Source organism: Actinopolymorpha sp. B11F2 (assembly GCF_040195635.1).
Taxonomy (GTDB): Bacteria; Actinomycetota; Actinomycetes; order Propionibacteriales; family Actinopolymorphaceae; genus Thermasporomyces.
The window spans coordinates 227,064-275,529 of the sequence record NZ_JBEFTX010000009.1 but is presented as its reverse complement, the minus strand read 5'-3'; the positions used below and the strand labels follow the sequence as shown (position 1 = coordinate 275,529).

At 68.6% G+C, this 48,466-nt stretch carries 50 protein-coding genes, 2 tRNA genes and 3 pseudogenes (1 of these 55 running past the window's edge); 28 read left to right on the top strand and 27 right to left on the bottom strand.

Going from position 1 to position 48,466, the window contains the following annotated elements; all coding sequences use genetic code 11:
- Window positions 1-176, top strand: a pseudogene (locus ABN034_RS18620) (IS256-like element IS1395 family transposase); the annotation flags it as partial.
- Here ABN034_RS18620 and ABN034_RS18615 read toward each other — a convergent pair.
- Genes ABN034_RS18615 through ABN034_RS18600 form a run of 4 tightly spaced genes read right to left on the bottom strand, consistent with a single transcriptional unit; the run spans window position 166 to window position 2,059 of the window.
- Window positions 166-492 (bottom strand): YbaB/EbfC family nucleoid-associated protein, encoded by a 327-nt coding sequence (locus ABN034_RS18615; protein ID WP_349692238.1) that lies wholly within the window; start codon window positions 490-492, stop codon window positions 166-168. The pseudogene ABN034_RS18620 and the gene ABN034_RS18615 overlap by 11 nt on opposite strands.
- Window positions 474-926, bottom strand: a complete 453-nt coding sequence (locus tag ABN034_RS18610; RefSeq protein WP_349692237.1) for a YbaB/EbfC family nucleoid-associated protein — start codon at window positions 924-926, stop codon at window positions 474-476. The genes ABN034_RS18615 and ABN034_RS18610 overlap by 19 nt, the downstream gene beginning before the upstream one ends.
- A gap of 35 nt (window positions 927-961) precedes the next feature.
- Complete coding sequence (locus ABN034_RS18605) at window positions 962-1,714, bottom strand: WXG100 family type VII secretion target (RefSeq protein ID WP_349692236.1); 753 nt, start codon at window positions 1,712-1,714, stop codon at window positions 962-964.
- A gap of 6 nt (window positions 1,715-1,720) precedes the next feature.
- Complete coding sequence (locus ABN034_RS18600) at window positions 1,721-2,059, bottom strand: hypothetical protein (protein WP_349692235.1); 339 nt, start codon at window positions 2,057-2,059, stop codon at window positions 1,721-1,723.
- 393 nt (window positions 2,060-2,452) lie between these two features.
- Between ABN034_RS18600 and ABN034_RS18595 the strand changes: the two genes are divergently transcribed.
- Together ABN034_RS18595 and ABN034_RS18590 are read left to right on the top strand one after the other, a co-directional pair.
- The gene (locus ABN034_RS18595) at window positions 2,453-2,740 is read left to right on the top strand and encodes a hypothetical protein (RefSeq protein WP_349692234.1); all 288 of its coding nucleotides are present in this window, start codon (window positions 2,453-2,455) and stop codon (window positions 2,738-2,740) included.
- 216 nt (window positions 2,741-2,956) lie between these two features.
- Window positions 2,957-3,400 (top strand): DUF5990 family protein, encoded by a 444-nt coding sequence (locus tag ABN034_RS18590; RefSeq protein WP_349692233.1) that lies wholly within the window; start codon window positions 2,957-2,959, stop codon window positions 3,398-3,400.
- A gap of 10 nt (window positions 3,401-3,410) precedes the next feature.
- Here the strand turns inward: ABN034_RS18590 and ABN034_RS18585 are convergent, their stop codons facing one another.
- Both ABN034_RS18585 and ABN034_RS18580 read right to left on the bottom strand, forming a co-directional pair.
- On the bottom strand, window positions 3,411-3,716 hold the full coding sequence (locus ABN034_RS18585) for a helix-turn-helix domain-containing protein (RefSeq protein ID WP_349692232.1): 306 nt from the start codon (window positions 3,714-3,716) through the stop codon (window positions 3,411-3,413).
- 237 nt (window positions 3,717-3,953) lie between these two features.
- On the bottom strand, window positions 3,954-4,244 hold the full coding sequence (locus ABN034_RS18580) for a hypothetical protein (RefSeq protein ID WP_349692231.1): 291 nt from the start codon (window positions 4,242-4,244) through the stop codon (window positions 3,954-3,956).
- 330 nt (window positions 4,245-4,574) lie between these two features.
- Here ABN034_RS18580 and ABN034_RS18575 point away from each other — a divergent pair, with 330 nt between their 5' ends.
- Window positions 4,575-7,247 (top strand): glycosyltransferase, encoded by a 2,673-nt coding sequence (locus ABN034_RS18575; RefSeq protein ID WP_349692230.1) that lies wholly within the window; start codon window positions 4,575-4,577, stop codon window positions 7,245-7,247.
- 27 nt (window positions 7,248-7,274) lie between these two features.
- On the opposite strand, the gene ABN034_RS18570 is transcribed toward ABN034_RS18575, so the two are convergent.
- Window positions 7,275-7,970, bottom strand: a complete 696-nt coding sequence (locus ABN034_RS18570) for a B3/B4 domain-containing protein (RefSeq protein WP_349692246.1) — start codon at window positions 7,968-7,970, stop codon at window positions 7,275-7,277.
- Between the two features lie 233 nt (window positions 7,971-8,203).
- On the opposite strand from ABN034_RS18570, the gene ABN034_RS18565 reads away from it, so the two are divergent.
- The 3 genes from ABN034_RS18565 to ABN034_RS18555 are packed head-to-tail and all read left to right on the top strand — an operon-like array spanning window position 8,204 to window position 9,984.
- Complete coding sequence (locus ABN034_RS18565) at window positions 8,204-8,662, top strand: pyridoxamine 5'-phosphate oxidase family protein (protein WP_349692229.1); 459 nt, start codon at window positions 8,204-8,206, stop codon at window positions 8,660-8,662.
- A gap of 48 nt (window positions 8,663-8,710) precedes the next feature.
- Window positions 8,711-9,271, top strand: a complete 561-nt coding sequence (locus tag ABN034_RS18560) for a substrate-binding domain-containing protein (protein WP_349692228.1) — start codon at window positions 8,711-8,713, stop codon at window positions 9,269-9,271.
- Complete coding sequence (locus tag ABN034_RS18555) at window positions 9,169-9,984, top strand: ABC transporter permease (protein WP_349692245.1); 816 nt, start codon at window positions 9,169-9,171, stop codon at window positions 9,982-9,984. Before ABN034_RS18560 ends, ABN034_RS18555 begins: the two co-directional genes overlap by 103 nt.
- A gap of 33 nt (window positions 9,985-10,017) precedes the next feature.
- Here ABN034_RS18555 and ABN034_RS18550 read toward each other — a convergent pair whose 3' ends face one another.
- Window positions 10,018-12,870, bottom strand: a complete 2,853-nt coding sequence (locus ABN034_RS18550; RefSeq protein ID WP_349692227.1) for a GAF domain-containing protein — start codon at window positions 12,868-12,870, stop codon at window positions 10,018-10,020.
- 177 nt (window positions 12,871-13,047) lie between these two features.
- On the opposite strand from ABN034_RS18550, the gene ABN034_RS18545 reads away from it, so the two are divergent.
- The 9 genes and pseudogenes from ABN034_RS18545 to ABN034_RS18505 all read left to right on the top strand — a co-directional run bounded on the left by ABN034_RS18545 (window position 13,048) and on the right by ABN034_RS18505 (window position 22,622).
- Window positions 13,048-13,689, top strand: a complete 642-nt coding sequence (locus tag ABN034_RS18545) for a hypothetical protein (protein ID WP_349692226.1) — start codon at window positions 13,048-13,050, stop codon at window positions 13,687-13,689.
- An 18-nt stretch (window positions 13,690-13,707) separates the two neighbouring features.
- Entirely contained in the window at window positions 13,708-13,935 is a 228-nt protein-coding gene (locus tag ABN034_RS18540; protein ID WP_349330625.1) for a ribbon-helix-helix protein, CopG family, read from the top strand.
- Between the two features lie 503 nt (window positions 13,936-14,438).
- Window positions 14,439-14,888: pseudogene (locus ABN034_RS18535) on the top strand (Clp protease N-terminal domain-containing protein); the annotation flags it as partial.
- 537 nt (window positions 14,889-15,425) lie between these two features.
- Window positions 15,426-16,238, top strand: coding sequence for a hypothetical protein (locus ABN034_RS18530; RefSeq protein ID WP_349692225.1), 813 nt, complete (start codon window positions 15,426-15,428; stop codon window positions 16,236-16,238).
- 587 nt (window positions 16,239-16,825) lie between these two features.
- On the top strand, window positions 16,826-18,319 hold the full coding sequence (locus tag ABN034_RS18525; protein WP_349692224.1) for a four-carbon acid sugar kinase family protein: 1,494 nt from the start codon (window positions 16,826-16,828) through the stop codon (window positions 18,317-18,319).
- Between the two features lie 67 nt (window positions 18,320-18,386).
- Window positions 18,387-19,319 (top strand): NAD(P)-dependent oxidoreductase, encoded by a 933-nt coding sequence (locus tag ABN034_RS18520; protein WP_349692223.1) that lies wholly within the window; start codon window positions 18,387-18,389, stop codon window positions 19,317-19,319.
- Window positions 19,320-19,422: 103 nt separating this feature from the next.
- Window positions 19,423-20,832, top strand: coding sequence for a sugar porter family MFS transporter (locus tag ABN034_RS18515; protein WP_349692222.1), 1,410 nt, complete (start codon window positions 19,423-19,425; stop codon window positions 20,830-20,832).
- Between the two features lie 34 nt (window positions 20,833-20,866).
- Window positions 20,867-21,433 carry a GNAT family N-acetyltransferase gene (locus ABN034_RS18510; RefSeq protein ID WP_349692221.1) on the top strand — a complete coding sequence of 189 codons (567 nt, stop codon included), beginning with the start codon at window positions 20,867-20,869 and terminating at the stop codon, window positions 21,431-21,433.
- A 103-nt stretch (window positions 21,434-21,536) separates the two neighbouring features.
- Window positions 21,537-22,622: a Gfo/Idh/MocA family protein gene (locus ABN034_RS18505; RefSeq protein ID WP_349692220.1), complete on the top strand. Its 1,086-nt coding sequence runs from the start codon at window positions 21,537-21,539 to the stop codon at window positions 22,620-22,622.
- A gap of 69 nt (window positions 22,623-22,691) precedes the next feature.
- Here the strand turns inward: ABN034_RS18505 and ABN034_RS18500 are convergent, their stop codons facing one another.
- Window positions 22,692-23,732 carry a GNAT family N-acetyltransferase gene (locus tag ABN034_RS18500; protein WP_349692219.1) on the bottom strand — a complete coding sequence of 347 codons (1,041 nt, stop codon included), beginning with the start codon at window positions 23,730-23,732 and terminating at the stop codon, window positions 22,692-22,694.
- Between the two features lie 404 nt (window positions 23,733-24,136).
- On the opposite strand from ABN034_RS18500, the gene ABN034_RS18495 reads away from it, so the two are divergent.
- Entirely contained in the window at window positions 24,137-25,096 is a 960-nt protein-coding gene (locus ABN034_RS18495; RefSeq protein WP_349692218.1) for a hypothetical protein, read from the top strand.
- 252 nt (window positions 25,097-25,348) lie between these two features.
- Here ABN034_RS18495 and ABN034_RS18490 read toward each other — a convergent pair whose 3' ends face one another.
- From ABN034_RS18490 to ABN034_RS18450, 9 genes and pseudogenes are all read right to left on the bottom strand, one after another.
- Complete coding sequence (locus ABN034_RS18490; protein WP_349692217.1) at window positions 25,349-26,932, bottom strand: DUF4832 domain-containing protein; 1,584 nt, start codon at window positions 26,930-26,932, stop codon at window positions 25,349-25,351.
- A gap of 38 nt (window positions 26,933-26,970) precedes the next feature.
- Window positions 26,971-27,996 (bottom strand): Gfo/Idh/MocA family protein, encoded by a 1,026-nt coding sequence (locus ABN034_RS18485; protein WP_349692216.1) that lies wholly within the window; start codon window positions 27,994-27,996, stop codon window positions 26,971-26,973.
- Window positions 27,997-28,142: 146 nt separating this feature from the next.
- Window positions 28,143-28,640 (bottom strand): annotated as a pseudogene (locus tag ABN034_RS18480) (mycothiol transferase).
- Between the two features lie 80 nt (window positions 28,641-28,720).
- Window positions 28,721-29,569 (bottom strand): ABC transporter permease, encoded by an 849-nt coding sequence (locus ABN034_RS18475; protein ID WP_349692215.1) that lies wholly within the window; start codon window positions 29,567-29,569, stop codon window positions 28,721-28,723.
- Entirely contained in the window at window positions 29,566-30,591 is a 1,026-nt protein-coding gene (locus tag ABN034_RS18470; protein ID WP_349692214.1) for an ATP-binding cassette domain-containing protein, read from the bottom strand. Before ABN034_RS18470 ends, ABN034_RS18475 begins: the two co-directional genes overlap by 4 nt.
- A gap of 75 nt (window positions 30,592-30,666) precedes the next feature.
- Window positions 30,667-31,170, bottom strand: a complete 504-nt coding sequence (locus ABN034_RS18465) for an SRPBCC family protein (protein WP_349692213.1) — start codon at window positions 31,168-31,170, stop codon at window positions 30,667-30,669.
- Window positions 31,171-31,234: 64 nt separating this feature from the next.
- Window positions 31,235-32,173: an SRPBCC family protein gene (locus tag ABN034_RS18460; protein ID WP_349692212.1), complete on the bottom strand. Its 939-nt coding sequence runs from the start codon at window positions 32,171-32,173 to the stop codon at window positions 31,235-31,237.
- The gene (locus ABN034_RS18455) at window positions 32,170-32,544 is read right to left on the bottom strand and encodes an ArsR/SmtB family transcription factor (RefSeq protein ID WP_349692211.1); all 375 of its coding nucleotides are present in this window, start codon (window positions 32,542-32,544) and stop codon (window positions 32,170-32,172) included. The genes ABN034_RS18460 and ABN034_RS18455 overlap by 4 nt, the downstream gene beginning before the upstream one ends.
- An 86-nt stretch (window positions 32,545-32,630) precedes the next feature.
- Entirely contained in the window at window positions 32,631-33,011 is a 381-nt protein-coding gene (locus ABN034_RS18450) for a VOC family protein (protein ID WP_349692210.1), read from the bottom strand.
- A gap of 132 nt (window positions 33,012-33,143) precedes the next feature.
- Here ABN034_RS18450 and ABN034_RS18445 point away from each other — a divergent pair, with 132 nt between their 5' ends.
- Entirely contained in the window at window positions 33,144-34,067 is a 924-nt protein-coding gene (locus ABN034_RS18445; protein ID WP_349692209.1) for a glycosyltransferase family 2 protein, read from the top strand.
- 336 nt (window positions 34,068-34,403) lie between these two features.
- Window positions 34,404-35,291 (top strand): UTP--glucose-1-phosphate uridylyltransferase, encoded by an 888-nt coding sequence (locus tag ABN034_RS18440; protein WP_349692208.1) that lies wholly within the window; start codon window positions 34,404-34,406, stop codon window positions 35,289-35,291.
- Window positions 35,292-35,300: 9 nt separating this feature from the next.
- Here ABN034_RS18440 and ABN034_RS18435 read toward each other — a convergent pair whose 3' ends face one another.
- The 6 genes from ABN034_RS18435 to ABN034_RS18410 form a co-directional block, all read right to left on the bottom strand.
- Window positions 35,301-36,266 (bottom strand): hypothetical protein, encoded by a 966-nt coding sequence (locus ABN034_RS18435; RefSeq protein ID WP_349692207.1) that lies wholly within the window; start codon window positions 36,264-36,266, stop codon window positions 35,301-35,303.
- A 4-nt stretch (window positions 36,267-36,270) separates the two neighbouring features.
- The gene (locus ABN034_RS18430) at window positions 36,271-36,783 is read right to left on the bottom strand and encodes a DUF1203 domain-containing protein (RefSeq protein ID WP_349692206.1); all 513 of its coding nucleotides are present in this window, start codon (window positions 36,781-36,783) and stop codon (window positions 36,271-36,273) included.
- A gap of 191 nt (window positions 36,784-36,974) precedes the next feature.
- Window positions 36,975-37,187, bottom strand: a complete 213-nt coding sequence (locus ABN034_RS18425; RefSeq protein WP_349326673.1) for a cold-shock protein — start codon at window positions 37,185-37,187, stop codon at window positions 36,975-36,977.
- A 245-nt stretch (window positions 37,188-37,432) separates the two neighbouring features.
- The gene (locus ABN034_RS18420; protein WP_349692205.1) at window positions 37,433-37,828 is read right to left on the bottom strand and encodes a hypothetical protein; all 396 of its coding nucleotides are present in this window, start codon (window positions 37,826-37,828) and stop codon (window positions 37,433-37,435) included.
- A 1,209-nt stretch (window positions 37,829-39,037) separates the two neighbouring features.
- Window positions 39,038-39,241, bottom strand: coding sequence for a DUF397 domain-containing protein (locus ABN034_RS18415; protein ID WP_349326676.1), 204 nt, complete (start codon window positions 39,239-39,241; stop codon window positions 39,038-39,040).
- Between the two features lie 2 nt (window positions 39,242-39,243).
- Window positions 39,244-40,092, bottom strand: a complete 849-nt coding sequence (locus ABN034_RS18410; protein WP_349326677.1) for a helix-turn-helix domain-containing protein — start codon at window positions 40,090-40,092, stop codon at window positions 39,244-39,246.
- Window positions 40,093-40,695: 603 nt separating this feature from the next.
- On the opposite strand from ABN034_RS18410, the gene ABN034_RS18405 reads away from it, so the two are divergent.
- Both ABN034_RS18405 and ABN034_RS18400 read left to right on the top strand, forming a co-directional pair.
- Window positions 40,696-40,929, top strand: a complete 234-nt coding sequence (locus ABN034_RS18405; protein ID WP_349326679.1) for a DUF397 domain-containing protein — start codon at window positions 40,696-40,698, stop codon at window positions 40,927-40,929.
- A gap of 177 nt (window positions 40,930-41,106) precedes the next feature.
- On the top strand, window positions 41,107-41,253 hold the full coding sequence (locus tag ABN034_RS18400) for a hypothetical protein (RefSeq protein ID WP_349692204.1): 147 nt from the start codon (window positions 41,107-41,109) through the stop codon (window positions 41,251-41,253).
- Between the two features lie 60 nt (window positions 41,254-41,313).
- Here ABN034_RS18400 and ABN034_RS18395 read toward each other — a convergent pair whose 3' ends face one another.
- Window positions 41,314-42,189 (bottom strand): LLM class F420-dependent oxidoreductase, encoded by an 876-nt coding sequence (locus tag ABN034_RS18395; protein WP_349692203.1) that lies wholly within the window; start codon window positions 42,187-42,189, stop codon window positions 41,314-41,316.
- Between the two features lie 274 nt (window positions 42,190-42,463).
- Here ABN034_RS18395 and ABN034_RS18390 point away from each other — a divergent pair, with 274 nt between their 5' ends.
- From ABN034_RS18390 to ABN034_RS18360, 7 genes are all read left to right on the top strand, one after another.
- On the top strand, window positions 42,464-43,591 hold the full coding sequence (locus ABN034_RS18390) for a glycerophosphodiester phosphodiesterase family protein (protein WP_349692202.1): 1,128 nt from the start codon (window positions 42,464-42,466) through the stop codon (window positions 43,589-43,591).
- A gap of 54 nt (window positions 43,592-43,645) precedes the next feature.
- A tRNA-Thr gene (locus ABN034_RS18385) sits at window positions 43,646-43,718 on the top strand.
- Window positions 43,719-43,754: 36 nt separating this feature from the next.
- Window positions 43,755-43,827: transfer RNA gene (locus ABN034_RS18380), tRNA-Met, on the top strand.
- Window positions 43,828-44,053: 226 nt separating this feature from the next.
- Window positions 44,054-44,224 (top strand): 50S ribosomal protein L33, encoded by a 171-nt coding sequence (rpmG, locus tag ABN034_RS18375; protein ID WP_349326683.1) that lies wholly within the window; start codon window positions 44,054-44,056, stop codon window positions 44,222-44,224.
- A 25-nt stretch (window positions 44,225-44,249) separates the two neighbouring features.
- Window positions 44,250-44,705, top strand: coding sequence for an FAS1-like dehydratase domain-containing protein (locus tag ABN034_RS18370; protein WP_349692201.1), 456 nt, complete (start codon window positions 44,250-44,252; stop codon window positions 44,703-44,705).
- Window positions 44,702-45,160: a MaoC/PaaZ C-terminal domain-containing protein gene (locus tag ABN034_RS18365; protein ID WP_349692200.1), complete on the top strand. Its 459-nt coding sequence runs from the start codon at window positions 44,702-44,704 to the stop codon at window positions 45,158-45,160. The genes ABN034_RS18370 and ABN034_RS18365 overlap by 4 nt, the downstream gene beginning before the upstream one ends.
- A gap of 20 nt (window positions 45,161-45,180) precedes the next feature.
- A complete protein-coding gene (locus ABN034_RS18360; protein ID WP_349692199.1) occupies window positions 45,181-46,233 on the top strand; it encodes a UDP-N-acetylmuramate dehydrogenase in 1,053 nt (350 codons plus the stop codon).
- Between the two features lie 135 nt (window positions 46,234-46,368).
- Here ABN034_RS18360 and ABN034_RS18355 read toward each other — a convergent pair whose 3' ends face one another.
- On the bottom strand, window positions 46,369-47,304 hold the full coding sequence (locus ABN034_RS18355) for a phosphotransferase family protein (protein WP_349692198.1): 936 nt from the start codon (window positions 47,302-47,304) through the stop codon (window positions 46,369-46,371).
- A gap of 20 nt (window positions 47,305-47,324) precedes the next feature.
- A protein-coding gene (locus ABN034_RS18350) for an adenosine deaminase (protein ID WP_349692197.1) crosses the window boundary here: on the bottom strand, window positions 47,325-48,466 show its 3' portion. The gene runs 7 nt beyond the window's last position; the window shows 1,142 of its 1,149 coding nt (coding positions 8-1,149); its start codon lies beyond the right edge, outside the window — the gene reads right to left on this strand; the stop codon is at window positions 47,325-47,327.

Sequence of the window (48,466 nt, the reverse complement as noted above, 5' to 3'; positions counted from 1 at the left end):
TCCCCGACCGAGCAGCCCTCATCCGCCTTGTCGGCGCCGTCCTGGCCGAACAACACGACGAATGGATCGAAGGCCGCCGCTACCTCGGCCTCGACCTCCTCGCCAAAGCCCGACGCGCCCCCAACCCGACCACCGAGGAGGTGAACGACAACACCATCCCGGCGCTCAGCGCCTAACCAACCAACGGATCACGCGACACGACCGATACACCACACCAATGGACTTGACCCTCAGAGTTTCCGTTGACCGGCGCTCGGCGTCGTTTACCGCCTCGACGATCGCCTCACCAAGGTCATGACGGTCCAGTCGTCGCTTGGCTAGGATATGAATGTCAACTATGACGCTCGCCCCCGCGACTGTCGCGGTCACTAACCCGTCTGAGGACGTGCCTACGTACTCCTGCGCTTCTCCGAGATCGCCGAGCTTCGCTGCGGCATTGGAAATCTTGTGTTCGAGCTCACTCATGAGCGCCGTTAGGTACGCCTCTTCCATCCAGACGCCTCCATGGAGTTTCGCCAAATTGCCATCGGATCCGGTAATGGTGTACCGAAATCGTCAGGGTCTGCGAGCTGAATCATCACTGATTTCATTTCCTCGGTGACCGACAACTGTGCCGCGGCGATCGCGTCTGTACATGCAGATGACAACGTCGCCGCATCCATGTCTCGCATTGCGGCCAGGCCAATTTCGATGCTCAGCAGGTTTCCCAGACCATTCACGACCGCGACAATCTCGCCATCCGCTGCCGAGCCATCATATTGGCGAGAGAGGTTTTCTGTAAACGAGTGTACAATGCCGGAAAGGCGCTCTTGCAAAGGTCTAAAGGTCTCAACGGGATCGCCCCCTTCCGCAACGGCTTCGCGCGCTAAGTCCAGTAACTCGACAACGGGACCTCCATCTTTTCCAGATTCACCTGAATTGACCATGCATCCACTCCTCCCTGGCATCCGTGGGACCGGGTTCACGCCTTGTTCCAACCGTCGACATCCTGCATCGCCGGAAGGACCCGGCGCCGCATGATCTCCAGGGCCGCAGCATCCAGTCGATCACCTTCGAAACCGAACCTGCTAATCAAGTTCTCGTACGCAACGCGCAACCTTGCCTGTTCGGCCTCCAGGGCCGTCAGTGTGTTGTAGATATCCCTGAATTGCAGGGTAAGTCCAATCAGCCACGACTCGACGATCGCAGCCTTGGCGAGCGCACAGGCAAGGTACAAGATTGGGTTCTTGGTTACGGTGAGTGCAATGCAGGCGGCGATAGCAATCCCAGTCAGAAGGAAATATTCGATGATTCCGCCCGTGAGAGTCTCACTTACGCCCCTGCAGGCGTTGCGAAGATCCGTGGCACAGTCGGCGAGTTCCTCGATTGCTGGCAGGAGTTTGTTGTTCACATAGGCGCAGAACGCATCGGCCCCCGGACCTTCCCACGAGTCATTCAGGCCACTTCGCTTGTTGATCAGATCACTCAACTCGGAGTGGAAGGTGTGTAACTCTGCGGAGACCGCCTGCCATTCCTCCGCGGCCTGATCGAACGGCCATGGCGCGGCGAGGTTGGGAATGGCGAGTCCGGTCGTCACCAGAGCGATGACTGCGCTCGTGCCTGACTCCTGGGCGACACCCGCCAGGGAGAGGCCCGCCGTGAGCACTGCGAGTGACAACGCCCCGTGTACGGCGACGTCGGCGGTACTGACGACACCGCCCTCAACGACCGCCATCGGCCCTCACTTCTCCCGATCCGTTGACCGCTCGGTCTCCGGAATGGCCGAATCGAAGTCCGTGCCGTACTGCTCCTCCATCCGCTCGTAGTACGCCGCTACCGCCTCGACCGTGCGACCGAGCGCACCGACCACCGTGTCGACAACGACTGCCGCCTCATCTGCAGCTTGGCGGGTTCGGCCATACTCGGACGCACTACCCAACGCGGCCAGCAATGGCCAGGTCAACGCGGGAATCTCCAGGTCACGTATCCGCCGGACCACGCGCGTCTCCAGCTCTGCTTCCCCCAGGCGTCGAGCGACCGCCCGTAGCTGCTTGGCGTTGTGCGATGTCTGCGCTCCCATACGCGGCCCGTTCCCTCCCCGGCTGGAGGTCGAGTGGCTGGGCCTCATCATGCCATCCCATGATTGGGGCGCGTATCGCAAGGCTGTGGATAACTTTGTCCCAGGTATGCTGCGGCAGTAGGGCGACGGAAGAGGTCAAAGATGACAGCGAGCGAGGTCAGAACGCAGTTCGGCCGCATTAAGGTGAATGGCGCAAGAGTCGTCGCGATGGCTCTTGGTGTACTTCTCGGAGTGTGTAGTGCGTACTACGCAGTCTCGCTCTTTGTTTCGAACACAAGACTCCCGTCCGCCGTCTTGTTTATCATCCTTGGCCCAGTCATAACCCTCGTTTGCGTCGACGCCCTCCACACGAGTCTCCGTGGCTATCGAGTCTCATTGGGTGCTAGCGGCATAGTGGTACGCACCCGTTGGCGTGAGGTTGTCATTCCTTGGGCCGACATCGAATCCTGGTGGGTAGGTGTGCCGGAGGATTTCTTCGCGCGATTGGCGAAACGCGAGATGGTGCTTGCAACGCCCGCTGCCCACATCACCGACCCGAAGGAAGGACCGCGGCGCGTTCTCTGGTCCAGGCGCTATCGAAACTGGGTCATTTGCCAGCCGGCCCTCACCGATGGCACGACCGAGGAAGTCGTCACCGCACTGAAGAAGTTCGCAGCCAACAAACTCCGAGCTGCACAGTGAACAACCTTCCGGCCAACGGGAGAGCCCCCCCAGGAGCGCCTCTCGTTGCGGGCCTCGCGACCAAAAGGTCTTACCGGGCTGGCGGCTCGATCCCTGCTGGGTCCCCGGATCCAAAGGCGCTGCTGCTGTGGGCGGCATGGCCGCTATCCCCATTCCTACACCACCTGACCGGAGCGACGGCTTTCTTGGCCGGAGTTCGAAACGAGGGCTGCAGCCATGACCGACCTGTCGATCAGAATTCTGGGACGGAACATGCCGAGCGACTGGTGCCGCGCGCACGATGTGCCACACCTCGGGCTCAGCAAGGCCAAGGAGGTCGTATCGGTGACTCCGACCACCGAGCCTGCGGCGGCGTTCGAGCTCACCGTCGAGGCCATACGCCGGACCGACGGTCTGGACTATCGCGGTCCGTACGTGTTCGGGCGCAAAGGTGAGCGGTTCCTCTACCTCAACTGGGGACGGGACACCGACGACGGTTGGACCAGCGTCGCCGGTGGAGGGCGGATCAAGCTGCAGCTCCTGACGATCGAAGAGCCACTGGTCGAGTCGGCGCTCGAAGGCGGCCGTACGCTCGTCGCCGACCTCGACCTCACCGGCGGGCGCGGCGGACCGGTGTTTGCGTCGGTCCGCGCTCCGGCATTGACCTGGCGCGTCGACTGACCGGCTTCCGTTACGTACGCGTACGTCGGGAGTCCACCGCGGAGGTCTGGATCAGGTCCGCCGGAGTGCAGTCGAAGATGTCGCACAGCGCGGCGAGGACCGGGAGCGAGAGCCTGGTCGGCGGATGGGTGACGAGCCGCCATGCCGCGACGGCTGAGATCCGGATGCCGCGGGCGGCCAGCGGCGGTTGGAGCTCGGTCGCGGCGACCATGCCGTGGGCGCTCATGAGTTCGCGGAGTCGCCAGCAGTAGCTGACCTGCCGCACGGGAGGTGGCTCGTGGTCACGGTCGGGGGAGTGTCGAACTGTCGTGGCCATGGCGATCACGTGCTCGCGCTCGCGTCGGACGTCACGCCGAATCGCCAGTACGACAGGAGGACAGTCCGCGGCCTCGGGCCGGAGTACGCGCGGTGTTGGTTGATGACACATCGTCGTCGACGGTCATGGAAGAGGTTCCTTTCAGCTATGCGCGACGAGGCTTCGACCGGCCCCGGTTCGACGGGGGAGTAGGTCCCGCGGCCCGGCCGACCAGACGAGTCGACACGCAAACGGCCGTCACGTAGCCCGTTGATCTCGCCGAACCAGAGCCCCAGCGACCCCGACGAGAAGGTCGAGGACGATGACCATGATCGCGGCCGGCAGGATGCTCAGAGCACACCACGCCCATCGTGTCGGCCGCGTGGGAAGGTGGAGGGAGCCGGCGAACACCAGTACCAAGCCACCGATCATCGGCAGCGGCGCGACGGATTTCAACTGCTTTTCCGCCATCAAGGCGTCGAACTCCGCTGTCGTCAGTGCGTCCATCTCCTTGTGCAGCGGGAGGTCTCCATCGTCGGGACGGCCCACCACGGCATGGTCTGCTGTCCCATGACGAGGGATGTCTGGCGCAGGTGACGGCGCCGGATCACGTGCCACGGGTTGTCCATCATGATCACGAACATGATCACCTGCATGGTCAAGGCTGCGTTCGTGAGCAGCTGGCGTCGTTTGTGGGACCCGATGACGGGGAAGTTATGAGACGTCCACCTGGGTCGTGCCGGCCGCGCGCACTCGAGGGAACGCATGGTCAGGGTCGCCCGCGCCGCTTGGCGTCGCCTTCAGCCTTATCTGCACGGCCGGCGCAGGTTGTCCGTTTTCCAGTGGCTTGTCATCGTCCTTGCGGTATCAGCGACCTCGGTGGCTCTCACAGGTTTGTTCCGCCATGAATGGACGCTGTTGGTCGGCGGGCTCGTGTTCCTTCATGTCGCCGTTCTCGCGTTGGCTTTCGTTTCCTTTCGAGGCGTGCGGTATCTCATTCGCGCGGGGCGTTCCCGGGCGCCGGCCAGTTTCGCGAAGGCGGCCACGGCGGAAACACCGTACGGTGCTGTCGGCGGAAGTGTCTGGACCACGGCGGTGCTCGCCGAGACCCGTGGGCACCGGGCGATGGAGGAGACCTGCCTACGCACGGGTTCGACGCAGTTGCGCGACGTCCTCGCATTCGCGGCGACCGGCGGTGAGTACACCTACGCCGAATTCGAGTCCCTGCTCGAGGCTTGTCGCGAACCCGTACGCAGAAAGGCACACCTGCGGATTCTCGAGCGCCTCGACGTCTCCTGGTTGTTGAGCAAGGCGCGGGTGACCGCACTGCAACCTGGCTCGAAGCTCGACCAGCTCAACGCGGCGACGATGTACGAAATCGCGGACTGGCTGGACGGGTCGAGCATGTGGAAGCCGGTGCACTGTCTTGTCTATCTGCAACTGATGTTCGAGATGGGTCACCATTCGCGGGTGGACACGCTCATCGATCGGGCGAATCTCGGTCCAGCCGTCCGACCTTATGTCGAGGCCGACCTGCTCAATCCGTTCGCCGGTTCGGTGGTGGGAGACGAGAGGGCCTGGCTCGCCGTCGTCAATGGCCTCCTGGCCCGGGAAGGTCTCGAACCGCTCGAGCTCGCACCCGCGGGCCGCGTCGCTCCGTTCGACCGGTTGTACGCCCGCGCGCGCGAACGCGTGTTCAGTGGTCCGCTCGTCTCCGTGGTGATGACGACCTACTGTCCGGACAACGGGCTCGACGTCGCCGTCCGGTCGATCCTCGAACAGTCGTGGCGATCCCTCGAGCTGGTGATCGTCGACGACGGCTCACCGCAGGACCGGCAGACCGCACTCGACCGTTGGGAGGGCGTGGACGAACGGATCAAGATCGTTCGCGAGGTCGCCAACCGTGGCACCTATCCCGCCCGCAACACCGGCCTCGACCTCGCCCGCGGGGAGTTCGTGACGTTCCAGGACTCCGACGACTGGTCGCATCCGCGGCGGATCCAGCGCCAGGTCGAGCCGCTCATCGCGCAGGAGCACCTGCTGGCGACGAGGAGTACGTGTGTCCGTGTCTCGGACCAGCTCGAGTTCAACCAGCTCGGCTATCTCCCGACGCGTCCCAACAGCTCCTCGCTGATGTTCCGGCGCGGCGAGGTGATGGATCGTGTCGGTTACTTCGACCCGGTACGCAAGGCGGCGGACTCCGAGCATTTCCAGCGGCTGCTCACCGTGTTCGGTGAACGGGTCACCGACATCGACCCCGCGCCCCTCGCGATCGTACGACGGCGTACGGCGTCCCTCTCGCGGAGCGACTTCCGCCCGGGCTGGCACGCGCCGGCACGGCGGGCGTACCGGCATGCCTACGCCCACTGGCACCGGGACATCGCGAACGGCGAGGCGAGCCCGTTCGTCATCGCGGGCGGTCTGGCACGTGCCTTTCCGGTGCCGCGCGACTTCAGGTCGCGGCGGGAGACGGGCGCGGTCCGGTACGACGTCGCGTTCGCCGGCGACTGGCGGCAGCACGGCCCGCGGCAACGCGCCCTGATCGAGGAGGCTCGAGCCCTGCTGGCGCAGGGGTTCCGGGTGGCCGTCGTCCCGCTCGAGGCCATGCGGGGGATGACCGCCGCCATGCTCGGCCCGTGCGAACCGGTGCAGGCGTTCCTCAACGAGGCGACGGTGGACCAGATCGCGCTGGAGGAGGACGCGGACGTCGGAGTGCTCGTCATCGGTGACCCGGAAGTCCTCCAGTTCGCACCGGGCGGACCGGTACGGCTGCGCGTCGAACGCGTGGCGATCATGGTCGACGGGGCGCCGTACGCCTCGGACGGCTCACACCACCGCTACGAGCTGACCCGCAGTGACGCGAACGTCCGGGACCTGTTCGGCAAGGATGCGATCTGGGTTCCGCAGGCAGCGGAACTCCGGCGGCTGCTCGCTCCACTCGTTCCCGCCGACTCCCTGGCCGGGTGGGATCTTCCGCCGTTCGTGGACGCCGACGTGTGGTGGTCGCCGAGGGACTCTGTGCAGAACCCGCGCCCGGTGATCGGGCGCCATGTCGGCGGCGACGCTCTGGAGTGGCCTCGGTCCCGCGAGTCGCTGCTGCGCTGCTATCCGGTCGACGGCGAGAACTCAGGCGTCGACGTCCGCATCCTCGGCGGCGCCGACGTGCCGCTCGGCATCCTCGGTCTGGCAGAGCCGCCGCCGAACTGGGACGTACGCCCGGACGGTGACATCGATCCCAGGCAGTTCCTGGCCGGCATCGACTTCTTCGTCTACTTCCCACATCCGGCCCGCGTCGGCGCACCCTACCGGGCGATCCTCGAGGCGATGGCGAGTGGTGTCGTGGCCGTCCTCCCGCACGCGTACGCCGAGACCTTCGGCGACGGCGCGCTCTACTGCTCCGCCCGCGACGTCATGGCGCTGGTCCGACGGCTCTGCGAGAACCCGACGCTGTACCGGCGCCAGAGCGAGGAAGGACGGTCCTTCGTACGTTCGGAGTCCGGTCAGGAACGCTACGTCCAGGTCATCCGCGACCTGCTCACCGGAACCCCGTAGCTCCACGGTCCGGATGGGGTGGGCGGTTCAGGTCGCGACCGGGCCGAGCAGCCGCGATGTCAGGCGTACGTCCGGACTGGTGGTCCGCAGGGCCTCGGCGAGCGCCGCACCGGCGGCGTGGACGGCATCGTCGTCCATCGGCGCCAGTGCGTCGAGGACGAAAACCGCCCGCGTCGTACTCCCGGTGAGCCGGGTGCGCACGCACTGCCGCCAGTTCCAGCGCCGGCAGGTGACGCCCGCGTCGTCGCGCCAGACCACTTCGCCGTGGTTGGGGTGGTCCACGGCGGGCTCGCCCTTGTCAACGGTGTCGAACGACTCCTCGCCCGTCGCCCGGACCAGCCGCAGGGGCCCTTCGTAGTGGTCGATGTCCTCGCCGCCGACCGGCACCGCATACGCGATCGAGACGGCGTTGTAGGCGTCGGTCAGCCGGTCGATGCGGGGCAGGCCGTCGTCGAGCCTTCGCAGGAGCGCCTCGACGCTGGACCGGGTCCGCTTCGGCTTGGCGCCGAAGGAGCGGAACGCCTCCCGCCACGCGGCGACGTGGAGGTCCCCGTCGACACCGCCATCGCCCAGCCGTTGCCGCGCTTTCGCGGTGGCGGTGGCCAGCAGCCGGTCGCTCACGTCGTCGCTGGGCCCGGGGACGAGACCCTCCGCGAGGACGAGGAGTGCGCGGTAGTCCGGACGCAGTGTGTGGACCGCCGGTTCGACGTACGCCTTCGCCAACCAGACCTCGGCGGCGGAAGGACCGGCGGCGAACGAATCGCCGGCGAACGAGTCGACGGCGGAAGAGTCGGCGTCTGGGAGTGTGGGCACGGCGCGGGCGCTTCCTCTCGGGTCGGGGCCGTCAGACTCCGGCCGACAATAGCCGGCAGCTTCCGAGGCTCAGGCGGTCACACTCCTGGGTCCTCGCCACCGACCTTGACCTGAAGTGCACTTGACGCGCCAGTCTGTCGTGGGTGGACAACCAAGGTGTGAAGGAGACCGCGATGGACATCCTGGAAGGGCTCACGCCCGAGCGGCGAGCGGAGGTCGAGGCGCGACTGCGGGACGACGTCATCGCCTGGTTCACGACCGTGCGCCCGAGCGGGCGGCCCGACTGCGTGCCCATCTGGTACCTCTGGACCGGCGACGAGATCCTCATCTACAGCAGGCCGCGCACGCCGAAGCTGCGCAACCTCGCGGCCCATCCGTACGTCGCGCTCGGCCTCGACGACACCCGCCTCGGGTGGGACGTGATCCGGCTCGAGGGTGTGGCGCAGGTGGCCGACCCGTCCTATCCGGGCCTCGACTCCATTCCGGCGTACGTCGAGAAGTACGGCGACCGACTCGCGGCGATCGGGTATGACAGCCCACGCGCCTTCGCGGCCGACTTCTCGGTGGCCATCGTCGTCACGGTGGCGAAGCTGCGCACCTGACCTGCGCTTGACACCACGACCTCCTGGGATTCCGGGGGAGAGGACAAGGTGAGCGTCGCGTTCGTGCAGAAGCTGCAGGGCATCCCGTACTTCGAGGCGATGAACGCCGGCGGTGCGAAGGCCGCGAAGGAGATCGGCCTGCGCTGGATCTACAAGGGCGGGACGACGGCCGATCCGGGCGCGCAGACCGACATCGTGAAGGCTCTGATCCAGCAGCGGGTGGACGTCCTCGTGGTCGCGCCGAACGACCCGGACTCGCTCGCGCCCGTCCTCCAACAGGCGAAGGACCGTGGCATCCACGTGATGACGTCGGACACCGACGCGCCCAACTCGGTCCGCGAGGTGTTCGTCAACCAGGCCACCGCCGACGGCATCGGCACCGCCATCATCGACTCGCTGGCTGTGGCCAGACCGAGGCGAGGTAGCCGGCGTCGTAGCATCGTGCCTCCCTCCGGGAATCCTTCGTACCGCTGTGCCTGTTGGCGCTCGCCGAGCTGCTCGTCATCGTGTCGGGACGCGGCGGGATCGACCTGTCGGTGGGCGCCATCGTCAGTCTGGCGGGGATGGTGTTCGGCTTCTGTGTCGGCGTGTGGGGCCTGCCTCTGCTGACGTCTGTGGCGGTGTGTCTGGCCGTCGGTACGCTGCTTGGCGCTGTCAACGGCTTCTTGACGGCGTACGTCCGCGTGCCGCCGCTGATCGCGACGCTCGCAACCTACTATGCGTACTCCTCGATCGCCCTTGTCAGCAACGACAACGCACCCATCTCCAACCGGCCGGTGCAGGACCTGTCCGGACTGGCCCGGCCGGTCGAGCTGGGCGGCCTGTTCGTACCCCGCCAGGTCTTCACGATCCTGTTGCCCTGCGTCGTGCTGGTGTGGTTGGTGGTCAACCGCGCGACGTACGGCAGGAAGCTCTACGCCGTCGGTACGAACGACGTGGCGGCGACGTTCGCCTCCCTGTCGGTGCCGCGCGTGCGCTTCACGGCCTACGCCGGCGCCGGCCTGCTCGCCGGGATCGTGGCCGTGGTCACGGTGGCCCAGTTCGCGTCCGCGCGGCCGGACGCCGGCACGGTCGGCAACGGCATGACCCTGCCCGCCATCACCATCGCGGTCCTCGGCGGTGTGGCGATCCAGGGTGGCGTCGGCACGGTCGGCGGTGTGGTCGTCGCCGCGCTGTTGGTGACCTGGCTCAACGCCGGTCTGCTGCTGGCGTTCGAAGGGTCGGAAGGGAGTCAGTACCAGCTCCTCGCCCTTGGCGTCGTCCTCGTACTCTCCGCCCTGCTCAACGCCTTCACCCTGCGCCGGTACGGCCGGTTGTCGTGAATGTTGCTCCGTGGGCGAGCTGGAGTCCGGGACCTACCCGGCGGAGTCCGACCCGTCGCCGGAGAGCCGTTCGATCGTCCAACGCACTCGGTCGGTCGTGGCGTCGAGGTCATCGATCGCCTCGCGTACGCGATCCTGCACCGTTGGCTCGGTGCTCGCCGCTGCGGCGCTGTGCAGGCGAAGCCCCACGGCGAACAGGCGTTGCAGCACGGCGTCGTGCAGGTTGTGGGCGATCAGCTCGTGATCCTCGAGCAGGTGCAGTCGCTCCCTGTCGTCCTGGGCCCGGACCCGCTGGAGGGCGAGGGCGGCGAGGTCGGCGAAGGTCTGCACCTCCTGTGCCTCGTTCCTGGCCGCGCGCTCATCTGCCGAACCGCGACGCCAGCCGGCGAACAACACCCCCATGACCTCCTCCTCGGCGGCCGCGACGAGGGGCATGACCATGCCGAGACCGATCTCCGACAGGGGCTTCCGCCACTCCGGGGGAGGATCGTGGCCGGCCACGTGAGGGTAGTCGTGGCTGACGATCCGCCGGCCGGTCGCGATGACCCGGGCAACGAGGCCGGCGCGTGGGATCCACGCGTCGGGTGAGACGGGCAGAATGCCCGGGCCGTGGAAGTCCACGACCCGCAGGATCGTGGGTTCGGTGGGGTCGACGACGATGACGCCAGCGAAGTCGGCTCCGGAGACCTCGCGTAGCTCGGAGATCACCAGAGAGACCGCCTCGTCACGGTCGACCTGGCCGATCAGCAGCCGCGCCATCTCCGCGGTCGCCTCGAGCCAGCGTTCACTGCGGTCCTGGCCGCCCTGAACGCGGCCCCGCTGCAACGCGAGCGCGGCCTGGTCGGCGAAGGTCTCCACCAGTGCCACCTCCCGCTTGGCCGAGCGCTCATGGGGAGATCCGCGGCGCCACCCGGCGAACAACGCCCCCAGGACCTCGCCCGATGCGGTCAGCGGAATGATCATGCCCAGCCCGATCGCGGCCAGCCGGTCCGCCATGTCGGGAGGGGGATCGTAGCCCTCCTCCTGCGTGAAGTCCTCGCTCACGAGGGCACGGCCCGACTCGATGGCGCCTGCCACCAGGCCGCCGCCCGAGATCCGATGATGCGAGTAGTGCTGCTCGCCGTACCCCTCGAGGATCAGCAGTGAGGCGCTGTCGTCTGCCCTCGGGTCGGGCAGGATGATGGCGCCGAAGTCGGCGCCGGAGACCCTCCGGAGCAACCGGACCATCCGGCGCAGGGTCACGTCCTGCTCGACCTCACCAGCGAGCCGCCGGGTCAGCTCCGTGCACGCGTCAAGCCAGGCTTGCCGCCGGTCGCGATCCTCGTTCCCGCGGACCCGCTGCAACGACAGGGCCACCTCGGCGGCGAAGGTCTCCATCAGCGGCGCGTCGTTCCTTGCCGTCCGCTCTTCCGGCGATCCCCGCCGCCAACCGACGATGAGCGCACCCAGGTCCTCGTGGGGCGTCTTGAGAGGAATGAACATGGTCAGACCGAGCACGGAGAGCGCCTCGCGCCACGCCGGAGGCGGCTGGTAGCGCGGGTCGCGGACGATGTCAGGGACAATGACCGGTTGGCCCGACTCGAGCACCCCGGCCAGCGGACTCGGGCACGGCACCCTCGTGCCGGACGCATGCTCCAGGCCCAGGCCGTCGATGATGTCGAAGACCACCGTGTCCTGCGGGCCGACGCGATCGGTCAGGGCGACCGCGGCGTAGGCCGCACCGGAGATCTCCCGGATCTTCCGCGTCACCCGGGTCATCACCTCGTGCGGGTCCACCTCGTCGAGCAGCAACCGGGTGATGTCCCCGGCGGCCTCCATCCACCGTTGCTGGCGGCTCCGGATCCGGTGGGTCTCGTGCTGCTGGAGCACGAGAGCGGCCGCGCGTGCGAAGGGGATCGCCAACGTCGACACGCGGGCGGCATCGTCACCCATGGCGGAGTCACGTCGCCACGAGACGAACATCGCCCCGAGTACCTTGCTCGGCGTGGTCAGGGGAAGAAAGAGGCCCGGACCGAGGACCGACAGCGTCTGCACCCATGCCGCCGGCGGGGTGAAATGTACGTTCTTGCGGATGTCCTCGCTCACGATCGGCCGGCCGGAGTCCATGGCCTCGGCGAGGAAGTGCGTGCGTGGCAGGCGCGCACCGGCCATCAGGTCGGCGCCAAGACCAGCGGCGGCTTCGACGATCACCTGCCCCTCCTCGTCCACGGGATCGACCAACGCGATCACGCTCGTGTCCGCGGCGGCGGCCTCCTTCAGCAGCTCGGCAACACCCTGGAGCCCCTCCTCCCGTCCGATCTCTCCGTGCAGGAGGTGCAACAGCTCCGTGATGGCGTCGAGCCAGCGGAGCCGCCGGGGCTGGTTGCTGGTCAGGCTGTCCGTGTCGACGGCGAGCCCAGCGGCGGCCGCGAGGGTCACGACGTTGTGGGCGTCTGTCGGCGAGAACTCCTGCCCCTCGCCTGCTTTCGCCACGTAGAGATATCCGTCCGAACCGTCACGCAGGGAGAACGGGGCACCGAGCAGCCTCGTCATGTCCGGATGCTGCGGCGGGACGCTGTGGCCGGCTCGGTGTGCGCTGATGTCGTTGCGCAGCAGTGGTGGTGGCGCGGCCAGGAGGCCCGCGAGGTACGTCTTCGACTCCGGCGTCCCCGGCAGGACGCCGAGCTCCTGCTCGAGAACGCCGACAGAGACGACATCGGTGACGTCATGGTCGGAGTCACCCAGCAGGACCACCCCGAAGCTTGCGCCGGCCAGTTGGCAGGCGGACAGGAGGATACCCCTGAGAACAGGTACGACCTCATCCCCCGCGGGCCCGTCAAGTCGGCCTTGCGCGAGCATGTGAGAAGCCTTCTGGCCGGGCGCCGTGCCGGCGTCCCCGTTGGCCATCGTCCAATCGTAGAAGGTCTCTGCGGATTGGTCGCGGTCTACATCGAAAGCCTGCTCAACTGCCCAGATTGCGTAGGCTGGCGCCCTTCGGCAGGGATCGGTCCGGTCCGGTGGGGATCGGGACTCCAGCTGCAGCGTGGTGGAACTGCCGGCAGGGCCGAGGGGAGTCGGTGCGAGATGGCGAGGTTCGGGTCGCGAGGGCGGCAATGGCGACGGCTCGCCAGTCCGATCGGGTTCGCGCTTGTTCTGGTCTGCTTTTCGTTCCCGTTCGTCACCGTGTCCTGCGAGGCACAGACCGGATCGATGACCGCCGACTACACGGGGTGGGACTTCGTCATCGGTGGCAAGCCGCACATCACGACCGGGAAGCCGGGCGAGGCGGGATCTGATCCACCCCGGTTGCCGCCGGACCAGCCTTCGCCGGACGAGAACGCCGAGCCCGTCGCGATCCAGGCATTGGCCCTGCTCACTGTCCTCGTCGTCGCCGGCGGCGTCGCCCTGGTTGCCCGCCCGAGGGTCTCACCGCTCGTCCGCGGCGTCGTCGCGTGCGTCGCGGTCGTCCTGCTCATCGCCAACCAGGCCGTCGCTCAGGACCACCTGATCGCGAAGCTGCGGGACTCCGACGTACCCGCCGACGTCGCGGACGGGCTCGTCGACACCCGGTACGGGTTCTCGCTCGCCCTGTCTCTTCTGTTGGCGGTCGCGGGCTACAACGTCGTCGAGATGCGCCTCGAACGCCGGGCCGCGCTTCGGACTCCGCCGCAGGAGGACACCCGTCCACTCCCGCCGGAGGATTGGTCTCCCTCGCCGGACCGATAGCGTGATATCTTGCTATCTATGGTCAAGGCTACGAAGAACATGCTGCTCCGGCTCGATCCCGAGCTGGCCGAGCGACTCCAGGCGATCGCCGAGGTCGAAGGTCGCTCGGTGTCCGACCTCGCCCGCGAAGCGATCGCCGAACTCGTCCAGCAACGCCGCACCGACAAGCGCTTCGCCGCCCTGCTCGAGGAGAGCCTGGCGCGGCACCAGCGCACGCTCGATCTGCTGCGGGAGGACGACGAGTGATCCACCTCGACCTGCCGGCCGCGCTGGCCATCGCCGCACACGTACTCGGGTGCTCGTCCGAGACGATCGTCGAGCTGGCCGACGTCGACGGTGTCGAAGAGACGCTCGTGGATGCGCGAGCACCGCACACCGGAGGGAGCGCCGTACCCGCTGCGGCGAGTCTGCTTGTCGGCCTCGTCCGGCGGCGTCCGTACCCGCGGCGCAACCGCCGCATCGCGCTTGCGACGACGCTGCAGTTCCTCGCCCTGAACGGATGGGACCTCGACCTCGACGACGTCGCCGGTGTCAACCGACTCCTCGACTCGATCGCCGCCGGAGGGTCGTCCGAGGACATCACGAAACTGCGCATCGCCCGCGTGGACAACCAGCTTCGCGCCCTGCTGCGGCCACGTCGTACCGGCCGTCCTCGCACGGGCACGGAATCGAGGATGAGTCCGGCCGAGCTGGGCGAGTTCGATCCGCAGGTTCATGCCGTACGGACAACCGAGGGGAGACGTGGCGCGATGTTCGAGCGATTCACCGACCGCGCAAGGCGGGCAACCGTCCTGGCCCAGGAAGAGGCCCGGACGCTCAACCACAACTACATCGGCACCGAGCACATCCTTCTGGGCCTCACCCACGAGGGCGAGGGCGTGGCCGCCAAAGCTCTAGAGAGCCTCGGCATCACGACGGAAGCCGTCCGTGCCCAGGTCGAGGAGATCGTCGGGCGGGGCAAGCACGCACCGGGCGGGCACATTCCGTTCACGCCACGAGCGAAGAAGGTGCTCGAGCTCGCCCTCCGCGAGTCGATCCAGCTCGGCACCAACTACATCGGCACCGAACATGTTCTGCTCGGCCTGATCCGCGAAGGGGAGGGCGTCGCCATGCAGGCGCTGGTGAAGCTCGGCGTCAGCCTCGACGCCGCCCGCGCGAAGGTCCACGAGCGTCTCGAGGCCCACCGTGGAACCGGTGCCTCCGGTGAAATGGAGACAGCCCTGGAGACGGCGTTGGAGACGGCATGGGAGGAAAGTGTTGCCGAGATGGTGCGCGAGTCCGTACTCGGTTCCGACAAGCCCGGCGGACGGAGGAACCTGATCCTGCGCGAGACCATGGCGATGCTCGAGGACAACGACCGGCTCCGGGCCGAGACGGAACGCCTTGCCGCCGAGGTCTCCCGCCTCCGGGACCTGCTGCGCCGACACGACATCAACCCCGATGCGTAGGGCGTTGCCCGGCCGGACCTGCCAACGCCGCACCGGTTGACGCCGCACCGGTTGACGCCGCTCCGGCCAACGTTGCACAGGTTGACGCTGCACCGGCAAACCCGTACTACTACCAGGACCCGGTTCGGTCGGCCGCGGCCATGATCATGCGCGGGAAACCGGTGGTTTCGACCCGCCCTGACCCCCGGTATCCCGCGCATGATCATGGAGACGCCGGTCCCAACGCTTCAACGGCCCGGCGCTGCTCGCTGCGACGGGGTGTCGGTGGGCCGCGTGAAGATCATCCGCATGCCCAGTCCTCACCACCTTCCGCCCGCGTTGCGTGGCCAACCGTTTCGGCTCGACGAAGCCCGGCGGCACGGCCTGTCCGCGGAAAGCCTCCGCAGCGGGCGCTTTCGCCGCGTACTTCGATCGGTCTACGTCGGCGCCGACGTGCCGGACACGCTCGGCCTCCGACTCGCGGCCGCCCGGCTGGTCTTGCCGGAGTCCGCGGTGTTCAGCCACCAGACGGCGGCGCAGGTCATGCACCTGCCGATCCCGGGCGTAGGCGTACCCCCTCTGCACGTCACCCTCCCGCGCCACGTGTCCAGGCCGAGCGTCTCCGGCGTCGTGACTCACCAGTCGTCGGCCGTGCCGGCACGGAACTTCGATGGTTTCCCGGTCACCACGCCCGAGCGGACGTTCCTCGATCTCGCCGGCCAACTGTCGCTGGTCGACCTGACCATCCTGGCCGACGCAATGGTGCGACGCGGATTCACGACGACGGAGGCGCTCGCCGATGTCACGGGTTCGGCGACTCGCCGTCGAGGGATCGTGCTCGCCCGGAAAGTGGCCGCTCTGGCGCGGTCGCGGGTCGACTCTCCGATGGAGACGCGGGTCCGTCTGCTGATCGTCCTCGCCGGGCTGCCATGTCCGATCCCGGCTCGCCCGTCCTTGATGACGACGGCCAGTGGGTGGCGACAGTCGACCTGCGGTATCGCGCTCAACGCATCGCGATCGAGTACGACGGGGAGCTCCACCACAAACGCCGAGGCAAGTGGCGAAGGGACATCACCACCCGCGACCTGCTCCGCGAGCTTGGCTGGAGCGTCATCGTGCTGACGTCGGAGGACATCTTTCATTCGCCGCACCTCACGCTACTGCGGATCCGCGACGCCTTGGTGGCGCGAGGGCATCCGGGGGTCCCGGCCGAGCTCGACCACGGCTGGGAGACCCACCTCCTCCCTCGTTCCCTGGCAGCCTGACGCGCAAGGGGGTCTCACGCTTTCATGATCATGCACAGGAAACCGGTGCTTTCGACCTTCCCTGACCCCCGACTTCCCGCGCATGATCATGGACGCTCCCCTGGCACTCGCCACCGCCGCCGACGCTCTACCCGGCCGCCGACGCTCCACCGGGCCGCCGGCGCTGGACCGTGGACCTGGCGCGCGGACCGTGGACCTGGCGCGCGGACCGTGGACCTGGCGCGCGGACGGTGGCAGTCGCCTGGACGGTGGCGGGTGGCGGGCGGCGGACGGTGGCGGGCGGCGGACGGTGGCAGTCGCCTGGACGGTGGCGGGCGCCTGGACGGTGGCGGGCGCCTGGACGGTGGCGGGCGGCGGACAGATGCTGGCGCCGGACCCCCGGCGCCGGGACATACTGCCCTGGAAGCGAGCAGACCGGGCGATGCGGGCTGGGAGGCGTAGGGCGTGGCGGCGAGCGGGTCAACCGGCGGGACCATCCCGGCAGCACACGGCTTCGCGGACCTCCCGCCGCCAAGGATCGAGCCCGGTGCCCGCCAGCGGATCCGCGCCTCACACGCCAAGCACGGCCGCCGGATCGCGGTCATCGACGACGACCCGACCGGCTCGCAGAACATGCACGGCGTCGCCGTGGTGACAGTCCTGGAAGACGCCGAGTACGCCTCGGCGCTCGACGCACCCGGCTCCTGCGCGTTCCTGCTCACCAACAGTCGCAGCATGCCCGAGCCGGAGGCGGCGACGCTGAACGTCGCGATCGGTCGTAGCCTCCACCACCTTGCCGCGCGGCTCGGCGCACCCGTGGAGATCGTCAGCCGCAGCGACTCGACCCTGCGCGGACACCTGAGGGCCGAGGTCGGTGCCCTGACGGAAGCCCGCCGAGAGGTGACCGGCCGTGGCTACGACGGCGTACTCGTCGTACCCTCCTACTTCGACGCGGGCCGCTGTACCGCCGGCGACGTCCACTGGGCACGGGTCGGCGGGGAGCTCCTGCCCGTCGGTGAGACCGAGTACGCACGGGACGCGACGTTCGGCTACAGCGCGTCGAACCTGCGCGAGTGGGTGGCGGAGAAGAGCGCCGGCACAGTACGCCCGGCAGACGTGCACAGCCTCAGCATCGAGGACATCCGGCTGGGCGGCCCGGGCAGGGTCGCCGAGGTCCTGACCGCCGTGAGCGACGGGGCGTTCGTCGTCGTCAACTGCCTCCAGGACGCCGACCTCGACGTGGTCGTCCTCGGACTGCTCGACGCCGAAGCGGCCGGCCGGTCGTTTCTCCACCGCACGGCGCCGTCGTTCGTCCGCGCGCTCACTGGACTCGATCCGCAACCTCCGCTGACATCCGCGCAACTCCGGGATGCCGGGCGCAAGGCCGGCCCGAACGCCACCCATCCCACCGCGACGTCCCACGGTCTCGTGGTCGTCGGCTCCCATGTCGGCCTGACCAGTCGACAGGTGGCGGTGGCCCGTGGGCGCGGGGGGTTCAAAGAGGTGGATCTGGACGTCGCGGCTGTCATCGACCCGACGCGTCGTGACGGCCACGTCGCCACGGTCACCGCGCGGGTGGTCACCGCGTTGCAGAATGCCGACGTCCTCCTCGCCACCAGCCGTACGCTCAGCCGCGGTCACGACGCGCTGTCCAGCCTCGACATCGCCCGTACCGTGTCCGCCGCGGTCGTGGACGTCGTACGAGGTGCGCGGGCAGCCGCCGCGCCGGCGTGGTACGTCGCCAAGGGCGGGATCACGTCCCACGACGTCGCGGTGCGGGCGCTGGAGATCCGCCGCGCCGAGGTGGCCGGCCAACTGTTCGACGGGATGGTGTCGGTGTGGCGGCCGCTGCGAGCCGCACCCGAGGTCATCGAGGTTCCGTACGTCGTCTTCGCCGGCAACGTCGGCGACGAGAACACGCTCGCCGAGGTCGTCGACACCCTGCGCGGGAGCAGATGAGCCCGCGAACCGCGAAGCCGCAGGAAACGCGCCACACAGGCGCGACGCCACACGAGAAGAGGTGCACATGACAGACGTCGGATGGGTCGGGCTGGGTGCGATGGGGTCACCGATGGCGTCATGCCTGGCGGCCGCGGGGCACCACGTGACGGCGTACGACATCGATCCCGCTCGCGCCGAGGCCCTCGCGGACGCGGGCGTACGCACCGGAACCTCAGCCGCCGCCGTGGCCGACGGGGCGGAGGTGCTGGCGATCATGGTCGCGACGCCAGACCAGGCCGAGTCCGTGCTCTTCGGCGCCGGCGCCGGCGAGGGCGATGTTGCGGGCACGGGCCAGGCCGGCGGCGGCGCGGCAGCGGCACTCGCAGCCGGTTCGGTCGTACTCGTCCTTGCCACGGTCGGCCCCGCGGCGGTGCGGTCGTGGGCACACCGGCTCGCCGAGCGCGGCGTGGAGCTGGTCGACGCACCGGTCTCCGGCGGCACCGCCCGGGCGGCGGCCGGCGAACTCGTCGCGATGGTGAGCGGACCCGAGGCCGCCGTGACCCGCGTACAACCGCTGCTCGACGTCCTCGCCAGCCGGGCACCCCTCGCCGGTCCGACGGCGGGAGACGGCCAGAAGGTGAAACTGGTCAACCAGCTGCTCTGCGGCGTACACATTGCGGTCGCGGCTGAGGCGTTGGCGTTCGCCGAGGCGATCGGGCTCGACGCGGGCGCTTGCTGGGAGATCATCCGGCACGGCGCGGCGGCGTCGTTCATCCTCGACGACCGGGGCGAACGCATGCTGCACGGGCCTTTCGACCAGCCCAGGAGCGCGCTGGACATCTTCGTCAAGGACATGGGCCTCGTCACTGACGCGGCACGGGCGGCCGACTACCCGACACCGCTCGCCACCACGGCCGAACAGCTCTACCTCGCGGGCCGTCGGGCAGGGCTCGGCCGACTCGACGACTCGGCCGTGATCGAACTGCTGCGCGGCAAGCACGAAGGGGCCGGCGCCTAAGGGGACGGCACGAAGGGGCCGGCGCCTAAGGGGACGGCACCACCGGCGTACCCTACGGCGCACCTCAGGCGTGCGTTCCTCCCGGGACGGGGAGGAACCTGGCATGACCAGGCAGCTGACAGAACCTCCGGGCGCACCGGCGGGGCCGACCGGCAGGGTCGCTCCGGTCGCCGCGGCGGCGGCGCTCGGCGGCTTTCTCTTCGGTTATGACACAGCTGTCATCAACGGTGCTGTCGGTGCGGTGCGTGACACTTTTGCCGTCAACCCGTTCGTCCTCGGCCTGGCGGTGGCCGCGGCTCTGCTGGGGTCGGCGCTGGGCGCCTGGTCCGCCGGTCCGCTCGCCAACCGCCTCGGCCGGGTCCGGGTCATGCTGATCGCCGCGGCGTTATTCGCCGTGAGCGCGCTCGGTTCCGGATTCGCGTTCGCCATCTGGGACCTCGCGCTGTGGCGCTTCATCGGCGGGATGGGCGTGGGTGCCGCCTCGGTGATCGCTCCGGCGTACATCGCCGAGATCTCGCCGGCCCGGATCCGCGGCCGCCTGGGTTCGCTGCAGCAGTTGGCGATCGTGACCGGGATCTTCGTCGCCCTCCTCGTCGACTACGTACTGGCCACACTGGCCGGAGGCGCCCGCGAGGAGCTCTGGCTCGGCCTCGACGCGTGGCGGTGGATGTTCCTGTCGTTGCTGGTCCCGGCGCTCACCTACGGTGCGCTCGCGTCCCGCCTGCCCGAGTCACCGCGCTTCCTCGTCGCGAAGGAACGCACCGCAGAGGCGCGAAAGGTCCTCCGGAAGTACCTCGGCGGTGACGTCGAGGCGAAGATCGCCGAGATCGACCAGACCCTCGCCGCGGATCGCAGGATGCGGCTGTCGGACCTGCGCGGCCCCCGACTCGGCCTGCTGCCGATCGTCTGGGTCGGCATCCTGTTGTCGGTGTTCCAGCAGTTCGTCGGCATCAACGTGATCTTCTACTACTCGTCCGTCCTGTGGCAGGCGGTCGGGTTCAGCGAGGCGGACTCCCTGATCATCACGGTGATCACGTCAGTGACCAACATTCTCACCACCTTGATCGCGATCGCGACCATCGACAAGTTCGGGCGCAAGCCGCTGCTCACCATCGGGTCGACGGGCATGATGCTCACCTTGGGCACGTTGGCGTTCGCCTTCGGGACCGCTCCGGTCATCGGCGGCGAACCGGTGCTGCAGGGGATCATGGCGCCGGTCGCGCTGGTCGCCGCGAACCTCTATGTCGTGTTCTTCGGTCTGAGCTGGGGACCCGTGGTGTGGGTCCTGCTCGGCGAGATGTTCCCCAACCAGATCCGTGCCCAGGCCCTTGCGGTCGCCGCCGCCGCACAGTGGCTGGCGAACTTCACCGTCTCGACGACGTTCCCGACGTTGCAGGCGATCGGCCTCGGATTCGCGTACGGCATCTACACGTTCTTCGCGGCACTCTCCCTGGTGTTCGTGGTGAGGCGCATCCGGGAGACGAAGGGCCGGGAGCTGGAAGAAATGCAGTGAACTGGCGTCCTGACAGCAGCTAACCTCACTCGTCATGACACCAGCCTCATCGACGTCGCCAGCGCGGATCCGGACGGAGCGGGACGCCGACCGCAAGGACGTGCTCACGGTCCACGCCCAGGCATTCGGCGGGGACCAGGTGGTTCCCCGGCTCGTCGAGGCGCTACGGGCTGCCGAGGCTCCGATCGGTCCGCTGTCCTACGTCGCCACCGTCGACGACGTGATCGTGGGCCACGTCCTGCTGAGCGCCTGCCGGCTCGACGCACCCCACCGGCTGGTGGACGTGCTCACCCTGTCGCCGCTCGGGGTGCTCCCTGACCACCAGAATCGCGGCATCGGTACGCACCTCGTCGCGCACGCGCTCGCGGCCGCCGAGGCCCACGGAATACCGCTCGTCTTCCTCGAGGGGTCGCCGGACTTCTACGGTCCCCGGGGTTTCGAAAGAGCCGACACGGTGGGATTTCGTCCGCCGTCGCTGCGAATTCCGCCGCCGGCGTTCCAGGTCGCCCGGTTGCGGTCGTACGAGCCGGAGATGACCGGCACGTTCGTCTACTCGCAGACGTTCTGGGACCTCGACTGCGTGGGGCTCCGCGACGGTTGAGACCGACGTCTGCGACCGGTGTCTGCGACCGGTGTCTGCGACCGGCGTCCGGTAGCTTTCTCGGGCGGCGGGGTCGGCAGTGGGGCCAGGAAAGGGCGTACGGATGGGGACCTGCACGACGTTCAGCATCATCGGCGGCGGAGGTTTCCGGGCACAGTACTTCCTCCGGATCGCCCGCGCCCTTCCCGAAACGTTTCGGGTGGCCGGGATGGTCGTCCGTGACGAGGCGCGCGGGCGGGCCATGCAGCAGGAGTGGGGCGTCGCGACCTATCGGAGCCTGGAATCCCTTCTGGCGCAGGAAGAACCGAGTTTCGTCGTCGTCTCCGTGAGCCCGGCCGCCTGCGCCGACTATCTCCGGCAGTTGGCGGCACTCGCCATCCCCGCCCTCGCCGAGACGCCACCCGCCCCGGACCTCGCCGGCCTCGTCCGGCTCCACGAGGACCTGACAACGGCGGGCGCCAAGGTGCAGGTCGCCGAGCAGTACCAGTTCCACCCGCTCAACCAGGCCCGGCTGGCGCTCATCGCCGAAGGCCGGCTTGGCCCCGTCACCCAGGCCACCGTCTCGATCTCCCACCTCTACCACGCGGCCAGCCTCATGCGGGTCATGCTGGGCGTGGGTTTTGCCGACGCGGAGATCCGCGGGATGCGGTTCGTCTCCGACTGGGTGGCCGGACCGAACCGGAGCGGGCCGCCGACGGAGGACGTCCTCGTATCCTCCGAACGCGACCTGGCCTGGCTCGACTTCGGCGACCGGCTCGGGATCTACGACTTCACCGGCAACCAGCACCGCTCCTGGATCCGGTCGAACCACCTCTCGGTCCGGGGCCAGCGCGGCGAGATCTTCGACCAGCGGGTCCGCATCCAGGATCCCTCGTGCACGCAGCTGGACTACTCGCTCACGCGGGTCAACAAGGGCGAGTGGGAGAACCAGGAAGGCTACTTTCTGGCCGGGATCACGGCCGGCGACCGCTGGGTGTACACGAATCCGTTCCAGCCGGGCCGGCTCTACGACGACGAGATCGCGATCGCGACCTGCCTGGCCAAGATGGGGGAGTACGTCGCGGGTGGGCCAGACTTCTACGGGCTGCCCGAGGCGTCGCAGGACCACTATCTCGGCACGATGATCGAGCGGGCGGTGCGTACGGGTGAGGTCATCCGCACCACCCGCCAACCCTGGGCGACCGAGTAACCGCGAGGAGCCTGATGGTGCCCTGGCGCCGGTGGTCCGGCCCCAGGCGTTCGGGCCCCGGATCGAAGATCATCTTCCGGAGCGCGCGATCGCGTGGAGCGCGAACGGTGCGCCCTCCTGGACCCCCTCGACACCTTCCACCAGACCCTCGCCGGGGAACTCGCCCACGTACTCCATGCCGAGACGTCCCATCACCGCACGCGACCGGGTGTTGTGGCGTTCGGTGAAAGCGACCACCTCGTCCGCGCCCAGCGTGTCGAACGCGTACCTCAGCCCGGCCCGACCCAGCTCCGTGGCAAGCCCTCGTCCCGACGCCGACGTGCGGATCGCCCAACCGAGCTCGAGCCGTTGTCGCGCCCATGCTCGCCCCCGGTGGCCCAGCGCCGTCTCGATCCGCCGCGTCACCTCGGCCTCGGGCGCCATCCGCGACAGACCGCCCCTTCCCACCAGCTCACCGTCGCCGCCCCGTTCACCGGCGCCCGTGCGGCGACCGGACCGTTCGTACGCCATCCACTTGCAGACGCCGTCGGCCTCCCACGCCTCGCCCATGCGGACCGCGTAGCGGCGGGCCTCGTCGGCGCTCCACCGGCCGGCGTACCAGAAGGCGACGTTGGCGTCGTCGTGGAGGCGTACCAGATCGTCGGTGTGCCCGAGTCCGACGGGCTCCAGCCGCAGCCGCTCGGTGAGCCGCATCCGGACCGCTTTGCCGACGATGTCGCGGAGGCGCCGGTCGTTGTCGGTACGCCCGACCATCATCAGGTCGAGGTTGTCCGGGCCGACCCAGGCGTACTCATCGTGTTTGCCCTCCTCCAGCCGGGGCGCGGACAGGTCGCCGGTGACCCGCACGAGATAGTCGAGCTCCCGGCGTACCACCTCGTCCCACTCCCATTCCCAGTCGGCGATCATCGCCTCGATGTGGGCGAGCTTCCAGCCGGTCTCTTCGTTGAGCTCTCTGGCCAGTGCCTGCTCGGGCGTCTCGCCGGCTTCGAGGTGCCCGCCGACGACATCCCAGATTCCGGGGAGTACGCGGCGGTGGGGGCTTCTGCGCTGCACGAAGATCCGGTGGTGGTCGTCGTGGATGAAGGCGCCGACACAATCCGGTTCGCGCATGACCGGCACGCTAGCCCACACCGCCGTACCGCCCGCCACCGACGACGCGTTGATCCTGAAAGTTCCCGGGACACACAAGGCGAGGATTCGTGATTGCCGCTCGCGGGGATCGTCCGTGAGCCGGCTCACGTGGCGGTCCTCCGGCGTAGACGTCCCGCGCGCGGGACCTTAGGATCAGCCTGGCTCGCGTGGCCGGCAACTCGGCCGCTGCCTGGCAGTGGGCGCTGAGCATCAGGCCACGTCGAAGTCACGCTTTCGACAGATTCGGGGGGACGATGGGACGGCGATCGGCGAACCTACTTCTGTCGATCTCAGCCCTGCTCACTTTCACCGCCGCTTGCGGCGGTGCGCCGCAGACCGAGGAAAACTCCCCGCCGCCTGGCGAAGAGGAGCCGGGTTTCGAGATGCCGGCCGAGCCCAAGTTCTTCGACGAGTGCCGCCTGCTGCTACCCGAGGACTTCGACGACGCCCTCGACACCAAGTCTCACCAGGTCACCGCGCGATCGGTTCGCCAGACCGAGCGTGGGTGGAGCTCGACGTGCGGGTACATGACGGGTGACAGCCTCGGCGCCTACACGTCAAGTGTCGAGGTGACCACGGATACGACGTCCGCGGACTTCGAGGCGAGCCAGCAGACGCGACCGCGCAGTGGACTCGAGAAGTACCCCGACGCCAAGCCGCGCGAGGTCGCCCAGCTCGGTGACGACGCCTGGACGCAGACGACCTACGTACCAGTCTTCGGCCGCGACAACAGCCAGCGGCTGGCACCACAGACGGTCGACGTGCACGTGCTGCAGGGCACGGTCGCGATCGTCGTACGCCTGCACGTCGCGAAGGACGCGAAGCCGGACGTCCCGGCGGCCATCGAGTTGGCACGGACGGCCCACTTCCGGTTGCCCGATCCGCTCCGGGTCGAGCCGAAGAAGATCGAGCAGCCGTGTACGAAGGTCGACCTGAAGCTCGCCGGCACTGTCCTCGGAGCCGAGGAGTTCAGCGGGCAGCGATCGGTGCGGTCGAACGACCGGAAGTTCGCCTGCGACTTCACCGCGCGAGGTGTGGCGCTCTCGATCACCAGCGGTGACTCGTCGGATGACTCGACGAACTTCGAGGCGAGCAAGGCCGGTGGTCAGGCGCTTGACGGGATCGGCGACCAGGCGTACTACTTCGGCTCACCCATGGACGGAACGTTCGTCAAGGTCGGAGACCAGGTGCTCTCGATCTTCGGTGTGAACGCCGACCAGGCAGCCGAGACGGGCGCCGACGGCGCGGGCGCGGGTTCAGGTGGTGGCACCCAGTCCGGCACCCAGGACCCGACCGAGGACGAACTCGCGTTCCTCCGTTCAGTCGTCGACGCCCTGACCTGACCCACCAGCCCACGCCCTTCCGCCGCACGCCCACGCCCTGCGCCTGACGCTCTCCCGTGATCGTGATCATGAACGTTGTGTCGACCTATGGCCCGCTTTCCTTCATGATCACGGGATTGCGACGGCTAGGACCCTGGGCGGGACCGTCATGGTCACCGTGCACCGGCTGCGACGGCTCGGACCATGGGCAGGGCGGTCATGGTCACTGTGCGCCGGCTGCGACGGCTCGCACCCTGGGCAGGGCGGTCATGGTCACTGTGCGCCGGCGCCCGCCACCTGGCTCGGCAGCAGAGCGCCGTTGCAGCCACCCGTCGACGGCTGGTCCCAGCCGACCACCAGCGTGTGGCCGAGGTCGTTCGCCCCGGTCGCCGCGTCCCAGACCCCAGCGTTGGCGAGCTGGATGGCGTACGCCGAGTGGTAGCTCATCCCCGGCACTCCCGGCAAAGGCGTGTCCGACCGCAGCCGGGGCTCGGGTGCCGGCAGGTCGAGCAGCAACCGATACTCGCCCGGCGGCACGGCGGCGCAGGCCTTCACCGCCACGTCGGCCGTCGTACCCGCCGCCCACTGTCGGGGGTCGGTGTCCAACCGGACGGCGTACGTGTTGTGCTCACCCTGCAGCACGAGCTTGACGTCCCGCGGGTTGTACGGTGCGGCCCAGCCGTCGTTGCGCAAGCCCAGGTCGACAGTGAACGCCCTCCCCGGTCGTACGCCCTCGGTGAACGAACCCTCGGTCAGCGCCAACCGGTAACCCAACCGCCGCTTGGTTTCCTCGATCCCGGCCTCGCCCCAACTGCCCAGCACATCGCGGTTGTAGTCGGTGTTGAGGTAGCTGTAGTGGTAGCGCGCCATCTCCGCCGACGCACTCGGCCACTCCGACCGCGGCGGGTTGACGTTGCAGGTCTCCCCGCCCATGGGGACGAAGTTCGTCTCCTGCCCGAGGTAGTCCTGGTCGAGGGTGATCGGGTCGGACAGGAACGTCCCGAAGTCGTCCGGGCTCGCGAGGAAGCAATCGTTGTGGTGACCGATCCGGGCGGCGGGCGAGCCGTCGAACGCTTCCTCCGCCGTCAGCGCACCCTCCACACCGCTCGGCCGGCTCAGTGCCTTCTGCTTCATCAGCATGGTGCGCACCTGGATCGTCCGGTCCTTCGGCAGCGCCTTCAGCAGCGCGAGGAAGACGTCGCGCCGGTTCGCCCAGTCCTCCTCGGTGACAGTGCCGGGATCGGTCGGGTCGGCGACGAAGTGGTCGGTGTAGTAGCCCTCACCCCACAGGCCGATGAACCCGCTCTGCACGGTCGCGATCACGTCGGCGTTCTCGCGCAACACAGGCGTGAGCTGAGCGATGTGCGACAGGACCCGTGCCTTCGGCGCGTCGCCGTACGGCGGTTGGTAGGGCCAGTCATCCTTCGGCTGGGCGTACGCGAAACGCACGATCACCTTGACGCCCGCGTCACGTGCGGTGGCGAAGTCGGCGCGGAGCAGGTCGAGGTAGGCCCGGTCGAGCGTGTCCACGTCCGCGAACTTCTCCAGGTAGATCACCCGCAGGATCTGGGTGATCTGTTCGTCCTGCCGCCAGGTGGCGAGGCGTGCGCCGTCGAGAGGCACGTAGCCGGACCCGTCGGCGCGGTAGTGGGTTTCGGTGTGGTGGTAGAAGCCGCGTTCGGGGTTGGCCAGGTTGGCGTCGCTGGGTTCGTACGCACGCACGACGCGGTTGTCGGCACTCCCCTTCGGGGCGGAGGCGTCGAGCGCCACCTGCGCGGCCGTGGCGGCTGGTGCGATCGACGCACAAACCATGGCCACCCCGCAGAGCACCGCCGGAACGGCGAGCAGCTTCCTCATGACGGGCTCCCTTCCCCTACCCGCTGCAGGTGACGTCCTCACCCGGCGGCGGATCCGAGCTGAACTGGTACCCCCGCCTCGATGCTCTGGTGGATCGCGGCCACGACGGTCGTCACGACGACCGCCTCGGCAACTGTGGGTACGTCGTCCGGCCGGCGCGCACCGGTCAGCAGGTCGACGAAACTGCGGGCGATCTCAGCGGCGACGCCGATGACGCGGCCATCATCCTCCAGTGTGGCGTGGTGCAGCCACTGGTAGCGGGGGCCGGCCATGGACACACCCTCGTCGGCGCCGTCGATCTGCAGCGCCGCTCGCTCGCCGACGAGTTCGTACCGGAAGTCGAAAACGCTGGGATAGGACTCGGGCAGCATCCAGTGCGACTGGAGCGTGAGCGTGGTGTCGTCGGTGAACGTCACCAGGGCGTGGATTCCGTCGTACGTGTCGATCCCGGACGCCGCCATCACCCTGCGCAGGCCGGTGGCGTAGACCGTCTTCGGCCTCTTGCCCGACAGCCACAGCGCAAGGTCGACGGTGTGCGGCATCAGGAACCATCCGGGGGTGGTGCGTGCCGCCCACGACAGCATCGTCCGCGGTACGAACGTGGTGTCGTTGAGGTGCGCGCACTGGAACAGCACGTCGCCGACAGCGCCGGACCTCACCTGGTGGCGGGTGAGGACGAAGCGGGGGTTCCAGCGGTTCTCGAAGGCCACCATGGCCTTGGTACCCGATTGCTGCACAGCCTCGTGGATCTGCTCGGCCTCGGCGACGTCGGTGGCGAGCGGCTTCTCGATCAGCAGGCCGACGCCCGTGCGGGCCGCATCGACGGCGGCGTCGCGGTGGGCGAAGTCGGGTGTCGCCACGACGAGCCCCGCGAGACCGGGCGACGCGGCGAGCAGGGCCCGGTGATCCGGATGGGCCGCGGCCCCGAACTCCGCCGCGAACGCCTCACCCGCCGCCGAGTTCGCGTCGGCAACCGCGACGATACGTACGTCCGGAATCTGGCGCAGCGCGCGGGCGAACAGCCGCCCGCGCAGGCCCGCGCCCACCACACCGATGTCGAGCACGTACGCATCGAAGCACGTTCCGCCGACGCCGGCCAGCCGCGAGCAGGCTCATCCTTCGGCGCAGCAGGCGTGCCGGCTCTCGTGCACGTCATTGTCCGCCAAGGACGCGGCGCTGCCGAGTTTCGGTACCGCCACGAGGGGATAGCTCACTCGCCGGTCGTGCCGTCGATGCGGTCCCGGATGAGGTCGGCATGGCCGTTGTGGCGGGCGTACTCCTGGATCACCTTGAGCAGGTTCTACCGCACCGCGCGGCCATTGCCGGGACTCGTCGCGTCGAGCGATGCGACACCGGCGAGGAGAGCGTCGACGCGTCGGCGCTCCTCGTGCCATCGGTCGAGGGACGGCCGTGTCATCGCCGGGGTGAGGCCGACGATGTCACCGTCCGGCGCGTCGTCCGTGCAGTAGAGGAGTCGAAATTGCCCGTCGTCGGCGCTGAGCGCGAAGGCGAGATACGCGTGCTCCATCTCGATCATGTGGCGGACAAGGCCGAGCAGCGAAAGGTCCGATGGCGGCGCGGACGCGATCACCAGGTCGCCGTCGCCGAGACCCTCGCACTTGGCGGCCAACGCGTCCCGGTGAAACGCCAACCAGCCGACCAGCAGGTCGCGCTCGGCGACGTCGCCGGGTTCGGACGCTCTCTCCACCCGCGTCACCCTAGTCCCGACTTCGGACTGGTGGCGCCTCGTCGCCGTCGACCGCGACCTTCGACCAGCGGGGCTAGTCCCTAGCTCTTCGTCCGGTAGAGCCGCATGGTGATCGGTCCGAAGACCGCGACCAGCAGCACGCAGGCGAGGAACACCCAGCCGAGCTGGCCGGTCGTCACGGTCCCGTGCATGAGCCCACGGGTCGCCGTCGCCAGATGGCTGATCGGGTTCACGTCGACGAACGCCTGCAGCCATCCCGGCATGGTCCGCGGATCGACGAAGATGTTGCTCCCGAACGTCAACGGGAACAGCACCATCATGCTCCAGCCCATCACGGAGTTCGGGGTGCGCAGGATGAGGCCGAGCGCGGCCCACACCCAGGCGAGGCTGAACGAGAACACCAACAGGAGCAGCACCGCCAGCACGACACCGGTGAGCCCCGCTCCCGGCCGGAACCCCATGACGACGCCGAGCACGACGACGACGATCGACGCGAGGGAGTAGCGCACCACGTCGCCCAGGAGGGCGCCGACCAATGCGGCGGGCCGCCAGATCGGCAGCGAGCGGAACCGGTCGAACACCCCCTTGGAGATGTCGGTGTTCAGCGCGACGCCGGTGTACATCGTGATCATGGTGACCGTCTGCACGAGGATGCCGGGCAGGAAGTACTGCAGGTAGGCGTCGGTCGAACCGGCCAGCGCCCCGCCGAACAGATACGTGAACATCAGCGTGAGCATGACCGGGAAAGCGGTGACGTCGAAGAGCTGCTCAGGCACATGCTTGATCTTCAGCAGGGCACGCCAGCCGAACGTCAGCGAGACCGACACCGGGTGCGGCCGTGGCGGGCGACTCCCCGAGGACAGAGCGGTACGAAGAGCGGCGCCGGCATCGGCGAGCTCGGAGGACGCGGGTGCGGTCGGCGTACTCATGCGGCGTCTCCCTCGGCAGCCCCCGCGGGTTGCCTGTCAGCCTCGCCCGGTTCGGCCGGATGGCCGGTCAGGGCCAGGAACACCTCGTCGAGGCTGGGCTGGCCGAGCGAGAAGTGTCCGACCGCCACACCCGACCGGGACAACTCGGCGAGGGCCTGTGCGACCCGCTCGCCCGCTTCGTTTCCGTCTGCACCTGTGCCGACCCGCGCCGACAGTGCGGAAGGGTCGGACTCCAGGTGGGCTTGGACGCCGAGTGCGGCCGACAGCAGCCGCTCCGCCTCGGGTCGCTGGGAGGGGTCGAGCAGTCGCACGTGGACCGCTCCCGCACCGACCGACGCCTTCAGCTCGCCACTCGTGCCCTCCGCGATGATCTTGCCGTGGTCGATGACGGCGATCCGGTCGGCGAGTTTGTCGGCCTCGTCGAGGTACTGCGTCGTCAGCAGCACGGTCGTGCCTTCGGCCACGAGCGCCCGCACGATGTCCCACACCTGGTTGCGGCTGCGTGGGTCGAGGCCGGTGGTCGGTTCGTCGAGGAAGATCAGGTCGGGTGTGATGACGATGCTGGCCGCGACGTCGAGCCGGCGCCGCATGCCGCCGGAGTAGGTCTTCACCTGCTTGCCGGCCGACTCGGCGAGTCCGAACGCCTCGAGCAGCTCGCTCGCCCGCGCCCTCGCGCGCGGCCGCGGATAGCCCAGCAGGCGCGCGAGCAGGATGAGGTTCTCCATGCCGGTGAGATCCTCGTCGACCGAGGCGAACTGTCCAGTCAGGCTGACCCGGCTGCGGACATCATCGGCTTCGCGCACGACGTCGTGGCCGAGGACCCGCGCGGTGCCGCCGTCGGGCGGGATCAGGGTGGCGAGCATCCGGATGGTCGTGGTCTTGCCGGCGCCGTTCGGACCGAGGAAGCCGTAGACCCCACCAGGGGGGACGGCGAGATCCACGCCGTCGACCGCCCGGGTCTCACCGAAAACCTTGACGAGCCCGGACGCCTCGATGGCGAGTTCGGGCGGTGCTGCGTTCATGTCTCTCCTTGCGACACGCCCGGATCGGGCGCCCGTGCCGCGCCCAGAGTGAACTCTGGCCAGGCGTTCGGAACACTAATCGATGCTGCCGACATACTCGCCGGTGAGCGCATCCGCGCGCTCCCACGACGACCAGTCGATCTCCCGCCCGTCGAGCTGGGCAGCGACGACCTCCAGCCCGGCGTGCCACCCGGCCGCCGCGGGCGCCGCCATGGCGCGATCGTCGAAGACGTTGGTGAACACCAGGCCGCATCCGCCCACACCGTCGGCGGTCAGCTCCCAGCGCAGGACCTCCGTGTCCCAGGTGTACTCCAGCAGGTGGGGCGGATCGACCCGGGTGATCTCGCCGGTCGCAGCCTGCTCCTCGGTCATGCCGTACCTGCGTACCTGCTCGGCGGTGGGCAGGAACCGGAGCGTCGCGCCCGGTCTCAGATCGAAGTCGACCACCGCCGGGAACCACGCGCGCAGGTGTTCGGCCTCGGTGATCGCCCGCCACACCTTCTCGGGTGGGTGGGCATAGCGGCGTTCGAAGCGCAGTGCGTACCTTCCGTCGTCGGTGGTCGCCAACGTGCCCAGCATGGTGATCGGGGTCCTTCCAGTCCGTACGTCGTCGAGGGGACAGGCGCGGCGGGCGGGCCTCGGCTCAGTCGGCCATGCCGCGTAACTGGGCGGCGAGCCGGTCGATGCGCGAGCGCCAGGCGGCGAGCGCGCGGGACCGCGCCGCGGCCGCGCCGTCCGACCCGGTCTGGGAGAGGATCAGCCGGGCGCCGTGTCCGGTCCCGGTGGTCAGCTCCCACCGGACGGTCCCGGCAACGTCTGAAGGCTCAGCCACGCCTACAGGCCCAGCCGCACCGGAAGGTCCGGTGGTGTCCGCGGGTGCGTCGTCGCCGTCGACGTACCAGCTGTACTCCAGCATCGTCGGGCGCTCCACCGCGGTGACAGCGCCGGGACGGACGTCCGCCACCGTGAACCCGGCAGGTACCGCACCGCCCACCGCCAAGGCGTCTGCCTCGTCGCTGACGAGCAGCTTCCAGACCGACTCGGCCGGCTGGGTGAGCTGGCGTTCGAACCGGAGCCGCCAGCCATCGGGTGTGGCCTCGACCGTGCCCTCGTCCAGCCCGAACGCCGTGACGAGACTGTCGTGCAGCTCCGCCGACGGCCGCTCGTGTCGTACCGGCTGGCCAGCGACCACCAGGTCCAAGGCATCGAGGCACTGCCGCCACCCGGAGGCGAAGCTCGCCGCGCCAAAGCGGTCGTCGAACGTGTGGGTGAAGACCAGCAGGCACCCGTCGTCGTGCGGGCGCAGCTCCCAGCGCAGCAGGTCGTCGACCCAGGTGAACGCGAAGACGCGTGGTCGGTCGAGCTCGACGATGGTGCCGTCGACGCTGGGCCCTTCTCCGTCGCCCATGTCGAAGCTGACCTTCGCTCCGACTTCGAGCTCCATCTCCACGGTCGCGGGGAACCACTGGCTCAGCTCGGCAGGTTCGGTGACCGCCCGCCAGACCTTCTCCGGCGGATGGGCGAGGCGGCGTTCGATCCGCAGCATCGGTCGGCCGTCGACGGTGAGGAGCGTTTCGTTCATGAGAGGTCCTTCTTCTGCTGCGATCCTGGAACATCGTCGTCGCGTGCCTGGGGTGGCACGGGTGCGTCGGGCATCGTGTCGAGGTGGCGTTCGAGAGCGTCGAGGCTGTCGGCCCACAGCCGCCGGTACGGCGCGAGCCAGGCATCGAGCTCGACCAGGGGCTCGGGCCGCAGTTCGTACCACCGGCGTTGGGCGTCCGGACGGACCCGGACCAGCCCCGCCTCGCGCAGGACCCGCAGGTGCTTGGAGGTTCCGGGCTGGGAGAGCCCGAGCTGGCCGGTGAGTTCACCCACCAACCGGGGACGCTCGAGCAAGAGGTCGAGGATCCGCCGCCGGGTTGGCTCGGCGAGAACGTCGAACGGCGCAGACATGACGACGAACATACCACGACAGTTATATAGCTAGCTAGCTACGTACGGCGGTCGTCGTTCGAGGGTGCGCCCGCCTGCTTGTACGCCTACGCGTCGGCCACCGGCCGGGGTCCCTTGGACATGTCGAGGATGCAGAGCTGCGTCCCGAACGGATCGTCGAGCAGCGCGCACCAGCCGATCCTGATCTCGAACGGTGCGACGCGCAGTGCACACCCCTGCCGGACGAGCTCGTCGCAGGCGAGGCGTACGTCATCGACGAGGTAGTGGACGTTCAGCGGCCCCGGCACGCCTGGGTCGTCGTGCAGGACGAGTTCGGCGTCGGTCTCGGGAAAGCCGAGGCCGACGGTCTGGTGCCCACCGTCGGCGTCGGACCAGAGCCGCCGCAGCCCCATGACCCCGACGTAGTAGTCGGCCGCGGCGCTCACGTCCTCGACGCGGACCATGACGCAGTCGATCTTCCTCAGCATGCTCGCCATTCTGTAACGACGGCGTCGGGCGCGCTCCGGGGTGCGGGGAGTTCCCACCCCGGTCGGTTACGATCCAGTTCCGTCCCCTTCATGTCCCGGTCACGGTGCTGTCGTGCCGCGCGAGGAGGTCCAGTGGTGGTCCACGGCCAGCTGCAGGACTCGGCCCGCCCGGTCGATGCTGCCGTGCCGAGGATCGCCGCGGTCATCGTGACCATGGGTACGCGGCCGGCGGAGCTGTCGGCCCTCCTCCACTCGGTGCGTACGCAGGAAGGTCCGCCGGTGCGGACCGTCGTCGTCGGAAACGGCACGCCCCTGCCCAGCATGCCGCCAGGCGTCGAGGCGATCGAGCTACCGGAGAACCTCGGCCTGCTCGCGGGACGCAACATCGGACTCGCCGCACTGCGGACGCACGGCGACGTCGATGTCGTGATGTACCTCGACGACGACGGCCTTCTGCTCGATGCCCGCACGGCCGAGAAGCTGCGCGAGGCGTTCGCCCGCGATCCTGTGCTGGGGATCGTGGGGTTTCGGATCGCCGACGAGCAGGGCACGACACAGCGCCGCCACGTGCCACGGTTGCGGGCGCGAGATCCGCAGCGGGCATCGGAGGTGACCACGTTCCTCGGCGGCGGCAACGCGATCCGGATGGCCGTCGTCGACCAGACCGGCACCTGGCCGGAGGAGTTCTACTGGGCGCACGAGGAGACCGACGTCGCGTGGCGCGCCCTCGACGCCGGCTGGCGGATCGACTACCGGCCCGACATCGTGCTCCAGCACCCGAAGACCTCACCGGCCCGGCACGGGTCGACCTACTACCGGCTGACCGCGCGCAACCGGGTCTGGCTGGCCCGGCGCCATCTGCCGGCCGTCCTCGTCCCGATCTACCTCGGCACCTGGATCGTCGTGACGCTTCTCCGGCGGCCGCCGTGGGCGGGGCTTCGGCAGTGGTGCGCCGGCTTCGTCGACGGCTGGCGGAGCTTCTCCGGCGTCAGGCGGCCGATGAGGTGGCGGACCGTCTGGCGCATGACCCGGCTCGGCCGCCCACCGGTTGTCTGACAGCCAGCCATCTGACAGCCAGAGCAGGCGCCCAGTGTCAGGCAGCCAGCGGTCTGACAGCCTCCTCGCGTGCTGTGGCTTCTGCCGTGGCGGGGCCGGCGTAGTCGGGCAACCGGCACAGCGTGCGGTAGTGCACCCCCTCCTCCCACCGTCCGATCGCGGGTCCCTCGAGGTCGGCCAGCCCAACAGTGGTGAGGGTCCAAAGCCGCGCCCATCGTCAACGGACACGGGCATTCGGTCACTTTGCCGGCTCCCCTCATCCCGAGACGGTAGCGTCGTCGAGTCGGCTCGAAACGGCGAAACGACCGCCATCGACAGAGGAGAAGGACGCCACAGATGGTTCGCAAGGCAGTCATCCCCGTTGCCGGGTTGGGCACCCGGCTGCTTCCCCTGACCAAGGCGCTGCCCAAGGAGATGCTGCCCATCCTCGACAAGCCAGTTCTGCAACACACCATCGAGGAACTCGTCGCTTCCGGCATCGACGACATCATCATCGTCACGTCGAGCCGCAAGGCGCTGATCCACCAACATTTCGCGCCCGACGAGGACCTCGACGTACGCCTGCGTTCCGACGGCAAGTCCGATCTCGCCGACACGCTGCACGCCGTGACCTCGATGGCCCGCATCACCTACCTCTACCAGCACGGCCCCTACGGCAACGGCACGCCGGTGCTCAACGCCGCCCGCATCGTCGGCGACGAACCCTTCATGGTGTTGTGGGCCGACGACGTGTTCACCGCGGCCGTCCCGCGTGCCCAGCAACTGATCGCGGCGTACGAACGGACCCGCGCACCGGTCCTGGGCCTGATGCCGATGGAGCCGCACGAGTCCCGCCGCTACGGCGTACCCATCGTCGACGACGAGCTCGGCGCGGGTCTGCTGCGGATCTCGGGCATCATCGAGAAGCCAGCGCCCGAGGAAGCGCCGTCGAACTACGCCGCCATCGGCGGATACGTCGTCACGCCCGGCATCGTTGCCGAGCTCGAAAGCCAGGTCGAGCGGCACCGCGACAATCCCGACGGCGAGATCTACCTGTCGGGCGCCATCCACGCCCACGCGTCGGAGAGTCCCGTCTTCGGACAGGTCATCGAGGGCACCTGGTGGGACACCGGCAACCCGCTTGGCTACCTGCGGGCGCAGTTCGCGGCCGCGCTCGACCACCCCGAATACGGTCCCGAGCTTCGCAAGCTCGCCAACGGTGGAGGCGCACCAGGCCCACGGTGACCGGCGGGTTCACGTACCCGGCTGGGCGCACAGGCGTTCGGTCCCGAGGCTCGCGATGAGCAGCCGTTCCTTCGCGTTGCCGAGCAGTTGTGCGGTCCAGGACGTGAAGCCGCCGTCACCGAGCTGCAGCCGCCGCCCGTCCGGAAGGGTGCCGTGGAGGTGGAAGCAGGCGCCGATGTAGTAGCCCCGCCCACCCTGCCGCTCGTCGTCGAAGGCGACCGTGACGTCGGGGAACCGCTCGGCCAGCGGAGTCAGGACCTGCTCCTGCAGCACCGGCTTACGCAGACCGTCCGCCAACTCGGTGATCGTCAGGCATACGTCCGACAACGCAGGGCCGGCGTCCTGCGCTCGGGCCAGCAGACACAACAGTGCACCCAGCTCGTCGCGCAGGCTCGTCGTCTCGAACCGGAACGACCCTTCGTCCCGTCCGGCGGTCGTCAGCGCCAGCAGCCGGAAGTGCGGCCACCTCGCGGGCCCGTCGAACAGCTGGCCCCGCACGAGTCGGTGCGACGCGCACAGGCGCACCCGCGAGGTGTCCCGAGAACTGGAGCGGAGCAGTGCACGCCTGCGCAGGGCACATTCGAGCGCGAGGGAGTTCGTGGCGTCGGCAACGACCTCGGTCGTACGACTGGTCGTGAGCACGTTGTTCTGGTCCACCGTCGCGAGCGCGGCCACCGTGCCCAACGGACTCACCGGCGACAGCTCGATGGCCTCGTAGCCCGCCGAACGCAGCGACTCGAACGCCAGCCGGTCGAAGTCCGCCAGGGCCGCAGGATCGATGCCGGTAGGGCGGACGAACCGGTTGGTTTCGTACTGCCCCAGCACCTTCGCCGGGGCGATCCGCTCGACCCGGCGGCGGTGGACCTCCAGGAGCAGCGACGAGAGGTCTGTCGGGCTGAGCCGGTCGGCGAGGACCTCGACCAGGCCCGGGATCCCCGCCGCACGTTCGATCCGCTCGATCAGTTTGGTGGCCATTCCCTCATCCTGGCGGACGGCGTACCTCGAAGTCGAAGCAACCGAACTCCACCGCCCGGACGTGCACGACCGCGACGTCCGGGTCGGCGAAGAGCTTGTCGAGAGCTTCCTCGGCAAGCTCGACCTGCTCGGAGGTGTGGTCGTCCAGGATCTGACCGCCGAGGATCCGACCGTCGGGGGAGTACGCCCGGAAGACCCGGCGTTCACCGCCCATCGCCACCGGGTAACCCGACTGGCTCGGTCCTGCGCACGGCACGGGATGGATGAAGACGGGGCCGGTCTCGTCGTACGGCCCTGGTTCGGCTCCGGTCTCGGCCGCCCACCGGCGGAGAGGCGCGTACGACACGAGCGCGATCTCCTCGCCGGGTCGGCTGCGGCCCAGGCAACACCGCAACGGATTGTTGCCGCTCTCATCCACCAGCAGCCTCGGCGGCCGACCGGCGTCGTCACTCACCCGGATCTGGCCGAGGACGTCCGGATCGATGGCGCGGTAGTCATAACGGGAGGTTGGTTGCATCTCACCAGCGTGGCGGGCTGGTGCCGCCACAGCCGGCGGGAATCAGACCTGGCGTCCCCGCGGCGCCGAGCCCTCATGGGACGCGCCCGGTGACGCGGAACCTGCCACCGGAGCCCGAACGTACGGGCCGAAAAGACGAACCCGCCACCGGGCCGTCGCAGAAGGGCGGCCCGATGGCGGGTCCGAGTGGATCAGAGTGGGCGAACCTGGCTCGCCTGAGGTCCCTTGGTCCCCTGCGTCACCTCGAACTCCACCCGCTGGTTCTCCTCCAGGGTGCGGAATCCTGAGGTCTCGCCGCCGACGATCTCTGAAAAGTGGACGAAGACATCCTTCGCGCCGTCGTCCGGGGTGATGAAGCCGTAACCCTTGTCTGGGTTGAACCACTTCACGGTGCCCTGCGTCATTTCGTACTTCTCCTGAACAGGTGTGGTGGAAGCGGATCCGTGGTCTTACGGACCTGCTGGTCACTCTCGAGCGGCGGAGCGCCCACCATTCCTGGCAAGGCAAAGGCCCGCATCGACTTTCCGCGGGCGTGAAAGAACAGGGCCAACACGTACACAGAAACTTGCAACCACTACCCATGGTAGCCGCCTTGCGGCGGAAGTGGCGACGACACCAGGAAACGCGGCGTTGCGAATGCGGTGACGCGCTACCCTGCCCGGCGGTCCAGGCCGGGATCGGAGGCTTCCTCGGCCTGCCACGGCTGCGCTTCGTACAGCGTTGCGAGCTGCTCGGGAGGTGCCGTGTAGCCGTACTCCGAGGCCAGGTCCTCACCGGTGATCTCGCGCCACACCCCGTCAAGCGTCGAGAGTGTCGATGCTGCCCAGCGTGCGCGCCAGCAGGGCCACACGCCATGGCACACGATGCAGGCGCGCTTCTTGCTGTAGAGGACCGGGATGACGCCCCACTGCCAGCGCACCCCGACGCCGAGGCTGTCTGCTTCGTGGACGCGGACCAGGATCCGCGCCGCGGCTACCAGATCCTCGAAATCCACGGCGCGTTGCACACTCACGTTGTCCCGTGAGAGCTCGTGAATGGCGGCCATTGTCGACCGGTCTCCCTCCGTCGCTGCGGTGCGGTCGATGCGGCTTTGGGAGCTGTCCCCCTACGCCGCGGGTTGGGTTGACTGGCGTTACCTGCGGGGCTGATGGGTGAGAGCTCGTAGGAGGCGCTGCTTCGTCGAGAGCCAGGAGGACGCCCAGCGGGTTTCAGGGCACGGCCAGTCGAGCGCGCATGACACGCAGCAGGCGGGCTGGCGGTGGGATCGCGACACCGGCAGGCGGAACCAGCGGCTACCGAAACCCGTGGGCGCGTGGTCCGGCACATGCGTACGGTTCAGGAGGCCGGCATGCGCGGAGAGTTCTGTCTGGGACCACTCGACCCGCCCGATACCAGGCACATGCGTCACGATCAGGGGTCGGAGGGATCCCGACTGGGTGGCGCCGAGATCAACCGAGCTGCTCATCTGATGCTCCGTTTCCGAGGTCTGAGGATCCGGATCGCACATGCGCGTGTCAGGGGTCGAGCGAACAGCCGGCTGCCGTCGGCCGTTGCGTGCGGGGGCGACTGGTTGGCTCATGGCCCGCTCCGGACGCGGTGCGGGCGGAGCGCCGCTCTGATCGGCCTGGAGTGAGACTCCGATTTCTGGCCGTAGAAAGCGGTTTCCTGGCTACGAACGAGAGTGGTCCCCAGGTGCTGTGGTGCGACTCCGCGACGGGAGGGCGGGTCAAGGCCTGGTCACGGCCGTGTCGTCGTTGCAACATGCGCCTCCGCCTTTCCCGTCTCGGAAGTTCACGTCTTGGAACTTCCTGTCTTGGAATCTGTGAATCACACATACCGAAGCGTATGGCACGAATCGTGTCCTTGACAATCACAAGCTGAGAAGGAATGTGACTAATTAGTAGTGGAGTCGTACGGCTGCGTTGCGTAGTCGACCTGAAGTGCTGAGGGCGAAGGCCATGGAGCGGCGGGTCGCGTTGAGCAGGTTGGTCGACGCCCCGGTGATGTCGTCGTCTCGCGAGGGCGGATGGCGGCATACGCCGAGGTCACGGCAGTGAAACGCTGGCAGCGCACCCCATGGCGAGGGGAAGTGGCCGGCCCCGTCTCAGATGCGCTGTGTCCTCACCACTTCATTGTCCGTTGCCGGTCGTTGTAAGGTGATCATCTGCCCGCTGAGACAGGGCGTAGAAACAGCGATCCCCCCGGATCTGCGCTCCGGGGGGATCTGCTCTGTGCGAGGGCGGATCTGCTCGACCTAGAGGTCGTAGCGACCAGCCTTCACGTCTTCTAGGAAGGCCGCGAACGTACCTCGGTCCACGACGTGTGCGCCTCGGTCGGGATGCACACTGTCGCGAACTGCCGCGACACCGGGCAGGTTGGCTGCGATCTCCACACAGCCTCCGTTGTTCGCACCACTGCGCTTGGCCTTCCGCCACTGAGCCTGAGACAGGTCGATCATGCTCACTCCAGCGTTTCCGCGAGTTGTTTTAGATGCGCCGTGGTCGCCGTTGGTTCCAACGCCGCGGCGCGGGCCTGGTTGAAAACCCGTACGTACGCGTCGATCTCTTTGGGCTTGCTCACCTCCTGGAGGGCGAAGTCGGTCTCGACGTAAGCCACGCTGGGCTCACCGCCGGGGAACTCGAAGATGTTGATGGGTCCACCCATCCCGGGATGCGGGCCGTCGGCGAACCTGAGCAGGCGAATCTCTATCCCTTCGCGGCGACTCATCTCCACCAGGTGATTGACCTGGGAACGTCGCTCGGCAGATGATCCCCAGCGGTACATCAGGGATGCCTCGGTGATGGCCGCCACCAACTCGGGCGCGGTGCCGTCCGTCCGGTCGAAGATTTCCTGGCGCCGCAACCGCGCGCCCACGGCGCGGTTGCGCCACGCGGACGGTTGTGTGGTCAGCCGCATCTGCGCCTCCATGTACGCAGGCGTCTGCAGATATGCCGGCAGGATCAGTGGGGTGTAGGTGCAGATGCGTGCGGCGTCGTCTTCGTAGCCGGGGAACTCGTTGGCCCAGACGTCGTTGTAGTCGCGCCACCACGCACGCTTGCGGGCCAGGGAGGCGAGGTCCTCGAGTTCCTTCGCCTCGTCCTCGTCGACGCCGTAGATCCGGAGCAGGTCGCGGATGTCGCTCATCTCCGGCCGGACCCACTGGTTGGACTCGAAGCGCCCAACCTTGCCGCGTCCCCAGTTCAGCCGGTCACAGACCTGGTTGGCGGTGTAGCCACTGGCGATTCTCAGCTCGGTGAGCCTGCGTGAGAGCCGGCGCTTCGCGATGGTGGCGCCGTAGGCGTCGCTCACCTAGGCCCTCCTTCGTTCGCGCCGGCTTCTACCTCTTGACAGGACGTCGCACGCATCATACTGCTCCCTTAACTTGTGAATCACAAGTGCGTCTGTCCAAGATCCCGACTCGCGGAGTGCGCGGATTGTCTTGTGCTAGCGTGCCGCAAAGTTGATCTCGCCGGAGGTGAAGTCCGGCAAATTCTGGCCACCATTCGGTGCTGCACCGTGCCTTCCGTGCCCCGTGTCGGACGTTGTCGCCGACAGTTGCCCGCCGACATCGGCACCAGGGGTGGCCCGGTGGCTCCGGCGGCCTGCCCCCGACGTGCCCAGTCGACGACCTTCGGCTCGCACGCGAGCACGTTGCGTGGTGACGGCGCGTGACCAGGGCGGGATGACCCTACGACGCGGGCCCCGGATCGGCCAGATCGCCGCGCGGCGGGGCGGGTGGCGGCGTCACGTGGCGCACGCCATGGCGAGTCGGCCGTTGTCGTACCACCCCTGGCACGTGGTTACGACGCGTGGCGAGGGTCTAATAGTTGGCTGACGCCCGACGCGGCGCTGGTGGCAGGCGCCCGAACGCAACGCGGGGCCACGAAGACCGGGCGAATGAAGGGGCACAACGTGAACGCACGGCGGAAACCGACGGTCGACGAACTCGGCATCGACCTCGACACCGTGGACTGGCATCGTTCGGGCAACTCCGCCGGAAGCATCGAAGTGGGGTTCGTCGGATCGTGGGTCCTGATGCGCGTGGGTGGCGAAGCGAGCAACCGGGTCCTCGTCTATGACCACCACGAGTGGGAGTGCTTCCTCGACGGAGCCAAGAAGGGTGAGTTCGACGACGCGGGGAGCTGAGCAAGGCTGGGCTGCCGGACGGCTACAGGCCGGCACTGACCGGCGTGGTGGCCGCCACGACACGCCGCCCCTGCCTGCGGCTGCTCGTGTTTCACCCTCGCTGGGCGACGGCGGCGACCATGACCGCGGGCATACCTCGAAGATCCAGCAATCGCTGCGACCCGAAAGAGGTGGACGATGCCCGTATTCAACAGGCGTGCGGCACGCAGGCCGCTGTCGTCGCGCGGGTCCTCCCGTCGAGGGCTCAAGATCACCGGCATGTTGATGCTGCTGCTCGGCGGGTCGGCCGCCATCGCCGCCGTCGTACGCCGAGGCCGCCGCTGAGCCCTCCTGCTCGGCAGAGGCCAGCGGTTCGGTTGGCGGAGGTTTCGTGACTCCGCCGGCTCAGCGGCTCAGCGTGACGGCTGAGGCGACCTGTCCGAGCAGGTCGACGTGCTCGTCGACGCTGCTGAGCCCGGCGCCCATCGTGTTGATCGAGAGGTGGGTCGCGCCCACGTCCCGCCATCGGCGGGCGTTCTCGGCGACGTCGTCCACGGTCGTACGGTCGACCGAGAGCCGGCCCTCCATGCCGAGGGAGGCCGGATCGCGGCCTGCCTCCCGGGCCCCCTCGTGGACGTGGGCGATCGCGTCCTCGAACTCGCGCGTACCAGGCTGGAACTGCGGCATCCAGCCGTCACCGAGCCGCCCCGCCCGTCGGAGAGACCGGGGAGCGCTCTGAGCGCCCAGCCAGATCGGGATCGGCCGTTGCACAGGGAGTGGCGCGATCCCGGCCGCGGTGATCCGGTGGTACCGGCCCTCGACGGTGTGGACCGGCTCCGTCCAGAGTCGCCGGAGCACGTCGATCTGCTCGTCCATCCGGCGTCCACGGGTGCGGAAGTCCTCCCCGAGAGCTTCGTACTCCACGGCGTTCCATCCGATACCCACGCCCAGGCGGAACCGGCCGTCGGTGAGGATGTCGACCTCTGCGGCCTGCTTGGCGACCAGAGCGGTCTGGCGTTGGGGCAGGACGATGACGCCGGTGACCAGTTCGAGGGACGTGATCCCGGCGACGTAGCCGAACAACACGAACGGTTCGTGGAACGTGCTCACGTGCGTATAAGGACCTGACCAGCCGGGATGCTGGGAAGGGTCGGCGCCCAGCACGTGGTCGAAGGCAAGAAGGTGGCTGTAGCCGAGCTCGCCCACGCCTTGTGCGTACGCGCGGATCGCACCCCGGTCAGCCCCGATCGCGGTCTGTGGAAATACCACTCCGATGCGCATGCCCTCGAGGTTTACCAGAACTCGGTCGTGCCATCGCGGTCGCCACGGCCTCCAGGCCGCGCGGTTCCCGCTGCCACTCTCGAACGCCGAGATTCCCGGGTGTGCTCCAGGTTCCCGCACCGGCACGGCGGCCACGCCTTGTATGGAGGAAAGTCGTGGCCAGCACGTGAGCCAGGTCTGGACGGCGGTACGCCGGCTCGGTCACGCTGTGACCTTCGTGGCCGGGGCAGGAGGAATGCAGTCAATGCGGGAAGATCCGGACGTTCGAACTACCGTGCCGGCAAGACGTGAGGTGGAGGTCGTCGCCCATCGCGGCGCTTCCGGCACCGCACCGGAAAACACGCTCACGGCTCTGCGGGAGGCCGCCGCCCAGGGTGCGACCTTCGCCGAGGTCGACGTTGTGCTGAGCAAGGACGGCGTGCCGGTGCTGGCCCATGACCTGACGCTGGAACGTACGACCAACGTCGCGGAGATCTTCCCCGAGCGGACCACGTGGAACGTCGCCGAGTTCACCCTCGCCGAGCTGCGGATGCTCGACGCGGGCGGGTGGTTCGATCAGCGCTTCGCGGGAGAGCACATCCCGACTCTGCGGGAGGCGCTCCGGGTCTTCCGCGGCCACGGCCTCGGCCTCTGGATGGAGCTGAAGAGCCCAGACCGGCATCCGCGGCTGGTGCAGGCGGTCGCGGATGTCCTGCGCACCGCACCCGGCGGCTGGTTGACCGCACCCGACCGTGCCCGGTGGCTGAAGGTGACGTCGTTCAACTTCGACGTACTCGCCGATTTCGTACGGGAGGTCGACCACGCCGTGCCGGTCGGTGGGATCACCGAGCGCGTCCCCGACGACGCGACGCTGCGGGAGCTCGCCGGCTGGATGGAGTACTTCATCCCCAACTACCGCAGGCTGCGGCCCGGCGACATCGTGCGGATCCGCTCGGCGGGCCTGAAGACCGGGTTCTGGACACCGAACGACCCCGTAGCCGTTGCCTCGCTGCTTGCCCAGGGGGCCGACGCGCTGATCCAGAACTATCCAGCCGTCGCACGGGCAATGGTGGAGAACCGCGACCCGGTACCGGGTCCGGCCCCGGTCGTCATCGAACGCGTGGTCGGAGACGTGCCCGACGGAGGCGAGCACGTTGTCCTGCGCAACCTGACCGCCGAGCCGGTCGACGTCGGCGATTGGTACCTCCGGGACGATCCGGGCTATCGGCTGCCGATCGGGCCGGACCGGGTGATCGCCGGCGGTGGCACCCTCGCCGTCTATGTCGGGCATGGCCAGCACACCGACGGCCGTTACTACAGCGGGCTGACCTCCACCGTCTTCAGCAAGGGCGGCGACAGCGTGGCGTTGCACCGTCCCGACGGCGAGCTCGTCGACCTTGCCGGAAACAACCTGGGCGCGTGAGGTCCATCCGATTACCGGTCGCGATCGATGCTCTTGTATCCTCGGTTGTCGCTCGCCCCAATAGCTCAGTCGGTAGAGCGTCTCCATGGTAAGGAGAAGGTCTACGGTTCGATTCCGTATTGGGGCTCTGGCCGGATCCGCTCACGCGGTCACCCGGTCCGGCGGCGGTGTAGCTCAGACGGTAGAGCAAGCGGCTCATAATCGCTGTGTCGCCGGTTCAAGTCCGGCCACCGCTACGCGGTGGGTGAGGCTGCTTGCTGATCTTCGATCAGCTGCGCCGTGCTCGCTGTGTTAGCCCAGGGGGGCAACCCCCTGGAACCCCCGTGGCGGGTGGGGCTGCTTGCTGGTCTTCGATCAGCTGCGCCGTGCTCGCTGTGTTAGCCCAGGGGGGCAACCCCCTGGGGCACGTGAAGTCCAGGGCCAACCCTGGAACCTGGTCCCACCGAGCACAAGAGGCATCCCGTGGCTAGCAAAAGCTCCGACGTACGCCCGAAGATCACGCTGGCATGCACCGAGTGCCGGGAGCGCAACTACCTGACGCGCAAAAACCGCCGCAATGACCCGGACCGGCTCGAGCTGAAGAAGTTCTGCCCGCGCTGCCGCGCCCACCGGGCCCACCGCGAGACGCGCTGAGGCGTTCCGCGCTACGGTCGCGGTCATGCCCGTCGATGCTGCCCTCGTGGGGCGGACCTACACCACCGAAGCACCGTACGAAGTCGGCCGCGAGAAGATTCGCGAGTTCGCCGACGCGATCGGTGACGGAAATCTCGCATATCGTGACGCCGGTGCCGCGAAGGCGCTGGGTCACCCCGATGTGATCGCGCCACCGACCTTTCCGATCGTCGTGGCGTTCGGCCTGCTGGAGGCCCTCTTCGCCGACCCCGAGGCGGGTCTGGCGCTTCACCGGATCGTGCATTCGGACCAGAAGTTCAGCTACGCCCGGCCGATCCACCCAGGCGACCGGCTGGTCGGCACGCTCACGATCGCCGGCGTACGCCAGGCCGCCGGCACCGACCTGATCTCCACGCGTACCGAGATCACCACCGCGGAGGGCGCGCCGGTCTGCACGGCCCAGGCGACCGTCGTCCACCGGCCCGACGGAGCGGCATCATGAGCACGCTGACCTACGACGCGGTCGAGGCGGGCACAGAACTCCCCACGGTCACGATCGCCGTGCGGCGCTCCGACCTGGTGCGGTACGCGGGCGCTTCGGGCGACTTCAATCCGATCCACTGGAACGCCCGGGTCGCTCACGAGGTCGGCCTCCCGGACGTCATCGCCCACGGAATGTTCACGATGGCGGCGGCGGCACGAGTGCTCACCGACTGGGTGGGGGACCCCGCTCGGATCGTGGACTACTCGGTCCGGTTCACCCGTCCGGTCGTCGTTCCGGACACCGACGAGGGAGTCGAGGTTCGCTTCGGGGGGAAGGTGGTGAGCAGGGGCGACGACGGTCTCGTCCGTGTCGACCTGACCGCGTTCGCCGCCGAGGAACCGGTCGGCGACAAGCCGGCCGGCGACGGGGTGAAGGTGCTCGGAGCCGCACGGGCGACCGTCCGGCTCACCTGATCATCCACGACTCGACAACCTTGGGCTGGCCTGTGTACGAACGCTTCGACGTCCCGCTCGCGGAGCTGACCACGCTCCGGCTCGGTGGCCCGGCCAAGCGGTTGGTCGAGGTCGAGGACACCGCTGAACTGGTCGAGGTGCTCCGCGCCTGCGACGCCGAACGGGAACCGGTCCTCGTCCTCGGCGGCGGCAGCAACGTCGTGGTGGCCGACGAGGGCTTTCCCGGCACGGTCGTCCAGGTGCGGACGCGAGGGATCCAGGTCGAGTCCGACAGCGCCTGCGGCGGGGCCACCGTTCGCGTCAGCGCCGGCGAGAACTGGGACAGCTTCGTCGTCCACGCGATCGGACAGGGCTGGGTGGGCGTCGAGGCGCTGTCCGGCATCCCCGGCCTGGTCGGAGCGGCTCCGATCCAGAACGTCGGTGCCTACGGTCAGGAGGTCGCGCAGACGCTGGCGCAGGTGCGGGTATGGGACCGCGTCGACTCGGTCGTACGCACGATCCCGGTGGCCGACTGCGGCTTCGGCTACCGCACGAGCCGGTTCAAGCGGACGCCGGAACGCTATGTCGTGCTCGAGGTGGTGTTCCAACTCGAGAAGGGTGACCTGGGCGCGCCGGTCCGGTACGCCGAACTGGCCCGCACGCTCGGCGTCGAGATCGGCCAGCGCACGCCGCTCGCCGACGTGCGTACCGCGGTGTTGGGCTTGCGGCGAGGCAAGGGCATGGTGCTCGACGCGGACGACCATGACACGTGGAGCGTCGGGTCGTTCTTCACCAATCCGATCGTGGCGGCCGAAATCGCGGCATCACTGCCCGTCGACGCGCCGCGGTGGCCGTCGGGCGACGGGCAGGTCAAGACGAGCGCCGCGTGGCTGATCGAGCGGGCGGGGTTCGGCAAGGGGCACGGCGATGGTGTCGTACGCCTGTCGACCAAGCACACGCTCGCCCTGACCAACCGTGGCGGGGCGGCGACCACGGACCTGCTTCGGTTGGCGCGTGAGGTGCGTGAGGGCGTCCGCACGAAATACGGCATCGAGCTGGTCAACGAACCTGTCCTTGTCGGCTGCGCCATCTAGCCGAGCGTGCCCTCCACCGGCTCTGCAGAGGCCGGACGCTGTCCCGTGATCATGATCGTGATCATGAATGTTTGTCGACGTAGAGGCCGCAAGACATTCATGATCACGATCATGATCACGGGAAGGCAGGAGGGGTCAGCGCAGAAGCGTGCGGAGGTCGGGGCGGCGGAGCTGGTCCACGCACCACGCGAAATGCCCGTCGCGACCGACCGGATCGTACGCACAGGCGCCGGCGATCGCGTAGACCGCCCGGTACAACGCCAGCAGCTCGACCGGATAGCCGAACTCGACCGCGATCCACCGGGTGAGGGTCTGGTCGATCGCGCGTGCGTCTTCGCCGTACATGTCGAAGAATCCGGCGGCGAGGCTCGCGTCGAACGCCGGATCGCCCACCATGCTGAGGTAGCCCCAGTCGAGGACACTCACCACGTCGAGGTTGTCGCCTGGTTCGTCGCCCACCAGGAGATTCGGCGTACACAGGTCGCCGTGGATGACGGAGCGGTCCCCATCCGGCAGCGCGCGAAGGGCGCCGACCACCTGGTCGAGAAGCGTGTCGAGGTCGGCGACCGCTCGCCGTAGTGGTGGCCCGAACGCATCGACGCGTCGACACACGAGGCGTTCGAGGGCGGCCGGCCACGTGTCGTCCGAACTGGCGTAGAACGGCTCGGGTTCGTCCATGACGGCCAGGGCTCGCGCCGCCGACGGCACCGGGACCTCTCGGAGAGCCGCGAGGACCTCGACGAACGTCCGCATCGCCCGCTCCGAATGCCCGCCGTCCGCCCGTCCAGCGATGCGTTCGCTCAGCGGGCAGCCCTCGAGGCGGCGTTCGACCGTGACCGGTGTACCCGCGACCGATCGGATCTCCTGGATCATCGGCGTGGCGAAGGGGAGGCCGCTGCCGTCCAGCTGTGCGTAGAAGTCCCGCAACCGGGCCAGCGTCGCGGCGTCCTGCCGGCGCCAGACCTTCGCGACGGACCCGTCGGCGAGCGCGAAGACCGCACCGTCCATGCCCGCGCCCAGCTGGCCGGTTACCGTCAAGCCGACCTTGCCCAGCTCAGCAGCCCAGTCCAACCCTCACCCCGCCTCCGTGATCATGAAGAGGAACTGTGTCCTACGTCCCGGAACGTCTCATGATCACGATCATGATCACCGGATGGGGCGTGCGGCGCCAGGGCCGAGCGGTGGGTGTTCGACTCGTCGGTGAGCCAGGTGTCGACACCGGCGAGCAGGCGGGCCCGCACATCGGAGGGCGCGTACGACGAGAGCACCGACATCCGGGCCAGCTCGGCGAGTTCCGCGTCGGCAAATCCCAGCTCCCGGGCGAGCTGGTACTGCCCGGTGAGGCGTACGCCGAACAACAACGGATCGTCGGCCCCCAGCGCGATCTGGACACCCGACTCGTACAGCTTCCGCAGGGGGATCGCCGCCGGATCGGGATAGACACCCAGGGCGACGTTGGACGCCGGGCACACCTCGAGCGGCAACGCGGCTCCCGCCAGCCGCTCCACGAGGCCCGGATCCTCCGCCGACCGCACACCGTGCCCCACTCGCGTGGCGCCGAGCGCGTCAAGGCAGCCCGTCACACTGTCGGGCCCACACAGCTCGCCGCCGTGCGGCATGCTGCCGAGGCCTGCCCGGGCCGCGATCGCGAACGCCCGGGCGAACTCCTCCGGCCGGCCGCGGCGTTCGTCGTTCGAGAGGCCGAAGCCCACGACGCCCCGGCCGGCGTACTGCACGGCCAACCGGGCGAGCGTCCGGGCGTCGAGCGGGTGCCGGGTCCGGTTGGCGGCGATCACGACCGCCACACCGACGCCCGTGCGCGCGGACGCGTCCTGCGCCGCGTCGAGCACGAGTTCCGTGAACGCCGTGATCCCGCCGAACCGCGCACCATAACCGGACGGGTCGACCTGGATCTCCAGCCAGCCCGAGCCCTCGGCCGCCTCGTCCTCGACCGTCTCGCGGACCAGCCGGCGTACGTCCGCCTCGCCGCGCAGCACCGACCGCGCCACGTCGTAGAGACGCTGGAACCGGAACCAGCCCTTCTCGTCGGTCGCGAGCAGTTTCGGCGGCCAGTCCTTCCGCAGGGCGTCAGGCAGGCGTACGCCGTGCTGGTCGGCCAGCTCGACCAGCGTCTCGTGTCGCATCGAGCCGGTGAAGTGGAGGTGCAGGTGCGCCTTCGGCAGCGCGTCGAGCGGACGCGCCGCACCCCCGTGGCTGGCCCGGTCCGCGTGCG

Bases quoted from the DNA above. Each gene is read 5' to 3' on its own strand.
- ABN034_RS18395 (WP_349692203.1), bottom strand. From the start codon at position 42,189: ATGCGCATCGGAGTGGTATTTCCACAGACCGCGATCGGGGCTGACCGG.
- ABN034_RS18605 (WP_349692236.1), bottom strand. From the start codon at position 1,714: ATGGCGGTCGTTGAGGGCGGTGTCGTCAGTACCGCCGACGTCGCCGTA.
- ABN034_RS18425 (WP_349326673.1), bottom strand. From the start codon at position 37,187: ATGACGCAGGGCACCGTGAAGTGGTTCAACCCAGACAAGGGTTACGGC.
- ABN034_RS18590 (WP_349692233.1), top strand. From the start codon at position 2,957: ATGACCGACCTGTCGATCAGAATTCTGGGACGGAACATGCCGAGCGAC.
- ABN034_RS18400 (WP_349692204.1), top strand. From the start codon at position 41,107: ATGCCCGTATTCAACAGGCGTGCGGCACGCAGGCCGCTGTCGTCGCGC.
- ABN034_RS18615 (WP_349692238.1), bottom strand. From the start codon at position 492: ATGGAAGAGGCGTACCTAACGGCGCTCATGAGTGAGCTCGAACACAAG.
- ABN034_RS18610 (WP_349692237.1), bottom strand. From the start codon at position 926: ATGGTCAATTCAGGTGAATCTGGAAAAGATGGAGGTCCCGTTGTCGAG.
- ABN034_RS18430 (WP_349692206.1), bottom strand. From the start codon at position 36,783: ATGCAACCAACCTCCCGTTATGACTACCGCGCCATCGATCCGGACGTC.
- ABN034_RS18470 (WP_349692214.1), bottom strand. From the start codon at position 30,591: ATGAACGCAGCACCGCCCGAACTCGCCATCGAGGCGTCCGGGCTCGTC.
- ABN034_RS18515 (WP_349692222.1), top strand. From the start codon at position 19,423: ATGACCAGGCAGCTGACAGAACCTCCGGGCGCACCGGCGGGGCCGACC.
- ABN034_RS18415 (WP_349326676.1), bottom strand. From the start codon at position 39,241: ATGATCGACCTGTCTCAGGCTCAGTGGCGGAAGGCCAAGCGCAGTGGT.
- ABN034_RS18585 (WP_349692232.1), bottom strand. From the start codon at position 3,716: ATGGCCACGACAGTTCGACACTCCCCCGACCGTGACCACGAGCCACCT.
- ABN034_RS18520 (WP_349692223.1), top strand. From the start codon at position 18,387: ATGACAGACGTCGGATGGGTCGGGCTGGGTGCGATGGGGTCACCGATG.
- ABN034_RS18475 (WP_349692215.1), bottom strand. From the start codon at position 29,569: ATGAGTACGCCGACCGCACCCGCGTCCTCCGAGCTCGCCGATGCCGGC.
- ABN034_RS18460 (WP_349692212.1), bottom strand. From the start codon at position 32,173: ATGAACGAAACGCTCCTCACCGTCGACGGCCGACCGATGCTGCGGATC.
- ABN034_RS18450 (WP_349692210.1), bottom strand. From the start codon at position 33,011: ATGCTGAGGAAGATCGACTGCGTCATGGTCCGCGTCGAGGACGTGAGC.
- ABN034_RS18420 (WP_349692205.1), bottom strand. From the start codon at position 37,828: ATGGCCGCCATTCACGAGCTCTCACGGGACAACGTGAGTGTGCAACGC.
- ABN034_RS18500 (WP_349692219.1), bottom strand. From the start codon at position 23,732: ATGCGCGAACCGGATTGTGTCGGCGCCTTCATCCACGACGACCACCAC.
- ABN034_RS18495 (WP_349692218.1), top strand. From the start codon at position 24,137: ATGCCGGCCGAGCCCAAGTTCTTCGACGAGTGCCGCCTGCTGCTACCC.
- ABN034_RS18455 (WP_349692211.1), bottom strand. From the start codon at position 32,544: ATGTCTGCGCCGTTCGACGTTCTCGCCGAGCCAACCCGGCGGCGGATC.
- ABN034_RS18435 (WP_349692207.1), bottom strand. From the start codon at position 36,266: ATGGCCACCAAACTGATCGAGCGGATCGAACGTGCGGCGGGGATCCCG.
- ABN034_RS18505 (WP_349692220.1), top strand. From the start codon at position 21,537: ATGGGGACCTGCACGACGTTCAGCATCATCGGCGGCGGAGGTTTCCGG.
- ABN034_RS18545 (WP_349692226.1), top strand. From the start codon at position 13,048: ATGGCGAGGTTCGGGTCGCGAGGGCGGCAATGGCGACGGCTCGCCAGT.
- ABN034_RS18540 (WP_349330625.1), top strand. From the start codon at position 13,708: ATGGTCAAGGCTACGAAGAACATGCTGCTCCGGCTCGATCCCGAGCTG.
- ABN034_RS18365 (WP_349692200.1), top strand. From the start codon at position 44,702: ATGAGCACGCTGACCTACGACGCGGTCGAGGCGGGCACAGAACTCCCC.
- ABN034_RS18600 (WP_349692235.1), bottom strand. From the start codon at position 2,059: ATGGGAGCGCAGACATCGCACAACGCCAAGCAGCTACGGGCGGTCGCT.
- ABN034_RS18440 (WP_349692208.1), top strand. From the start codon at position 34,404: ATGGTTCGCAAGGCAGTCATCCCCGTTGCCGGGTTGGGCACCCGGCTG.
- ABN034_RS18465 (WP_349692213.1), bottom strand. From the start codon at position 31,170: ATGCTGGGCACGTTGGCGACCACCGACGACGGAAGGTACGCACTGCGC.
- ABN034_RS18550 (WP_349692227.1), bottom strand. From the start codon at position 12,870: ATGGCCAACGGGGACGCCGGCACGGCGCCCGGCCAGAAGGCTTCTCAC.
- ABN034_RS18510 (WP_349692221.1), top strand. From the start codon at position 20,867: ATGACACCAGCCTCATCGACGTCGCCAGCGCGGATCCGGACGGAGCGG.
- ABN034_RS18530 (WP_349692225.1), top strand. From the start codon at position 15,426: ATGCCCAGTCCTCACCACCTTCCGCCCGCGTTGCGTGGCCAACCGTTT.
- ABN034_RS18370 (WP_349692201.1), top strand. From the start codon at position 44,250: ATGCCCGTCGATGCTGCCCTCGTGGGGCGGACCTACACCACCGAAGCA.
- ABN034_RS18490 (WP_349692217.1), bottom strand. From the start codon at position 26,932: ATGAGGAAGCTGCTCGCCGTTCCGGCGGTGCTCTGCGGGGTGGCCATG.